57 protein-coding genes, 2 pseudogenes and 1 riboswitch are annotated in these 57,671 nt (G+C 42.1%); of the genes and pseudogenes, 49 read left to right on the top strand and 10 right to left on the bottom strand.

The window, feature by feature from the left end:
• The first annotated feature begins 244 nt into the window (after positions 1-244).
• The 10 genes and pseudogenes from ACIQYG_RS12550 (at position 245) to ACIQYG_RS12505 (ending at position 12,951) form a co-directional block, all read left to right on the top strand.
• A complete protein-coding gene (locus ACIQYG_RS12550; protein WP_402838414.1) occupies positions 245-508 on the top strand; it encodes a heterocycloanthracin/sonorensin family bacteriocin in 264 nt (87 codons plus the stop codon).
• 150 nt (positions 509-658) lie between these two features.
• The gene (locus tag ACIQYG_RS12545) at positions 659-2,602 is read left to right on the top strand and encodes a putative thiazole-containing bacteriocin maturation protein (protein ID WP_402838412.1); all 1,944 of its coding nucleotides are present in this window, start codon (positions 659-661) and stop codon (positions 2,600-2,602) included.
• The gene (locus ACIQYG_RS12540) at positions 2,599-4,542 is read left to right on the top strand and encodes a TOMM precursor leader peptide-binding protein (RefSeq protein WP_402838411.1); all 1,944 of its coding nucleotides are present in this window, start codon (positions 2,599-2,601) and stop codon (positions 4,540-4,542) included. Before ACIQYG_RS12545 ends, ACIQYG_RS12540 begins: the two co-directional genes overlap by 4 nt.
• A 23-nt stretch (positions 4,543-4,565) precedes the next feature.
• Positions 4,566-6,134, top strand: coding sequence for a SagB family peptide dehydrogenase (locus ACIQYG_RS12535; protein ID WP_402838409.1), 1,569 nt, complete (start codon positions 4,566-4,568; stop codon positions 6,132-6,134).
• A 192-nt stretch (positions 6,135-6,326) separates the two neighbouring features.
• On the top strand, positions 6,327-7,757 hold the full coding sequence (gene pdxR / locus ACIQYG_RS12530; RefSeq protein ID WP_402838408.1) for a MocR-like pyridoxine biosynthesis transcription factor PdxR: 1,431 nt from the start codon (positions 6,327-6,329) through the stop codon (positions 7,755-7,757).
• A gap of 805 nt (positions 7,758-8,562) precedes the next feature.
• A complete protein-coding gene (locus ACIQYG_RS12525) occupies positions 8,563-8,757 on the top strand; it encodes a hypothetical protein (protein WP_402838406.1) in 195 nt (64 codons plus the stop codon).
• 350 nt (positions 8,758-9,107) lie between these two features.
• Positions 9,108-9,557 carry a YfmQ family protein gene (locus tag ACIQYG_RS12520; RefSeq protein WP_402838404.1) on the top strand — a complete coding sequence of 150 codons (450 nt, stop codon included), beginning with the start codon at positions 9,108-9,110 and terminating at the stop codon, positions 9,555-9,557.
• 16 nt (positions 9,558-9,573) lie between these two features.
• A complete protein-coding gene (locus tag ACIQYG_RS12515; protein ID WP_402838498.1) occupies positions 9,574-9,735 on the top strand; it encodes an adenine deaminase C-terminal domain-containing protein in 162 nt (53 codons plus the stop codon).
• A 318-nt stretch (positions 9,736-10,053) separates the two neighbouring features.
• Positions 10,054-10,341: pseudogene (locus ACIQYG_RS12510) on the top strand (transposase); the annotation flags it as partial.
• Between the two features lie 705 nt (positions 10,342-11,046).
• Positions 11,047-12,951, top strand: a complete 1,905-nt coding sequence (locus ACIQYG_RS12505) for an endonuclease MutS2 (RefSeq protein WP_402838403.1) — start codon at positions 11,047-11,049, stop codon at positions 12,949-12,951.
• A gap of 290 nt (positions 12,952-13,241) precedes the next feature.
• Here the strand turns inward: ACIQYG_RS12505 and ACIQYG_RS12500 are convergent, their stop codons facing one another.
• Positions 13,242-13,385, bottom strand: coding sequence for a YrzO family protein (locus ACIQYG_RS12500; RefSeq protein ID WP_402838401.1), 144 nt, complete (start codon positions 13,383-13,385; stop codon positions 13,242-13,244).
• A 10-nt stretch (positions 13,386-13,395) separates the two neighbouring features.
• Positions 13,396-14,379: a DMT family transporter gene (locus tag ACIQYG_RS12495; RefSeq protein WP_402838400.1), complete on the bottom strand. Its 984-nt coding sequence runs from the start codon at positions 14,377-14,379 to the stop codon at positions 13,396-13,398.
• 133 nt (positions 14,380-14,512) lie between these two features.
• Here ACIQYG_RS12495 and ACIQYG_RS12490 point away from each other — a divergent pair, with 133 nt between their 5' ends.
• From ACIQYG_RS12490 to ACIQYG_RS12465, 6 genes are all read left to right on the top strand, one after another.
• On the top strand, positions 14,513-15,409 hold the full coding sequence (locus ACIQYG_RS12490) for a LysR family transcriptional regulator (RefSeq protein ID WP_402838398.1): 897 nt from the start codon (positions 14,513-14,515) through the stop codon (positions 15,407-15,409).
• Between the two features lie 100 nt (positions 15,410-15,509).
• Positions 15,510-15,689: a type 2 periplasmic-binding domain-containing protein gene (locus ACIQYG_RS12485; RefSeq protein WP_402838396.1), complete on the top strand. Its 180-nt coding sequence runs from the start codon at positions 15,510-15,512 to the stop codon at positions 15,687-15,689.
• Between the two features lie 367 nt (positions 15,690-16,056).
• Entirely contained in the window at positions 16,057-16,233 is a 177-nt protein-coding gene (locus tag ACIQYG_RS12480; protein WP_164855090.1) for a hypothetical protein, read from the top strand.
• Positions 16,234-16,569: 336 nt separating this feature from the next.
• On the top strand, positions 16,570-17,274 hold the full coding sequence (locus ACIQYG_RS12475) for an LptM family lipoprotein (protein WP_402838394.1): 705 nt from the start codon (positions 16,570-16,572) through the stop codon (positions 17,272-17,274).
• Between the two features lie 219 nt (positions 17,275-17,493).
• Positions 17,494-18,363, top strand: coding sequence for an RNA polymerase sigma-70 factor (locus ACIQYG_RS12470; protein ID WP_402838393.1), 870 nt, complete (start codon positions 17,494-17,496; stop codon positions 18,361-18,363).
• An 84-nt stretch (positions 18,364-18,447) separates the two neighbouring features.
• Positions 18,448-18,909, top strand: coding sequence for a carboxymuconolactone decarboxylase family protein (locus ACIQYG_RS12465; protein ID WP_402838392.1), 462 nt, complete (start codon positions 18,448-18,450; stop codon positions 18,907-18,909).
• 97 nt (positions 18,910-19,006) lie between these two features.
• Here the strand turns inward: ACIQYG_RS12465 and ACIQYG_RS12460 are convergent, their stop codons facing one another.
• A complete protein-coding gene (locus ACIQYG_RS12460) occupies positions 19,007-19,234 on the bottom strand; it encodes a hypothetical protein (protein WP_402838390.1) in 228 nt (75 codons plus the stop codon).
• A complete protein-coding gene (locus ACIQYG_RS12455) occupies positions 19,234-19,554 on the bottom strand; it encodes a YbjQ family protein (RefSeq protein ID WP_402838388.1) in 321 nt (106 codons plus the stop codon). The genes ACIQYG_RS12460 and ACIQYG_RS12455 overlap by 1 nt, the downstream gene beginning before the upstream one ends.
• 966 nt (positions 19,555-20,520) lie before the next feature.
• Here ACIQYG_RS12455 and ACIQYG_RS12450 point away from each other — a divergent pair.
• The 5 genes from ACIQYG_RS12450 to ACIQYG_RS12430 all read left to right on the top strand — a co-directional run bounded on the left by ACIQYG_RS12450 (position 20,521) and on the right by ACIQYG_RS12430 (position 26,651).
• Positions 20,521-21,636, top strand: a complete 1,116-nt coding sequence (locus ACIQYG_RS12450; protein ID WP_402838386.1) for a GerAB/ArcD/ProY family transporter — start codon at positions 20,521-20,523, stop codon at positions 21,634-21,636.
• Positions 21,637-21,881: 245 nt separating this feature from the next.
• The gene (locus ACIQYG_RS12445; protein WP_402838384.1) at positions 21,882-23,699 is read left to right on the top strand and encodes a LytS/YhcK type 5TM receptor domain-containing protein; all 1,818 of its coding nucleotides are present in this window, start codon (positions 21,882-21,884) and stop codon (positions 23,697-23,699) included.
• Entirely contained in the window at positions 23,671-24,417 is a 747-nt protein-coding gene (locus ACIQYG_RS12440) for a LytR/AlgR family response regulator transcription factor (protein ID WP_402838382.1), read from the top strand. The genes ACIQYG_RS12445 and ACIQYG_RS12440 overlap by 29 nt, the downstream gene beginning before the upstream one ends.
• A gap of 141 nt (positions 24,418-24,558) precedes the next feature.
• A complete protein-coding gene (gene cstA / locus ACIQYG_RS12435; RefSeq protein ID WP_402838380.1) occupies positions 24,559-26,352 on the top strand; it encodes a carbon starvation protein CstA in 1,794 nt (597 codons plus the stop codon).
• A gap of 143 nt (positions 26,353-26,495) precedes the next feature.
• A complete protein-coding gene (locus ACIQYG_RS12430) occupies positions 26,496-26,651 on the top strand; it encodes a DUF1540 domain-containing protein (protein WP_065421101.1) in 156 nt (51 codons plus the stop codon).
• Positions 26,652-27,190: 539 nt separating this feature from the next.
• On the opposite strand, the pseudogene ACIQYG_RS12425 reads toward ACIQYG_RS12430, so the two are convergent.
• The 3 genes and pseudogenes from ACIQYG_RS12425 to ACIQYG_RS12415 all read right to left on the bottom strand — a co-directional run.
• Positions 27,191-27,343 (bottom strand): annotated as a pseudogene (locus ACIQYG_RS12425) (hypothetical protein); the annotation flags it as partial.
• Between the two features lie 22 nt (positions 27,344-27,365).
• Positions 27,366-27,809: a MarR family winged helix-turn-helix transcriptional regulator gene (locus tag ACIQYG_RS12420; protein ID WP_089363027.1), complete on the bottom strand. Its 444-nt coding sequence runs from the start codon at positions 27,807-27,809 to the stop codon at positions 27,366-27,368.
• A 132-nt stretch (positions 27,810-27,941) separates the two neighbouring features.
• Positions 27,942-29,033, bottom strand: coding sequence for a low temperature requirement protein A (locus tag ACIQYG_RS12415; RefSeq protein WP_402838377.1), 1,092 nt, complete (start codon positions 29,031-29,033; stop codon positions 27,942-27,944).
• Between the two features lie 241 nt (positions 29,034-29,274).
• Here ACIQYG_RS12415 and ACIQYG_RS12410 point away from each other — a divergent pair, with 241 nt between their 5' ends.
• The 22 genes from ACIQYG_RS12410 (at position 29,275) to ACIQYG_RS12305 (ending at position 49,423) form a co-directional block, all read left to right on the top strand.
• Complete coding sequence (locus ACIQYG_RS12410; protein WP_402838375.1) at positions 29,275-29,835, top strand: NADPH-dependent FMN reductase; 561 nt, start codon at positions 29,275-29,277, stop codon at positions 29,833-29,835.
• Between the two features lie 171 nt (positions 29,836-30,006).
• Positions 30,007-30,648, top strand: a complete 642-nt coding sequence (gene ycaC / locus ACIQYG_RS12405; protein WP_402838374.1) for an isochorismate family cysteine hydrolase YcaC — start codon at positions 30,007-30,009, stop codon at positions 30,646-30,648.
• Positions 30,649-30,851: 203 nt separating this feature from the next.
• Positions 30,852-31,025, top strand: coding sequence for a hypothetical protein (locus ACIQYG_RS12400; RefSeq protein ID WP_402838372.1), 174 nt, complete (start codon positions 30,852-30,854; stop codon positions 31,023-31,025).
• A 321-nt stretch (positions 31,026-31,346) separates the two neighbouring features.
• Positions 31,347-33,413, top strand: coding sequence for a BglG family transcription antiterminator (locus ACIQYG_RS12395; RefSeq protein WP_402838371.1), 2,067 nt, complete (start codon positions 31,347-31,349; stop codon positions 33,411-33,413).
• Positions 33,410-33,676: a PTS sugar transporter subunit IIB gene (locus ACIQYG_RS12390; protein ID WP_133350450.1), complete on the top strand. Its 267-nt coding sequence runs from the start codon at positions 33,410-33,412 to the stop codon at positions 33,674-33,676. Before ACIQYG_RS12395 ends, ACIQYG_RS12390 begins: the two co-directional genes overlap by 4 nt.
• A 17-nt stretch (positions 33,677-33,693) precedes the next feature.
• Positions 33,694-33,960 (top strand): PTS sugar transporter subunit IIB, encoded by a 267-nt coding sequence (locus ACIQYG_RS12385; protein WP_133350448.1) that lies wholly within the window; start codon positions 33,694-33,696, stop codon positions 33,958-33,960.
• Between the two features lie 31 nt (positions 33,961-33,991).
• Entirely contained in the window at positions 33,992-35,260 is a 1,269-nt protein-coding gene (locus tag ACIQYG_RS12380) for a PTS ascorbate transporter subunit IIC (protein WP_402838368.1), read from the top strand.
• 119 nt (positions 35,261-35,379) lie between these two features.
• Entirely contained in the window at positions 35,380-36,225 is an 846-nt protein-coding gene (locus tag ACIQYG_RS12375) for an HAD family hydrolase (RefSeq protein WP_402838366.1), read from the top strand.
• Positions 36,226-36,665: 440 nt separating this feature from the next.
• Complete coding sequence (locus ACIQYG_RS12370; RefSeq protein ID WP_402838365.1) at positions 36,666-37,634, top strand: ABC transporter substrate-binding protein; 969 nt, start codon at positions 36,666-36,668, stop codon at positions 37,632-37,634.
• A gap of 85 nt (positions 37,635-37,719) precedes the next feature.
• Complete coding sequence (locus ACIQYG_RS12365; RefSeq protein ID WP_402838364.1) at positions 37,720-38,724, top strand: FecCD family ABC transporter permease; 1,005 nt, start codon at positions 37,720-37,722, stop codon at positions 38,722-38,724.
• Positions 38,721-39,734 (top strand): FecCD family ABC transporter permease, encoded by a 1,014-nt coding sequence (locus tag ACIQYG_RS12360; RefSeq protein WP_402838362.1) that lies wholly within the window; start codon positions 38,721-38,723, stop codon positions 39,732-39,734. Before ACIQYG_RS12365 ends, ACIQYG_RS12360 begins: the two co-directional genes overlap by 4 nt.
• Before the next feature lie 15 nt (positions 39,735-39,749).
• Positions 39,750-40,538: an ABC transporter ATP-binding protein gene (locus tag ACIQYG_RS12355; protein ID WP_402838360.1), complete on the top strand. Its 789-nt coding sequence runs from the start codon at positions 39,750-39,752 to the stop codon at positions 40,536-40,538.
• A 161-nt stretch (positions 40,539-40,699) separates the two neighbouring features.
• The gene (locus ACIQYG_RS12350) at positions 40,700-41,677 is read left to right on the top strand and encodes a zinc-dependent alcohol dehydrogenase family protein (RefSeq protein ID WP_402838358.1); all 978 of its coding nucleotides are present in this window, start codon (positions 40,700-40,702) and stop codon (positions 41,675-41,677) included.
• Between the two features lie 180 nt (positions 41,678-41,857).
• Entirely contained in the window at positions 41,858-43,168 is a 1,311-nt protein-coding gene (locus ACIQYG_RS12345; RefSeq protein ID WP_402838356.1) for an amidohydrolase family protein, read from the top strand.
• A gap of 405 nt (positions 43,169-43,573) precedes the next feature.
• A complete protein-coding gene (locus ACIQYG_RS12340) occupies positions 43,574-43,936 on the top strand; it encodes a nuclear transport factor 2 family protein (RefSeq protein WP_402838354.1) in 363 nt (120 codons plus the stop codon).
• A 67-nt stretch (positions 43,937-44,003) separates the two neighbouring features.
• Positions 44,004-44,471, top strand: a complete 468-nt coding sequence (locus ACIQYG_RS12335) for a GNAT family N-acetyltransferase (RefSeq protein ID WP_402838352.1) — start codon at positions 44,004-44,006, stop codon at positions 44,469-44,471.
• A 142-nt stretch (positions 44,472-44,613) separates the two neighbouring features.
• Positions 44,614-44,725: riboswitch (SAM riboswitch) on the top strand.
• 260 nt (positions 44,726-44,985) lie between these two features.
• Positions 44,986-46,008, top strand: coding sequence for a methionine ABC transporter ATP-binding protein (locus tag ACIQYG_RS12330; protein WP_402838350.1), 1,023 nt, complete (start codon positions 44,986-44,988; stop codon positions 46,006-46,008).
• A gap of 13 nt (positions 46,009-46,021) precedes the next feature.
• On the top strand, positions 46,022-46,672 hold the full coding sequence (locus ACIQYG_RS12325; protein WP_402838496.1) for a methionine ABC transporter permease: 651 nt from the start codon (positions 46,022-46,024) through the stop codon (positions 46,670-46,672).
• 21 nt (positions 46,673-46,693) lie between these two features.
• Positions 46,694-47,566, top strand: coding sequence for a MetQ/NlpA family ABC transporter substrate-binding protein (locus tag ACIQYG_RS12320; RefSeq protein ID WP_095391500.1), 873 nt, complete (start codon positions 46,694-46,696; stop codon positions 47,564-47,566).
• 34 nt (positions 47,567-47,600) lie between these two features.
• The gene (locus ACIQYG_RS12315; RefSeq protein WP_402838348.1) at positions 47,601-48,794 is read left to right on the top strand and encodes a M20 family metallopeptidase; all 1,194 of its coding nucleotides are present in this window, start codon (positions 47,601-47,603) and stop codon (positions 48,792-48,794) included.
• 208 nt (positions 48,795-49,002) lie between these two features.
• Complete coding sequence (locus tag ACIQYG_RS12310; RefSeq protein ID WP_402838346.1) at positions 49,003-49,209, top strand: Fur-regulated basic protein FbpA; 207 nt, start codon at positions 49,003-49,005, stop codon at positions 49,207-49,209.
• 25 nt (positions 49,210-49,234) lie between these two features.
• Positions 49,235-49,423, top strand: coding sequence for a Fur-regulated basic protein FbpA (locus ACIQYG_RS12305; RefSeq protein WP_402838344.1), 189 nt, complete (start codon positions 49,235-49,237; stop codon positions 49,421-49,423).
• On the opposite strand, the gene ACIQYG_RS12300 is transcribed toward ACIQYG_RS12305, so the two are convergent.
• The gene (locus tag ACIQYG_RS12300) at positions 49,420-50,013 is read right to left on the bottom strand and encodes a dienelactone hydrolase family protein (protein WP_402838342.1); all 594 of its coding nucleotides are present in this window, start codon (positions 50,011-50,013) and stop codon (positions 49,420-49,422) included. The genes ACIQYG_RS12305 and ACIQYG_RS12300 overlap by 4 nt on opposite strands.
• Positions 50,014-50,150: 137 nt before the next feature.
• On the bottom strand, positions 50,151-50,546 hold the full coding sequence (locus ACIQYG_RS12295) for an SRPBCC family protein (protein ID WP_402838340.1): 396 nt from the start codon (positions 50,544-50,546) through the stop codon (positions 50,151-50,153).
• A gap of 203 nt (positions 50,547-50,749) precedes the next feature.
• Between ACIQYG_RS12295 and ACIQYG_RS12290 the strand changes: the two genes are divergently transcribed.
• The 3 genes from ACIQYG_RS12290 to ACIQYG_RS12280 all read left to right on the top strand — a co-directional run bounded on the left by ACIQYG_RS12290 (position 50,750) and on the right by ACIQYG_RS12280 (position 52,341).
• Positions 50,750-51,364: an undecaprenyl-diphosphatase gene (locus ACIQYG_RS12290; protein ID WP_402838338.1), complete on the top strand. Its 615-nt coding sequence runs from the start codon at positions 50,750-50,752 to the stop codon at positions 51,362-51,364.
• A gap of 118 nt (positions 51,365-51,482) precedes the next feature.
• Positions 51,483-51,908: a 3-hydroxyacyl-ACP dehydratase FabZ gene (gene fabZ, locus ACIQYG_RS12285; RefSeq protein WP_342602906.1), complete on the top strand. Its 426-nt coding sequence runs from the start codon at positions 51,483-51,485 to the stop codon at positions 51,906-51,908.
• Between the two features lie 7 nt (positions 51,909-51,915).
• Positions 51,916-52,341: an NUDIX hydrolase gene (locus ACIQYG_RS12280; protein ID WP_402838336.1), complete on the top strand. Its 426-nt coding sequence runs from the start codon at positions 51,916-51,918 to the stop codon at positions 52,339-52,341.
• Between the two features lie 60 nt (positions 52,342-52,401).
• Here ACIQYG_RS12280 and ACIQYG_RS12275 read toward each other — a convergent pair whose 3' ends face one another.
• Positions 52,402-52,983, bottom strand: coding sequence for an LOG family protein (locus tag ACIQYG_RS12275; protein ID WP_402838334.1), 582 nt, complete (start codon positions 52,981-52,983; stop codon positions 52,402-52,404).
• Positions 52,984-53,082: 99 nt separating this feature from the next.
• Here ACIQYG_RS12275 and ACIQYG_RS12270 point away from each other — a divergent pair, with 99 nt between their 5' ends.
• From ACIQYG_RS12270 to ACIQYG_RS12260, 3 genes are all read left to right on the top strand, one after another.
• Positions 53,083-53,403 carry a MazG nucleotide pyrophosphohydrolase domain-containing protein gene (locus tag ACIQYG_RS12270; protein ID WP_402838332.1) on the top strand — a complete coding sequence of 107 codons (321 nt, stop codon included), beginning with the start codon at positions 53,083-53,085 and terminating at the stop codon, positions 53,401-53,403.
• Positions 53,404-53,687: 284 nt separating this feature from the next.
• Positions 53,688-54,263 (top strand): TetR/AcrR family transcriptional regulator, encoded by a 576-nt coding sequence (locus tag ACIQYG_RS12265; RefSeq protein WP_402838329.1) that lies wholly within the window; start codon positions 53,688-53,690, stop codon positions 54,261-54,263.
• Between the two features lie 70 nt (positions 54,264-54,333).
• On the top strand, positions 54,334-57,501 hold the full coding sequence (locus ACIQYG_RS12260; protein WP_402838328.1) for a bifunctional cytochrome P450/NADPH--P450 reductase: 3,168 nt from the start codon (positions 54,334-54,336) through the stop codon (positions 57,499-57,501).
• Positions 57,502-57,671: the final 170 nt, after the last annotated feature.

Below are 57,671 nucleotides of genomic sequence, written 5' to 3'. Positions count from 1 at the left end.
CAAGTGACTTTTAATGACTTAATTTAAGAGGCGATCATGAAAACCGGAAGGTGTTAACCTTCCGGTTTTCTATTTTTTCATTTGTCTTTTAATGTGAAATGGGCGTTTTAATCAGTAGCAATACCCAATCCCCTTACATATTTTGTTGAAGGGAGTATTTGATGCTGTTAATTCCCTGACCATCTCGTTTCGATTTCCAGTTCTAAGCATTGCCTTATTAATTAATAAACGGAGGTTATATAAAATGTATGAATTTCAAAATCAATTGCAAAATCTGAATGTCGATGATTTTCAGGTGACTCAGCCAGTTCCATGGGACCAAAACCAGTACAATTTGGATGATTCTTCTCGACAATTCATTGGTGTGGGCGGTTGCTTTGGTTGTTTTGGCTGTTTCTTGTGCTTTGGCTGCTTTGGTTGCGGCGGTCGCTGCGGTCGCTGCGGTCGTTGTGGTGGATGCGGACGCTGCGGCGGGTGCGGCGGTCGTTGCGGACGTTGCGGCAGTTAAGGTTTCAGGTACTAAAGAAAAGTCCCTGCGGTGCAGCAGGGACTTTTCTTTATAGCATTAGACATAAGAGACAAATTGTCGTACATAGGATTAAAGTGAAGTGCTGTGCTAATAGCAGTACTTAGAATGCATCGGGTTAGGAGGAGCGGAATGATGAATTTGACCCCTTCTATGCGTTTGAAAGTGAAAAGGGATACGTTTTTTCTTCCGGAACCAAACAGAGGTGTGTATTTCAGGAATAACATAAGTTCGTTCCGTATGGAGGGCACCTCGATCGTTCAGTGGATTGAAAAGTTATTACCGATGTTCAACGGGAACCATACATTAAGCGAGTTGACCGATGGATTGCCTGGCCCATACCGGAACCGGGTGATGGAAATCGCCGAGGTTTTGTACGGGAATGGGTTTGTTCGGGATGTAAGTCAGGATAGTCCCCATCAATTAAGGGAACAAGTTCTTGAAAGGTATGCTTCGCAAATCGAGTTCCTGGAAAGCTGCGGTGATTCCGGGGCTCACCGTTTTGAAGCATATCGAAAGAAAAAGGTGTTGGCTATAGGCTCTGGACCATTGTTCCTTTCATTGGTGTCCTCACTGATCGAATCCGGATTGCCCAAATTCCATATCCTCATTACGGATACGTTACCGACCAATCGAAAAAGATTGAATGAGATTGTGGCACATGCGTGTAAGACGGACGACGAGGTTACCATAGAGGAGGTTGTGCTCGAGAAGGGAGCAGGGATTGAATGGCAGGAAATCGTGCAGCCTTTTGACTCGATCTTATATGTATCACAGGAGGGTGATATAGAGGAATTAAGAGAACTTCATTCGGTTTGCAGGCAAGGGGAAAAGATCCTGTTTCCTGCGTTGATCATCAATCAAGTTGGCATGGCTGGTCCGCTCGTCCATCCGGATTCCAAGGGATGCTGGGAGTCAGCGTGGCATCGTTTACATCAAGCTGAGCTGGAAAAGAATCAGGCACCGACTTCCTTTTCCGCCACAGCCGGGGCGATGTTAGCCAATATAATGGTATTCGAATGGTTCAAAGAGGCTACAGGCGTTACGACAGCGGAACAAGCCAATCAATTTTATCTGTTGGATATGGATACATTGGAGGGGAAATGGCATCCGTTCATTCCCCACCCAGGGGTGACGGGAAAAGGGGCTGCTGCCTGGATTGAAGATTTTGAACAGCGGCTTGAACAGAAAGCGGACCCAGGTGATCCGGGGAAGGTGTTCATGTATTTCAGCCGGTTGACATCCTCGGAATCCGGAATCTTTCATAGATGGGATGAGGGGGATTTAAAACAGCTGCCGTTGGCTCAATGCCGCGTTCAGGTTGTTGATCCGCTGTCGTCCGGTCCGGCCGAACTCCTGCCGGAAATTATCCGTTCAGATCTGACGCATGAGGAAGCGAGGCGGGAAACCGGTCTTGCAGGAGTTGAGGCATATGTATCCCGAACACTCAGCCAGCTCGTTGCGACTCTTCCGCCGCTTCAGGGAGCAGACGGAATAAAGGAATCGGTCGGGGTCGGAGCAGGGGAAACATTTGCTGAATGTGTTTGCCGTGGATTGCAAAGCAGTTTGGATACAGAGTTTTTAAATAAGCGGTTCAACCAGGAGAAACTTTTGACGGTGCAGTTGGCTCAAGTGGAAGATGAGCGCTGCAGGTATTATTTACAAGCGCTGACCCGGCTGCAAGGAGATCCGATCATCGCGCTGGGTGAGGAAGTGTCCGGTTTCCCGGTAGTTTGGGCAGGAACGAGCGATGGCTGGTCCGGCGCTGTCGGTTTGAATGTAACGATCGCATTACGGAACGCGTTGCAAAAGGCTGTCATGAAAGTCCAAAACCAGACAGTTTGCCTCACAGCCCCAGGTTTAGTGGCATCGCCTGTTCTTGAGAAAGAAAAGATGAATCTTGTGATTCCTTCATGCGGGGTGAAAGGGAATTCCGAATTGGTACAGTCCGCCATTCAAGTCTTGAAGAAGAACGGTAAGCGAATCTGTGTTTTCGAATTAGATCTGGAACCTCTCTTGAAGGAAGAAATGGCAGGAGTGTTCGGGGTGTTTTTGCGAGAGGGGGAATCAGGGTGAAAACTGACGTATTGGTTGTCGGGGAAGGAGTGTTGGCCGACCATGTTCATGGGGACCTGTCCGGCCAATATCAGGTGAATCGCCAAACCGATTTCGAGGCAGGAATCCCGCAAACGACGGCGATGGTCCTTCTGCTGCAAGATGCTTGGAATCCCGCTGTCCATGTAAAGGCGGAAGAGGTGATAGGGCAAGCGGGCATTCCATGGCTGCGGGGGTTCGTATCATTTGGAGAGGGAGTGGTAGGTCCGCTGGTGCGCCCGGGTGTTCCTGGCTGCTCACAGTGTGCGGACCAAAGGCATCTCATGGCGGGGCGTGATCGAAAAGAAATGTGGGGAATCCGCCGGCAGCTGGAGGAAAATGGGGGGATGGAGCGTGATGCGGCGGCATCCCGCACAGGCCTTTTACAGATGGCCCACTTGATTTGTGCAGAGGTAAGGAAGGTGATGAAAGGAGAGCGCGCCCGGTCGGAAGGGCATGTTTCTTTAATCAGCCTGAAAACGTTGAATGGTTCGTGGCACTCATTTTTACCAGATCCATTGTGTCCGGTTTGCTCAACATTACCTGATGACTCGAAGGAGCGTGCTAGGATTTCGTTGCAGCCAAGTCCGAAAATCAGTCCAGACAGTTACCGAACCCGTTCAATGGATGAGCTGAATGAAGTGCTGGCCAAGGATTACTTGGACCACCGTACAGGATTCCTGAACAATAAAATGATAGATCTTGTGCCGCCATTTGCCGATGTAAGTGTTAATTTGCCTTTGTTCATAGGAGATGAGGGGGCGGCTGGCCGGACTCTCTCATATGCGGTCAGTGAGATGACGGCCATATTGGAGGGATTGGAAAGGTATTGCGGAATGGAGCCCCGCGGTAAACGGACAGTCATACATGACAGCTACAACAACCTGAAAGATTCTGCGCTCGATCCCACCAGGATCGGGGTGCACTCGAAGGAAAATTATGCACAGCCTGATTTCCCGTTTCAACCGTTTAATCCTGACCGCTCGATAGATTGGGTGTGGGGCCACTCATTCTTGCAAGAGCGGCCGATCTTGGTCCCGGAGTTGCTTTCCTATTACAGCTTGGGCTGCGGTCATGGATTTGTCTATGAAACTTCAAATGGCTGCGCTTTAGGAGGAAGTTTGGAGGAGGCCATTTTCTACGGCATCATGGAAGTGATCGAACGTGATTCGTTCCTGCTGACTTGGTATGCGCAGCTGCCCCTCACACGCCTTGACCCAAAATCTGCAAATGACAAAGAACTTGAGCTGATGATTGACAGGGCGAGGGCGGCAGCGGGATATGATATCCATTTGTTTAATTCGACGATGGAGCATGGTATACCGAGCGTATGGGCGCTGGCGAAAAACAGGAAACAAAAAGGATTGAATATCATCTGTGCGGCAGGTGCCCATCTGGACCCGGTCCGGGCTGTCAAAAGCGCGGTCTTCGAGTTGGCTGGCATGATGCTGACACTTGACGATAAATTGGAAGAAAACCGGGATGAGGTTGAGAAAATGCTGCATGATTCCTCACTGGTACGGAAAATGGATGATCATGGCATGCTGTACGGTTTACCGCAAGCCGAAGAGCGACTGCGGTTTCTGCTGGATGATGACCGCCCGATGCGAACATTCGCTGAAGAATACGGGGAAAAGGTGAACCATCCGGACTTGACGGAAGATTTGCAGGAAATCCTTCAGGAGTTTCGCCGATTGCAACTCGAGGTGATTGTGGTGGATCAGACGACACCGGAAATAGCACGGAATGGATTACATTGCGTGAAAGTGCTGATCCCAGGGATGCTGCCGATGACATTCGGCCATCATCTTACCCGCATAACGGGGCTTGAGAGAATACTGAGGGTTCCGATGGAACTTGGATATGCTGAACGGCCGCTTGATTTCGAACAGCTCAATCCGCATCCGCATCCTTTTCCATAAGCGGTGACGTAGGAGGTTGGAGGATGAGTCTAGAGGCATTTTTGCACAATTTACATTTTGATATCGAAAAGGCAAGTCCGCCGGATTGGGAAGTGGATTGGGATGATGCGCCGCTGACGTATAAGCTTTACCGTGACTTGCCTGTATTTCCACTATCACTGGAGGTGCCGCTGACGCTCGAGGGGGAAAGCGGGCCATCAAAGCAGGACCTCAAAGGAATCGGTCATTTCCTCTGGTATGCATATGGCCTGACCCAAGTCAGTCAGGTACCGAGATCCTCGGAATCAGAGGACCTCATGCAGTCATTCCGGCGTTTTCCACCTTCAGGGGGAGCTTTGTATCCAAGCGAATTGTACGTATACTTGAAGATGGAGGAAATACCTGCTGGCGTATACCATTATGATGCGGCACACCACCGGTTGGTTTTGCTGAGGGAAGGGAATTTTGATTCATATGTAACAAAGGCTCTTGGTGGAACCATTGATATGTCCGCATGCTTCGGCACGGTTTTTGTATCGACGATGTTTTGGAAAAACTTCTACAAATATAATAACTTTTCATACCGTCTTCAAGGACTTGATGCAGGCGTGCTTCTTGGACAGTTGCTCGAAGTGGCGAAACGCTTTGGAATCGCTGCCGGGGTGTGTTTCCAATTCCTTGATCGGGCCATCAATCATCTGCTAGGGCTTTCGGAAGAGGAAGAGAGCACGTATGCGGCGATCCCCTTATCGGCAGAACCTACTTGTAGATTTAGGGAAGAAAGGAGTATGGACCGACCTGTCACTTCGACGGAATTATTGCTGGAATTGAAGGGGATTCAGCCTGAACACTATGTTCGGTCGCAGAGGATCAGGGAATTTCCGATGCTAATCAAAATGAATGAAGCATCGATGATCGAATCCACCCAATCATTCCGGCGGATCCATCCAAAGAATGGGGCGGAATCCGAAGGGAAAATTGTAGCCCTTCCTATCGTGAAGCGGTTGTCCTATGACTTGGCATCAGTTTGCCGAAAGCGATTTTCACCTGAAATGGACTTCGTACTCGGGAAAGTCAGTCAATCGCAACTTGCCGCTCTCCTGCAGGAGGCTACCGCTTCGTTCTCCTATCGAAATGATTTGGATGGAACAAACGAGAATAACGAAAATCGCGTTTCCCTCTATGCTTGTTTATATAATGTGGAAGACATACAAGATGGTGCATACTATTATGACAGCACGACACATTCCTTACGACAGATACAACCAGGAGATCATCGACTCCTATTGCAATACGGAATGTCCCTCGATATCATGAATTTTCAGCAAGTGCCGATCTGCATACATGTAGTTGGTGAGCGGGATCATTCCAAAACGCAACTTGGATATAGAGGATACCGGATCCAGCAAATGGAGGCAGGGATGCTCGTTCAGAAATTACTGCTGGCGTCGTCAGCCCTCGGAATGAACGGGCACCCGCTGCTCGGCTTTGATGTGAATATGTGTGATGAACTTTATAAGATGGAAGGTCCGCAAAGGAAAACGAGCCTGATCCAGATCCCGATCGGACACTATCTGAATCGCCCTTGGCTGAAGGGGAGTCTGCATAGTTGAAGAAGATGAAACGAAAGCCTCCATTTCATTTGAGATGGACGCTTTCGTTTTTATTTTGTAGTATGGCAGAGTGCAATAATCTCTGCTGAAGATTATACTGAAAAAAAGGTTTTACTGCTTTTGGGAATGAATAAGTATATAAAGTTATTGATGCAGTACGCTTTTATCTAAACATTTTAAAGGATGTAGCTTATGGAATGGAAAACTGACAGAAAATCCAAGAAGCCTCTATATAAACAAATAGCAGCTTACATCGAGAGTGGCATTGCTGATGGAACATTCTTATTGGATAAGCCGTTACCGTCTGAACGCTTCTTGGCAAGTGAACTGGGAGTTAACAGAAGCACAGTTGTTGCGGCTTATGATGAATTGGAAGCAAATGGGCTGGTTGAACGAAAAAAAGGAAGCGGAACGATGATCAGCAAGGATATTTGGGGAATTACCCGAAAACGTATCCCTAGTTGGAATAGATATATCGAGGCGGGTTCTTTTTTGCCCAATATGCCAGTAACCCAAAGAATACGTAAAGAGACGGAAGGGCATAACCTTATTAACTTTGCCAGTGGGGAGCTTTCAGAAGACTTATTTCCAGTCCAACCCTTGCGTGAAATCATTTCCAATAGGTCATTCATTGGCAGCTTAGGTTATGATCACCCTCAAGGCAATGCGGTTTTAAGGGAAACGATAACCGATCATGTTAAACAGTATAGGAGAATTGAAACGGATCCATCTTCTATACTCATTACTTCTGGTGCACAGCAAGCCCTGCATCTGGTGGTCCAATGCTTGTTAAAGCCAGGGGATGCCGTTGTATTGGAAGATCCATCATATAGTTACAACCTTCCCATCTTTCAATCCGCGGGGCTAAGGATTTTTCCTTTGCCGGTTGATAAAGACGGCATCAACCCAGAGGATTTACTGGAACTCCATAAAAAACACCGGATCAGGATGATTTTTTTGAACCCTATATTTCAAAATCCTACAGGAACTGTCCTTCATATCAACCGCCGTAATAGGATTCTTGAGCTTTCATCCGAATATGGAATCCCGGTCATAGAAGACGATCCTTATAGTTTAACTTCCTTTGCCGGGGAAGAAATTTCCACTCTTAAATCGATGGACAACAACGGAAATGTTTTATATATAAGCTCTTTATCAAAAATCGTTGCTTCCGGTTTAAGAATTGGGTGGATTATAGGACCGAAATCAGTCATAGATAGACTATCGGATGCTAAGCAGCAGGTTGACTTCGGTCATGGTTCATTCACTCAATGGATAGCAAACGATTTTTTGGATTCAGAGTATTTTCATGCCCATATTGCCGGCTTAAGGGGGCATCTGGAAAAAAGAAGGGATGCAATGGTTTCGAGTCTTCAACAATTCCTGCCAAAAAAAGTGGATTATTATTCGCCAAATGGCGGAATTCATTTGTGGTGTAGGCTGAAAGTGCCATTGAACGAAATACAGTTACTGGAGGAATCCATCAAAAGAGGAGTCATATATGTCCCGGGTTCAACGCTAGGTACAAATAAGGAATATGTACGCTTTACTTTTGGAAGGGAAAATGAGGATTCCATTCACGAAGGCATCAAAAGGTTTGCAGAGGCGGTAAAAAGTTTATAATCATATGATTCCAGACTGTAGACAAACTTGATGAAATATCAGTTTGCCTGCAGTTTTTTTTGCAATTTATACGTTGATTTCCACTCCAGGCACTCGCTTTCCGCGGGCGGTCCGGGAGCCTCCTCGGCGCAAGCGCCTGCGGGGTCTCCCTTCGACGCGCTTTTCCCGCTGGAGTCTCGTACCTTCCGTTCCAATCAACTTTGTTTTAACAGTTAGATGGAACATCTTTTGTCGACAAAAGGAATGTGCCATCATCGGCATCATACAGACTGTAGATAAACTCGACAATAATGGAGTCGCCTACAGTTATTTATGGCTTGTACAAAGTAGACTTTGATTTCCGCTACATGCACTCGTATTGGGTCAGTTGTTTCAGGATCATCATTTGGTGAAAGTTACGTTCCAAACCCCTGTTGTCTACTAGTTGGAATCATGACAAAGTCATGATTCTTTTTCTGTCTTTTTTTGTGGATGCAAGTTGGACTTGAGTTCCTGCAATCCGCCGTATCTTAGCGATTTCTTCAGTGGCGCGTTGCACTTATCTATGTATATTAACGAAAGAATTCAACAAGTGGATGGTGGAAATTTCACTTGATTGGATGGTCCTAAAATTGGTTGTTCTTTTATTATAGAGAAGAAGGCTTTTTCTAATATATTTACTCAGTAAACACGAAGAGCGATCTACCTGTCATTTTGACATGCAAATTAAGCACGATCTTTATGTAGTTACACTGCGATATACGATGAGAATCGGAATGATTGAGATGGTTCAAAAATAGATAATAATATTGGGAGGCGTTGATTCATGACGGTAAGTGTAATATTAGTAGTGGCCATTAGTTTAGTTGCCCTGGTTGGCACCCTTTCATTAGCGGGGAAGAGTGATAGTGATTATTCTGCAGCAACGAGAGGGAATTTGTTGAACCTTAGTTATATTTACATGGGTCTCGCCCTAGTATTAACTGTGGGCATCATCTACTTCGTAATAAAATCAGCCTAAGATATCACATGAATGATTATTATAATAGTATATCAAAATGCATTGACGAGTTATTCAAAGTCATACTCTATTTGTGTGAAAATGTGAATTCTTTCACAAATGTGGCGGGAATATGAACGGAAAGAATCTGATCGATACCTTGAAAAAATCACCTTTGTAAGCTGAGTGACAATCCTTTCGGCACATTTATGGATAAAAAATTTAAACGAAAAATAAATGGGTGATTATGTTTTGTGCCCTCCTTCAAGTACAACTTTTAACCAAAAATGAAACGTTAATAGAACGGTCACTTCAACTGACCGCCTCTTTACTTTAATCATTAAATAATAATGTAGCGGAGATGATCAAATATGACATGGCCTGTATTGATTTTGACAATTATCTTAAGTTTGCTTAAATTATTAGTTACCTGTCTTCCGACCGATGCAGTGAATTGGATTATGAGTAAATTTAAAATACATTCAGAAATTAGTGACGCGGATGCAATCGTATCCTTTGATGGAAAACGTTTGGAAGGTGAAGATGAAATTGAAGTGCTTAATTATTTTAACGAAGCTAAGTTTTTGAAAAAAAATCATATATTCCCCGGGAACGAGAAATTGTTTTTACATCCAGAGAACAGTGGGACTCCAATAATAATTGATGTAAAAAGAGGAAAAAACGATGTTAGATTATATGTGTACATTTACAACGACCACGTGGATGTAGTCAAACAGTACAAGAATAAAGTAGTTGCGTTTAGTCTTCTTTCCGAAAGCCTTCAAGAACGTTACATGCCAGTAATAAGGAATTTAGTTTAAAAGGAACAAAAGTGAACTGCACCCTAATTTGAACTGCCCCGTAAATGTTAGACACCAAACTATGTCATTAAGCACCTTATCGCTTCCTGTAAGCCCGGCTCTGAAAATAACCGACCATGGATTGATCAACGTGAACGAAGGGAAAACAGTCCCTCTCATAATGAGTGATGAAGCTTAAAACGAAAAGGGGATTATCCAATGGATAATCCCCTCAGACTGTAGACAAACTCGATGAAAATCGAGTTTGTCTACAGTTTTTTTTGGCTTGTACAAATTTTGACGTTGATTTCCACTTCAGGCACTCGCTTTCCGCGGGCGGTCCGGGAGCCTCCTCGGCGCACTTGCGCCTGTGGGGTCTCCCTTGGACTCGCTATTCCCGCAGGAGTCTCGCACCTTCCGTTCCAATCAACTATGTTTAAAATTTCAGATAGAATTCCTTTTTGCCTACAGTCTTTTTTGTTTTAAAATAGAACTATTAAAACTTGAGGTGATGAGGATGCTTTCGAAACATAATTCTAATCAGCGAGATCAACTTGAAATAATTACTTTAGATCAACTGGTGCCGGCGAATCATTTGGTTCGTAAAATGGAGGCTTCCATTGACTTCACTTTCATTTATGACTTGGTGATAGATATGTATTCAGAGGTAGGACGCCCAAGTATTGATCCAGTTATCTTAGTTAAACTGATATTCATTCAATATACCTTCGGTATTCGTTCCATGCGTAAAACGATTGAAGAAGTTGAAACAAATATGGCTTACCATTGGTTCTTATCCTTTGGTCAAAATTTCAAGGGAATTTTAAAAGGGGTTCGGAATTTTTTAAATTCCGAACCCCTTTTCTTAATGCCTTAACATCAAATGTTAGCTGGACTTGTTTATTTTTATTTACATATAATTACTATTATAGGGAATATATGATAAAATAGAGGGGCAACTGAGGATAGAGCGGTAGGTCACAGCTTTACTTTTCGCTTGAATAGAATGATCCATTACATCACCTCTATTAATAAAAATTTGGAAAATGTCAAAAAATGAATTGACTCTTTCTTACTGATATGGTATGTTAATTCCAATCTAAGAAAAGGTGTGGTGTTTTATGTCGGGAGTAGGTATCAACTAATTTAGTTGAATAAGGTATTTAATCACTGATATGTCAGTGGATTAAGTATGCCTTTTTTCACAGTGCAATTCTGCATTGTGGATACCTACCTTAAGACTGCTTCCTTTTCCATAAATCGTGTAACATGCAGGTGTTACGGCGAAAAGCATGGTGGGATTTGTCCTATCATGCTTTTTTGTGTACGCAGGTCTATTCGAGCTGCCCAATTTGTTATCGATTTTAGGTACTTATCCATGGATAAGGCCGATGCCCGCAGGAGCTTTCTACTCAAATGGCTTGTTCATTTGTAAAGGTAGGGGGACCATTGCGGGCATTTTTTGGATTCGGGAACTTTAATCACTCACTCATTCAAGGAGGATCATTAGATGAATACAATGACTTATGAAAAATTACAATATATCCAACTCAAGGAAATGGTGAAAAAACATTGTGTAAGCGGTTTAGGAAAAGCGTTATTGGATCAGCTTAAGCCGAGCAGCACTTTGAAGGTCGTTAAAAATCGTTTGAACGAGACCACGGAGGCAAGGAACTTACTGAATGCGGAAAGCCATATTCCCTTAAAAGGCATTTCACATATTGGCCTCCATATCGACAAACTGGAAAAAGGAATGATTTTGGAGCCGTCAGAGTTAGTGGCAATAGCAGACTTCTTAAGAGGCTGCAGGAATATCAAGAAATTCATGACCGATAAAGAGTTCTTTGCACCAACTCTGCATTCCTATGCCCGCTCCATGACTGAATTCAGGGGCATTGAAGAAGAAATCCAATTCACCATAAAGGGAAATGCTGTTGTTTCCGAAGCAAGCAAGGACCTGAAACGGATCAGGAACCAAATCATCAAGACAGAAAGTAAAATAGAGGAACGGCTGAATAAGTTCTTGAAAAGCGGAGCCAATAAAGAGTTCATTCAGGAATTTTTCATCAGTAAAAAGGATGACCGCTACACCATCCCGATCAAAGCCTCCTACAAAAATCAAGTGGCCGGAACGATCGTGGAAGTATCCGCAAAAGGGGCTACCGTGTTCATTGAACCTGCCTCTGTTACGAAATTGAATGTAGAATTGGCAAGCTTAAAAGCGGAAGAATCGATGGAAGAGTATCAACTATTGGCCACATTATCCGGAACGGTTTTCGAACAGCTGAAACCGATCAAGATAAACATCGAGTTAATCAGTCAATATGACATGATCTTTGCAAAAGCCAAATTCAGTAAAAGCATGGATGCCATCGAACCGAAAATCAATGATCACGGTTATATTAAATTAACGAGCTGTAAACATCCCCTTTTGCCGCAAGACAGCGTACCTTTGGATTTTGAAATCGGTAAGGACTATCGCAGCTTGATTATTACAGGCCCTAATGCCGGGGGGAAAACAGTCGTTCTGAAAACGGTCGGCATCCTTACATTGGCCGTCATGTCCGGACTGCATGTTGCAGGGAAAGAGGGGACGGAGCTTGCCGTCTTTGATCAAGTATTCGTCGATATCGGTGATAATCAAAGCATTGAAAATGCACTGAGCACGTTTTCGTCGCATATGAAAAACATCTCGGAAATCATGGGGGCGATAACCAATAACTCCTTGCTGCTGTTCGATGAAATCGGGAGCGGAACGGAACCGAATGAAGGAGCAGCATTGGCGATTAGCATCCTTGAGGAATTTTATCAAAGGGGCTGCATAACCGTTGCGACGACCCATTATGGTGAAATCAAGCGCTATTCGGAAATTCACAGTGATTTCATGAATGCGGCCATGCAATTCAACAGTGAAACACTAGAGCCCAAATATAAGCTGTTGATCGGTCAATCCGGGGAAAGCAATGCCCTGTGGATAGCCCAAAAAATGAATGTCCGTGAAAAGGTTCTGCAAAAGGCAAAGCTCTATATCGAAAATAAAGACTACGACTTGGAGCGTGTCCAGGAAGGCAAAATCAAAAAAGCGAAGCCAGCAGCCGTTCCTAAAGAATCATCTTATGAATATGAAGTCGGTGACAAAGTGAAGGTAAGCGATCTGAATGGATACGCGATCGTTTATAAGAAAAAGGATTCCTTCAATAATGTCGTCGTACTTTTCGAAGATACCTTCAAGGAAGTTCATGCCAATAGGCTCGAGCTTGAAATAAAGGCCGTCGATTTATATCCTGAAGGCTATGATCTCAATTCTTTATTTGTCAGCTACAAAGAAAGGAAATTGAACCACGACTTAGAGCGGGGATCAAAAAAGGCATTAAAGAATGTAGCAGCGGATATCCGGAAGAAGCTTGGTGAATAGTACGATCTTCGCAAAAAAGCCTGTAGGCAAAAAGAGTTCTATCCAAACTTTTAAACATAGTTGAATGGAACGGAAGGTGCGAGACTCCTGCGGGAAGAGCGAGTCCAAGGGAGACCCCACAGGCGCAAGTGCGCCGAGGAGGCTCCCGGACCGCCCGCGGAAAGCGAGTGCCTGAAGTGGAAATCAACGTCCAAATTTGTGCAAGCAAAAAAACTGTAATCAAACTCGATTTTCATCGAGTTTGACTACAGTCTGAAGCCTCTCTATATGACGGGCTTTTTTGCGTTGTATTATTTTATTGAATTACTTTTTTCATTATATAAATTAATCAATTCAGCATTTTGCTCATTCAGCTTTTTCACATTCTTATTAATCGTTGCCAATTCCCAAAGTACAGCCAGTCCAAAGATTAGCATAAGCGTTAATAAATCCATTGTTGCCCTCCTATTGATGTTGTGTACCTTTAATTAGATGATTCTTTTCACTTGGATTCATTTTCTCAACCCGGGAAGGCAAGTTTTTTCTTTGAAAATAATTGTTTTGAATCAAACCATATATCACTAAAAAAGTTCCCAGTAATTCGTATGATGATAGTGATCCTCCTTGGATAAAAACGATGGCCAACGTGGTTATTGGAACTAAATTGATAAATAGGATTCCATTGATCGGCGTTAAAAGTTTAATGCCTAAGTTCCAGCTTAAAAGGGCTATGGCACCAGGGAAAATAATCATGAAAATCATCTCGCCATAAATGGATTGCATAACCTCTGCCGTAGGGACAGACAGGCCCATTGCAGTTGCGAGGAATGTTATGATTGCTGATACTGCTGTTCCTAAAATGCATGTTAAAGTCGAATAGCGAAGTGTTGACCATTCATCAAATTGGTTGCCGCCCATCGTATAAATAACCCACCCTATAACCCCGATAAGAATGAAAAGGATAGGGATGATGCTATCTTTCAATAAAAATACGAATGATAAGTTGCCATTGGTAATGACAAGAATGGCCCCTATCAAGGCAAGGAACATACTGGCGATGGTATACTTCATCGGTCTGGCATTTTTGAAAACCCACATTATTAAAATTGAAATCAGGGGCATTAATGATTCCATGATGGAAGCAACGATTACCCCGTTATGTCCCAGTAAATCTTGCCCTGCGAAAATGAGAAAGTTGTATACAGTGAACGCCATCGTCCCAAAAAACAATAATTTCTTTCCTTTCCCTTCCAGGCTAAAAGACTTCTTACCTTCTTTAATGAAAAGCAATATCCCTAAAATTACGCTAACAGCTAAATATCGTAAAAAGGCGAAATAAAAAGGATCAATATACATTAGGGCCCTTTCTGCAACTGGAAACATTGCTCCCCAAGAAATGCTGGCAGTCAAACATAAAAGTGCACCGATTAAAACTTGATTTTTTTTCATAAAAGCTTCCCCTCGAAAATAATGATTGATTTAATTCCTATACCACCTTATGATAAAGTCATTATCATGTAAAATGACTTAAAATGAATATAATCATCATTATTAATGATAGTTGAGGAAGGGGGTCAATTTTATGGAAATGCGGGATTTGCAAATATTTCAGTGCGTCGCTAAATATGGCAGCGTAAGTAAGGCGGCTGTTGAATTGAATTACGTCCAATCCAATGTAACGGCGAGGATTAAGCATTTAGAGCAGGAGTTACGGACGCCTTTATTCAATCGACATAAACGTGGCATGTCTTTAACTGCAGAGGCCAGAAAGATGCTGGAGTATGTAAACAAAATTTTGCTTGATGTGGAAGAACTCAAGCAAGTATTCCTGGATAGTGAAACACCTACAGGGATATTGAACATCGGTACAGTTGAAACGGTCAGCGATCTTCCCAAGATTCTAGCCTCCTATCATAAACAGTATCCAAATGTCGATTTATCCATAAAGGCTGGATTAACGGAAGATTTAATTAAAGATGTCATTGAACACAGGCTGGATGGCGCTTTTGTTACAGGACCGATTAAACATCCGCTCATTCAGCCATACGATGTATGTACAGAAAAACTTGTATTAGTTACAAGAAATGAAACATTCAACCTTGAAGAAATCATAACAGAACCATTTTTAGTATTCAGTCAGGGGTGCGGCTATCGCTCCAAACTGGAACAATGGCTGAGGGAAGAAGAAGTGATGCCAAAAAGGATCATGGAGTTCAATGTATTGGAAACGATCTTAACCAGCGTGACACTCGGCCTTGGCATTACCCTCGTACCGCAATCGGCGGTAAATCACCTTACAGCCAATGAAAAAGTGCACGTGCATGCTATTCCGGAAGAATACGGCAATATCTCGACTGTCTTCATTCACCGTAAAGATGCTTATATGACAAACTCCATGCGAAGCTTCTTGCAAACGATTGAAGCTCATCATGAAAACCGCTTTAAGCAAAATCCAGAAACAACTCCTGAGCTAATATGAAGGAAGGGGGAGCAGCAAATCGCTTTACATGGAATGATAGAGGAACGCTGAAAAGGCTGTGAAACTATTAAGGGTGGGGAAATCGTATGGATGAAAAAGATTGTTTAATTTTACAATATTTAAATTAGGTATAAGCAGCCATTATGGACTTTATAACCTGCCTTTCAATTTGGAAGAGTACATGGTTAATTGTCCTATGTTCCATTTAAATGTTGTTACGGGCTTCAGTACGGAAATGATGGAATTGCTTATGCAAGGTGAGATTGATGTTGCGATGTAAAAGATAGTTATTTTTCTCCTTTCAGACTGTACAGACAAACTCCAGAAAAGTGAGTTTGCCTACAGTTTTTTTTAGAAAAATATTCCAGTTGATTGGAACTCCTGCGGGAAAGAGCGCCGAGGAGGGTCCCTGTCTTATTATATGGATGATGCAGAATACTTGGAAAAAGCATTTGTGAATTATTTAGACAAAAAGCCAACGGTTTCGTTGGCTTTTTGTCAGTACGATGATTTCAATTTTCATACATTCAAATTAGAGAAAAAAATACCCTTCTTTAGCTAAACTGGTAGTTTAGCTAAAGAAAAATTGTATTACTTTCCATCAATTGGGAAAATATATGAATAATAGAAAGAAGGAGGGAACAGAGATGGAAGTAAATATGAGTGTTGAAGAAGTCGTGAATCAAATTTCTGCATTGGTAGAAAAAGAAGGGAAGCCACCTCGAAAGAAAGAGGTAAAGAAGTCAGATCCGGAGTTAATGAAAAATGCATTGTATTATTTTCCTAGTTGGGATACTGCAGTAGAACATAGCATTGGATCTTAACCATAAACGATACATGAACATTTATTTTTCAAATTAGTAGTAAGGCAAGGGAAGGCCGCCAATTGGCGGCCTTTTGACGTGCGATTCTTTATATTATCATACATTCAAATTGGTTTTAATAAGTGCTCCCTATTCAAACTATCTATCGAATAGTTTAGTTAAATAAAGATATGAACGCATCAAAAGTGAATCAATTTCATATTTTTCCTTTTCGGAAAGAGTGGAGTATCGATCTTTTTTTAGTCGATAAAGTCTGATACTTCAGAAGAACAGTGTAACTTTTTTCCATATGGGACCGTATAATAATTTGTTAAAACACATGAAAAGAGGGTTCCAATGAAAAAGATATTGTTGATTTTGGCAGCCGTTTTTTTGGTAACTGGACTTAGTGCTTGTAAAGGAGTCCAGGAGGAAAGCAAGGAATCTCCGCCAATTTCAGAAAAGCCAAATGATAATCCTAAGCAAACCGACGGGCAAGATGAAGATCCTCCAGGTGAATCGGTCGATGATCCGGCAAAAGATCTGCCAAATACGAAAACGGATACGATCATATTAGAAGGTATGGAAGAACCATTCCAATTCACGCTTCATCATAGTCAGGCATTGGGATTCTCAACCTACATCGTGGATGACATGGTCGTTGAAGAGGCTAGTTCTGGTGAAGGAGATGCAATGATTGTTTTTGCAAATTTTGCAGGTAAGAGAAATGAGGATGCCAAAGTTCAGATATTTTCCAAAAGGGAGGGTACGAATGCGACAATAGAAGAACAGGCAGAGTTTGCGAGGGAAGTTGTGATAAGCAATGACTTTGAGATTAAACAGCGATCTGATAATACGCCGAACCGATTTGATTGGTCTGAGGTTGAATTTGACATTAGTAAGAAGGGCAGTAATTATTCAATATTGGGTACAGTGTCGGTTTTTCAACATGGCGACAGCGTTTACTATGCGATCGTTCAATACCCGGAAGATCATGAAGAAGGCTTCATACCGAGGGTTGTAAAAATGTTTGATGATATCGTATGGTATGAAGCACCTTGATAAAATGAGTATCCGAAGCAAAAAGGGGGGCATAAAAAGGAATCCTGTTGAACGGTAGGGAGTTAGTTTATCTACAGTCTGAGAGCAGCTCTTTTGCTGCTCTTTTTATGCTGTTTGAATTAATCAGGTGAAGAAGGATAAATGATTGGCTTAGAGAATAATTATGGAAAGGGTCATAGGTTCTCAAAAACTGAATTTGATAGAAAATAGGTGAAGCAAGTGGAGTTGGATACAATATATAAGACATATCAACCTTTTCTTTTTTCCATCGCATACCGGATGCTTGGATCTGTTACCGATGCAGAAGATATCGTTCATGATTTATTCCTGCAGCTTAAGCTGGATCCCGACCAAATTAAGGACATGAAAGCATATCTTGCAAAAATGACGACGAATCGCTGTCTTAATTATTTAAAATCAGCCCGTAAGAGAAGAGAGGTTTACACAGGGCCTTGGCTGCCAGAACCCCGGGTTAACGAAACAGATCAGCCTCTAGATAAGGTTGTAACGGATGAAACGGTTGCATATGCCTTCCTCGTTTTGCTGGAACAGCTATCACCTGTTGAAAGAGCTGTCTTCGTGCTTAGGGAAGCATTCACATACAGCTATGAAGATATCGCTGAGATGCTGGAAAAGAATGAAGTGAACTGCAGAAAGATCTACAGCCGCGCTAAGCGGAAATTACAGAATGATAGGCCAATCCATTCGGAGGATACGAAACATGTTGATCTTTTGGCAAAAAAATTCATAAAAGCATCTGCGACAGGAAACTTTGAGGAGTTTTTGGATCTTCTTACAGAAGATGTTGTCCTTGTTACTGACGGCGGAGGTAAAGTGCTTTCTGCATTAAACCCAATTGTAACCAGACAGCGAGTATCCGCCTTTCTTAAAGGCGTTTCCGCTAAAGGAGGCTTCATAGGAGAACTTCTTACGGTGATGGTCAATGGCCAGGAAGGAATTTTGCAAATGAAAGAAGGAAAGCCTATCAAAGTCATCTGCTTTGAATTAGATCCAGAACAAAAAAATATCCGCAAAATCTTCATTGTTACCAATCCCGATAAATTAAATCATATTCCTGTGATAGATTGAGGTTTCTCTTTTTTGATGTCACAAATCAAACCTCTATTTTGTCTTATAAGTGGAACCGAAAAAGATTTAATGGAGGAGATAGACATGGAACAACGGATTAACTACATGAAGACAAATCGTGAAGTGGTCAAATTAATGATGGGATTGGAGGAGTACAAGAAAACAACGGGAATCGATAGCACATTAATCGAATTGATTAAAATTCGCGCGTCTCAAATCAATGGCTGTGCGTACTGCTTGGATATGCACACAAAGGATGCCCGGGCAATGGGTGAAACGGAACAAAGAATTTACTGTTTGAGTGCTTGGCGTGAAACACCATTCTATTCTGATTCGGAAAGGGCAGCGCTGGAATTGACGGAAGCGGTCACGGCCATTTCAGCAAACGGTGTACCTGATGAACTGTATGATAGGGTCCGCCTTCATTTTGATGAAAAACAATATATCGATCTCATTACCATAATCATCACAATCAACGGCTGGAACCGATTGGCCATTTCAGCCCAAAGCATACCAGGGCACTATAAGCCTGTAATGGAAAAATAATTTTGTTATTAAAACCCCTTGTATGGTTGCAAGGGGTCCCGTTACAGTAGAAACAACAAAAAGCCACGTTTTGTATAGAAACGTGGCTTTTTATTTATTATTTTTCTTTTTTATAAAAGCGTTCACCCGTATCAGGATTATAATACACCCTTGTTTTTTCTCCAGTCACAGGGTCTATATTCATTTCATCTGTCGATTGAAATCCATCAGGGACTTTTACACCGTGATTGCGTTTAAACCGTTTATCATAGATAAAGTATCCAAGTAATATGCATAAGATAACTATAATAATTTGTAATATATAGTACCCTATGATGAATTTCATTATATTTTCTCCACAATGACGGCGGTTCCATATGCAACAATTTCGCTCATATTTGTACCGATTTCCCCAGAATCATATCTCATCATTATAATTGCGTTTGCACCCATTTCATTGGCATTTTTTATCATACGGTCCATAGCTTCTTTTCTTGAATCTTCAAGCATAGCTGTATATTGCTTGATCTCTCCGCCTACTAGGGATTTTAACCCTGCCATGATATCGCCGCCAATCCCTCTGCTTCTTACAATTAGACCAAAGGCAGGTCCTTTTACTTCTATAATTTTGTAACCTTCAATTTTTTCTGTGGTAACTACCAACACATTAATCGCCTCCGCCTTATTTACTTTGTTATTTAAAACTTCACTTGAAAACTGAAGGCATAAACAAATGATTCAAGTTCGCATGGAGTTTAACAGTTTATCACCCAATAATTACGCGCAATAATAATACCATTCCTTTAAATTTTAACATAATATAAGCTTTATCCTTCCTATACAATAGGAATTTCACTTCTTTAATACGTAACATATTTCGAATAAGCATAAAAAATCCCATTTCGTAGAAAAGAAATGGGATTAAATTTATTAGTGTTTTTTACTGCTGTTTTTTGATTGTTATATATGTGTAGATTTATGATGCTGATTGCACACCTTTTCCTTCTTCAACGGGAACCACTACATAAAGTTGAATTGCGGATAATCAAGAATATAACTCAAGGTTTCAAAGATAAAGAAATAGCTGATAAGCAGAACTTAGTGGGACAGAAGCTTTAAGGAATTCATTACAAATTATTTCATTTAAATGGATATATTTTCATCAAGGGTGAAAACATAACCGTAACGTTCATATGTCTGCCCGGCTGTTGGGGCAGCAATGAGTTGAATGAACTTGCCATCGTTACTGCCTTGGGAATTGGTAAAACAGAAGGTGGATATCAATTCGGAGATTTGGAAGTGAATGTAACCGTTAAAGAAAGAATCGCAATTTGGGCACCATAACAAAATCCTTTCAAAAAGAAGTCGAGGAGTAAAGATCAATGTGGGCGATCATTGGAACCGTGTTTACTGGAGCTATTATTTCATATTTTGAAATACCTCAACTTTTTAAAAATAAATGCTGGAGGGAAATCTCTGCCTTCATTCTATTGCTTTTAGTTGGTATGACGTTGAGTATTTTATTAATTAAAGATGTTACCATTCCTAATCCCTTAGACTGGATAACAAAAATTTATAATCCCTTCGTATCTTTCATGGAACGGATTCTGTCTTAGGGGGTATTTACTGATCATGCTCGAGAAAGGCAAAATTAGCTCAGGGGAATTTCTTATATTGGTCATAATATTTACGATAGGAGGTTCGATACTTAATGTACCTGCGCTGCTTGTCAATTTGGCAAAGCAGGATGCCTGGATTTCCTATATAATAACTACTCTCGTCAGTTTGTGTTTTGTTTTCTTATATAATAAATTAGCCTCGATTCATCCTTCTAAGACTTATGTCGAAGTTAATGAAAAAATATTGGGGAAATGGGTTGGGAAAGTTTCGGCACTGCTCTTTCTTTTTTATATTTTGTACCTTTTATCTGCTTTATTGTATGAAATAGGGAGTTTTTCAACGACACAAATTTTGGTTGGAACACCTATCGAAATGATTATGATTCTTTTTTTATTGACATGCATAATCGGTGTACGATTAGGATTGGAAGTCATCAGCCGGACTGCATTGATCTTTTTTCCTTGGATAGTATTCATGCTTTTCATGTTATTTTTACTTCTTATCCCTGAAATCAAATTAGTACATATTCAACCTATTTTTGAAGAAGGCATGAAACCGATTATTAAGGGCTCCTATCACACTTTAGCGCTCCCGTATGTACAGCTCGTTTTCTTTTTAATGATCATGCCCTATGTAAATGAAAAGGATAAAATGAAAAAGAACTTTTATCGAGGAACATTATTAGGAGGCTTCATTCTATTATTAGTGATTATTTTCTCTATCCTCGTTTTGGGTATTGATATAACCGCCCTACAAAACCATCCTTCTTATAGATTAGGAAAGAGGATGAGTGTTGGTGGTTTTTTGGAACGTATTGAAGTCACTGTAGCCTTCATTTGGATTCTTTCCGTGTATTTCAAGCTAACGATTTGTTATTATGGACTGTCTCTGGGGTTAGCTCAAGTACTGGGATTGAAAAATCACAAAATTCTTCATTTCCCATTAGCCATTTTAATTTTTGCCTTTTCCATCATTACACATCCAAATACAGTACATAGTCAAAACTTTACTGTAAAAGCATGGACGCCCTTTTCCTTAACCATTTGTTTTCTTCTCCCCGTGTTATTGTTAGTGATGGGAATATTGAAAAAAAAGCGTTCTATTTCAAAGGCGGCCAAAGGATGTTAATGAATAATTCAATTACTGTCTTTGGTCAATCGGATAAAATGATTTCCTCCTATTGAAAAAGCCTTGGTATTTATAGGCTTTTTTTTAGATTGAATCATGCCGGGACACAGCATTTTATTGTCCCCTGCGCCTATCTAATAGTTCTGCCGCCTCTAGCTTTTTCTCCGATATGGTCCCGCTGTTTTTTTCCGTGTTCTTGGAATCGAAAAAACAAAATTCGACAAGGATTTCATGGCTGGTGTAAGATGAATGAAAAAGCCAGAAATGGGGTGAATGCTTTGGTTGATTTATTACCGTCGCTGTTTGAAAAAGTGGGGATCATCGTAATTGCTGCATTCCTGCTTTCTTATATGAAACCATTTCGGCAAATGATAGGCCATGAACATGAAATGTCGAAGAAAATCATGTTTATCGCACTTTTTGGAACATTCGGCATCATAAGTAACTATACAGGAATCGAAATCGGGAACCATGCCATGCCGGAGGGTGATTGGCATGCTAAGATTGCTCCCGATAACGCGATTGCCAACACAAGAATTATGGGCGTGGCTATCGGCGGTTTGCTGGGAGGACCTTTTGTTGGGTTGGGAGTAGGTTTGATTGCAGGGCTTCACCGTTATTTTCTCGGGGGCTTTACGGCGGGGGCTTGTGCGATCGCTGCGATTTTGGCTGGGGTTTTATCGGGTTTTTTGGGGAAAAGGCGACGAAAGATTGGGACGATCACCCCTTGGTTTGCCCTTCCCATATGCATGGCATTGGAAGCGATCCAAATGGGCATCATCCTGATCACGGCAAAACCATTTGAAAGGGCGTGGGAACTCGTACAAGTAATCGGGCTTCCCATGATCATCATCAACGGGTTCGGGACTTTATTATTCATGCTCATCATTCAGTCGATCACAAGGGAAGAAGCACGGACGCGGGCGGTGCAAACCAATCTTGCGTTCCTGATTGCGGATCAGACTTTGCCTTTTTTCCGGCAAGGTCTGAATCAAACTTCATGCAAGAGAATAGCCCAAATCATCTTGGGGCTGACTGAAGCCGATGCGGTGGCCATTACCAATGAACATAGCGTGCTTGCACATGTTGGTGCTGCGTCTGATCACCATGTCCCTAAGGTTGGGATAGCGACAGGCTTAACGAAAAAAGCCCTTGAACAAGGGAAAATCATCGTGGCCAAAACAAAAAAGGACATTTATTGTTTTCATGATCAATGTCCATTGCAAGCGGCCGTAGTCCTGCCGCTGCAGGTCCAACAGAAAACGGTCGGGACCTTGAAGATGTATTTCAAGCATCCGGATAAATTAAGCCAAGTGGAACAAGAGCTAGCTGAAGGATTGGCCAAACTATTTTCCACTCAATTGGAACTCGCGAAAGCGGAAATGCAAACGAAATTATTGAAAGATGCTGAAATTAAGGCATTGCAAGCACAGGTCCATCCTCATTTTTTATTCAATGCAATCAACACGATATCCATTCTATGCCGGACGGATGTCGAGAAGGCAAGAAGTTTATTGCAGAAGCTCAGTTCCTTCTTTCGCTCTAATTTACAAGGTGCCCGTCAAATACTGGTACCGCTAGAAAAGGAATTAGAGCATGTTAACGCTTATTTATCACTGGAGCAGGCGCGTTTTCCAGATAAATATCATATCGACTATCGCATTGAGCCAAGGCTTAAGGAAGTTCTCATCCCACCATTCACGCTGCAGCCACTTGTTGAGAATGCGGTACACCATGCATTTCCACATGTGAAAAACAAAGGTCAAATCATCATTAACGCATACTTTAAAGAAGATGCCATGCACATTGTTGTGGAGGATAACGGAAAAGGGATTTCAAGCGGGAGAATAGATGAATTGGGCAAACATGCTGTAGAATCGGCAGAGGGTACAGGAACGGCCCTTCATAATATAAGTGAACGGCTGGAAGGGATTTATAAAGGTCAGGCCAGCCTCTCGATCGAAAGTGAAGCGGGACACGGTACAAAAGTGAAAATATCAATACCACTCAACGAAAAAGGAGCATATGGCAACGATGATGAAAGCATTTATCGTAGAGGATGAACCACTGGCAAGAGATGAATTGAAATATCTATTGAAGAGAAGCAGGCAAGTTGAAATCGTGGGTGAGGCCGAGGGGATAGAAGATGCCATGAGGGATATCTCCCGCCTTAAACCAGAACTTGTCTTTTTGGACATTGAGCTTGCAGATGGCAATGGTTTGCATCTGGCTAAGCAATTGGCGGAACTTGACCCCGCACCTTCGCTCATTTTTGCGACCGCTTATGATGAGTTTGCCCTCCAAGCCTTCGAGTTATATGCCTTTGATTATTTATTAAAGCCATTTAATGAAAAAAGGATACGTCAAACTTTGGATAAGTTCATGAAGCAGCGGCAAATCGGGAAAGGCGAATCCGGGACAGCAGCTCCCGCCAGCAGAACGGCGGTGGAACAGACAGGTAAATTGGCTGTAGAGGTAGATGATCGGATCGTTTTGATCGACCGGGATCATATTTTGTTCATAGGACTCATAGAAGGAAAGACGATCATTAAAACGGGGGAAAATGAATATAAAATCGGCGATCCTCTCATCGTGCTTGAAAGGAAGCTCGATAAGCGCTCATTTTTACGGGTGCATCGCAGTTTTATCGTGAATGTCATCCATATATCCGAAATACAGCCTTGGTTCAACTCGACTTATAATCTCATTATGAGTGACGGATCAAACATCCCGGTTAGCCGGACTTATGTGAAGGAGCTAAAGCAGCTTATCGGATTTTAAAAATTTTCATAATTCTGCATTTTAGCTTCTTCATAATGCAGTCCATCCCTCGATATCTGCATTATAGCTTGAAAACCCATTGAATTCGCTTACATTGTGATATCATTTTTTTACGATGTAAGTAATAGAGGGGGTTCAAATATGAATGCGGTTACAATTGTCATAGGCTCCATTTGTATATTAATGATTGCCTACCGTTTATACGGGACATTCATAGCACTCAAAGTATTAAAACTTGATGATTCCAAGCCGACTCCGGCCCATAAATTAGAAGATGGAAAAGATTATGTTCCAACAAATAAATGGGTGGCATTCGGCCACCATTTTGCAGCCATTGCAGCGGCTGGTCCTTTGGTGGGGCCGATCCTTGCTGCACAATTCGGGTATTTGCCAAGTTTATTATGGCTTTTGATCGGGGCTGTAATCGGGGGAGCCGTCCATGATGCCGTCGTGCTTTTTGCCTCGATGCGCAAAGACGGGAAATCCCTTTCGGAAGTTGCGAAAGAAGAACTTGGACCTGTAGCAGGATTCTGTACAGGACTAGCGATGCTTTTTATCATCACGATCACGATGGCAGGACTTTCAATGGTCGTTCTGCATGCTTTGGAAAATAATCCATGGGGGACCTTTGCTGTCGGGATCACCATTCCGATCGCCATGGGTGTAGGGCTTTACCATAAAAAAACCGGCAACCTGAAAGGGGCGACCATCGTCGGGTTCGGGCTCATCATGGCCGCAATTTTACTTGGTCCGAACATTCAAGGAACGGCACTTGGCGACTTATTGACACTTGAAGCGAGCACACTTGCCATCATTTTGCCGATCTATGCTTTCTTCGCTGCAGCATTGCCTGTTTGGCTGCTGCTGGCACCTCGTGATTACTTAAGTACATTTATGAAAATCGGTGTATTTGCCGCATTGATTATCGGCGTTTTCGTAGTGAATCCAGAAATCCAGTTTCCTGCGTTTACCGAATTCATTAATGGCGGTGGCCCGATTGTAGCCGGTCCTGTGTGGCCATTCATTTCAATAACCATCGCCTGTGGGGCGATTTCAGGATTCCATGCATTTGTCGGATCTGGGACAACTCCAAAAATGTTAAACCGTTGGAGTGATATCAAATCCGTTGGTTTCGGAGCGATGCTTGTGGAATGTGTCGTTGCCATCATGGCATTGATTGCTGCGGTTTCGCTGCAGCCAGGAGATTATTTTGCGATTAACTCCACACCTGAAGTATTTCAAACATTGGGTATGGAAACCGTACACCTTGACGAACTCAGTGAAGAAATCGGCATTAATCTGGAAGGACGGACAGGCGGGGCAGTTACACTTGCTGTCGGCATGACCTATATTTTCACCGAAATACCCTTCTTTGACAAACTGGCTTCGTTTTTCTTCCAATTCGTCATCATGTTCGAGGCGGTGTTCATATTAACCGCAATCGATTCAGGGACACGTGTTGCCCGTTACTTAATCCAGGACTTCTTCGGGGAGTTCTATAAACCATTAAAACGAGTCGATTGGCTGCCGGGGAACATCTTCGCCAGCGCATTAGCCTGCTTTATCTGGGGATATCTACTTTACTCTGGGGACATCAGTTCGATCTGGGCACTCTTTGGCGTATCCAACCAGCTCATGGCTTCGATCGGACTCATCATCGGTGCGACCGTCGTCTTGAAAATCGCCGACAAGCGCTGGTATATGTGGACATGCCTCGTACCCCTTGCCTACTTATATGTAACAGTTAATGTAGCAGGGTACTGGATGGTGAAAAACGTATACCTGAACCCGGCCTCTGCAGGATTCAGCATCTTGAACGGAATATTATCGATCACCATGTTAATCCTAGGCTTGATCATTCTGGTTGCCGCCTTGAAAAAATGGCGGGAGCTTTGGAAAATCCCTCAAGCAGAACTATTGAAAAGATCAGCATAAACATAAAAAAATCCGGGCGGAAGCTGCCCGGATTTTTGTTCGTTGCAATGCCCCCAATTAAAATTAAGACACCAAAACCTGAAAAAGGAAAGTATCAATAACCCCAACTTTGTTAATGATAGCAAATGAGGAGGTGTGATAAGATGGCAAAAGATGTTCTATGTGAAGTGAATAATTGTAAATATTGGGATTCTGGAAACAAATGCAGTGCAGATGCTATTTATGTTGTCAGCCATAAAGGGAAACAAGCATCAAATAGCAAAGAGACGGATTGCAAAACATTTGATCCAGAAATTTAAAACATCGGGGGTAACCATCAACTGGTTACCCTTCTTTCATTTTATTATTGATAATAAAAATCATTTTCATTCAAGAATATAGAAATTCATTTTAATTTTCTTCATGAAAAGGATATTTGGGCGATAAAATCGTGAGTTTGAGCGATATATATGAAAGTTTGATCGATATAAACGAAAGTTTGGTTGATATCCACGTGAATTTGATCGATATCCTCGAGAGTTTCAGCAGTTTACTCGTGAGTTTGGGCAGTTTACCCGTGAATTCGCACATTACTCGAGAGATTGAGCGATAAACTCAAGTCTGGGCAATATAAACGTGAGTTAGATCGATATCCTCGAGAGTTTCAACACTTTACTCGTGAATTAAGCAGTTTTACTCGAGAGTTTCAGCACTTTACTCGTGAGTTTGAGCAGTTTACCCGTGAATTCGCACATTACTCGAGAGATTGAGCGATAAACTCAAGTCTGGGCAATATAAACGTGAATTTGATCGATATCCTCGAGAGTTTCAACACTTTTTACTCGTGAAATTGAGCAGTTTACTCGTGAGTTAGATCGATTACTTTTGAAAGGGTCAGCCCATCACCGATTGGGATTAGCATGGATTCCAATTGAGGGTGTTTGGCCACCGTTTCATTGAATGCCTTCATAAATGCAGTGTGACGTTTAGGTTCTGCATCCGGATCTGCGACAAACGGGGGTGATCTGTTTTTATTATTTTTGAACTTTACTAAGTAAATCTAAAAGCTGCTGTTTTTCCGTCTCATTCAAGTTGGCAAACTGTGATGCCTGAAAATGCTCTTGTTTTGGAACGACTTCATGAAAAAACTCTTTTCCTTCCTCAGTCAATGAAAGGTACTTTGTCTTCCATTCCTGCTCCCGTTTAATCAATCCCAACTCTTCCATTTTCCTTAATAGTTGAGTGATATTGCCTTTCGTCACAAAAAGCTTGTTTGCCAGTTCTTGCTGAGACAATCGTTCATGGGAACCCACTTGAACCAAGATATCGAATTGGGCTGCCGATAGATTCCATTTCTTTAAATGTTGATTGGATTCCCGGATACTCTGGTTATATATTCGTGTTATTCGGAACCATAACATTAAACCTAGTCTTTCCTCATTATTAGATGTGGAGGGATTCGTTGTGTTTTCTTTCATGAATGTCACCTCATACTTTCTTTGTTCCAATCAGTTTATGAATAAACCAATTGCGTGTCAAATGCAAAAACTTCCAGCTTCATACGAAGAAACCAGTATTATCATTTGATACTGGTTTCTTTGATTCCTTTATCATGTAGTCGTTAGTTTGGCATAAATGATAAAGAATAATGTTAATTCGGCTATTATCACAATATTTGGTACCCCGACAAACAAATTAAGAATAAAAAAGACTGCTAAAATCCCTAAAAATAACCCTAAATGATATATTTGCAACTGCATGTGCTTATGTCTATATTGGTGGAAAACAAACGTGGTTGACATGAAATAGAGCAATACGGAACCGAAAACAAAATATAGGATAAATGAATAATGGACTTCATGTAAAAACAATAATCTGATGGCTGCTGCAATCATGCTTATAGACATTAAAATAAACAGATGACCGTAAATGATGATTTGGCCGGAAGATTGTACAGACTTGTCGACTTTCTTCTCCATGTTATCGAAATATTGCCACCACATGGCTATTATCAGGGCAAATGAAATGATGGAAAAGGCTATCGAATCCCAATTTCCTTGTTTAGGTTGAATGACCGCAAGCGTGCTGACAAGAGCTTCCCCAAAGAGAATGATGGTAAATAGACCAAAGCGCTCCAACAAGTGGGCCGTATTTGTAGGAACCTTTTCTAAGCACTTTCTTCCAAGGATCGGGACAATGATATCGACCAGGATGCCCAAATACAACACAGCATAACGAAGCCAAGAATCAAAAAGGACGGAGAATAATGAAATGACGATTCCAATCCAAAAATACCTTCCCAAAAAGAGTGCTGCCTTTTTTCGAAACCCTTCTTCTATCCGCTGTACAACAAGATATTGGATGGCAGTAACGGCTCTCAATCCAATATAACCAATTAAAAAAGAAAGATAATAAGGATCAAAATCAACGGATAAGCTTGAGGTCATGATTAGGACAAAAAACATTTGTAATATCAAAAATAGTCGTTGATGAAATACATCCTTTCCAAACCGGTTAATAAATATGGTTTGCCCCACCCATGCCCACCAGATAGGAATAAAAATCAACACGAACTTTAATAAATACTCTGGATGGATATATCCATCTTCAACATGCAGTAAAACATGAGTGGCGCCCGCAACGGCCGCCACAAATAACAAATCATAAAAGAGCTCTAACCATGTAACTTTCTTTTCATCCATTTCTGCACTTCCCCCAATCGCCTTATAGTTTATAGTATGTTGGAAATATTCCAAAAATGGAAGGGCGATCCAATATAACTTTAGAGTATGTTATTTATCCATTATATGAAGTTCTTTTAACCCAATATTAAGTTAAGCCAAATTTAGTAAATACAAGCGTGTAATTAGGAATAACGTCACTATTTAATTTTTGTCATATTATGGTACTATAGGAGATGATTTCAAACGGGGAGGGAAGTAGATGACCAGAACCATCGGCCTTATTTGCGGCAGTTTACGGGAAAATTCTTATAATCGAATCATTGCTCAATCATTGACAGATATGGTTGATTCGTATCAATTTCGCTGGATCGAAATTAATGATCTTCCGTTGTTTAACGAAGACTTGGAAGTAAGTGGGGTTCCTGAAACGGTGACATCATTTAAATCCGCCATCCAGGACGTTGACGGTATCATTATCGTAAGTCCAGAGTACAATTCCGGAATACCGGGCGTATTGAAAAATGCATTGGACTGGGCATCAAGGCCTCGGGAGTCCGCCGTTCTTACTAAAAAACCAGTTGGCCTGATTGGAGCTACTCCTGGTGGAATGGGTACTGCATTTGCTCAAATGCAAATCAGGCAAGTACTGGAAGCCATGCAAGTACATGTTCTTCCATTTCAAAAAATGTTGATTTCCCAAGTACATACAAAGATTGATTCTGATCTGAAAGTGCTTACTGACGATCAAACAAAACGTTATCTTGAGCGGTATTTACAGCAATTCATTCATTGGATCGATCACACTCCAGTTATAGATTAATTAATAATCAATGATTCTTATTATATATGATTGACAGGTTATAAGTTTATAGATAAACTTATAACAACAGTCAGTTAAGTTATAAACTGATTGGAACCAACGAAGGGGTTGGGGGATTTCCCTACATATGAACTTTCTTCGATAGCTTTTAATAAAAGGAGGACTTTAAAAATGTCTGATCTCTATTCCCGTCTTTCCAAAGATGATGCTGCCGTTCTTCTGGTGGATCATCAAACCGGTCTTATTTCCGGGCTAGTGCGTGATTATGGTGTTGATGAATTCAAAAACAATGTCATGGCCCTGGCCAACACCGCTAAGTTTTTTGATTTACCAGTCATTTTAACGACAAGCTTTGAAAACGGACCAAACGGACCGCTCATGCAAGAATTGGAAGAACTTTTTCCTCACGCACCAAAAATAGCTCGGCCTGGACAAATTAACGCATGGGATAATGAAGACTTTGTTAAAGCAATCGAAGAAACTGGAAAAAAACAACTTATCATCGCGGGCGTGGTTACAGATGTCTGCGTTGCTTTCCCGGCACTTTCCGCTTTGAACGCTGGTTATGAAGTATTTGCCGTAACTGATGCTTCTGGAACAGTCAGCAAACAAGTAGCTGATGCAGCATTATCGCGTATGGCCCATGGCGGTGTACAGCTTATGAACTGGTTTAGCGTAGCGTGCGAATTACAACGTGATTGGCGCAATGACGTTGAAGGGTTTGGTGCTTTACTATCCAGCCAGCTTCCAGGTTATCAAAATATAATCGGAAGCTATAGAGGCGCTCAGCGCGATTTCAGCAAGCAGATCTAAAGAAAAACGCACCGATTGAATAAAGGAGGGGACATTTGTCCCCTCTCGTACTGTAGGCAAGCTCGATGAAAATCGAGTTTGCCTACAGTTTTTTAGTATGGGTACAATTTGTCCGCTCCAGGCACTTGCTTTTCCCGCAGGAGTCTCGCACTCCTGTTCCAATCTTTTAAAACAAAACTTCGTTATCCTTCATGATTTTTTTATTGTTTTATATGGGACGAAACCATATTGGATTGAAGAAATATGCGACACTCCTGCCGAATAACTGGCTAGCCGAGACCTCACAGACGCTTGCTTTGATGCGGCTTGGCAGACAGTCGGCGGAAAGGGATCGGATTTCTGAAATCAAACTAGAACTTCTTTTTGAGGTTCTTTAAAAAGTGAATGTGGATTTCCCGTTCATTTTGATTTGATGAAGGATAAGTTTAGCCCCTTTAAAACGCCTCATCATTCGAAACCTCAGCTACATCCTCGAACCCCTTTTATACCTTGGCCTCATGACCTCACTTCGGCTCCAAACTGTATAAAGTACATCCCTTCTAAATATAGTCTGTATGGAAAATTGATTACGTGCAGTATTGTGCACAAATGTTTATAGAGTATATTATTGTGCAGTACCTATGACAACATTCGGACTTAGAAACGATACATTTTTAATAAGAAGTGAGATATCGTAGAAGCAGGGAGAGGGATTGAGAATGTTTTTAGATGAAAGAAGCGCCAATTTACTGAAACTATTACAGCATTCGCCCATTTCAAAAATGAAAGAACTTGAAGCCCAAACAGGTCTGACGAGAAGGCAAATTCAATATGGTCTGAGCAAAGCGAATGACTGGCTCCAATTTCATGGATATCAACCGATTCAATATAATCGCGAAATGGGCTACTCCTTTTCTGAAACTATCAGGGATGAAGAATTGAATGTAAAACTGACAAAACGCAATTATATATTTTCAGAGACAGATAGGGAAAAAGTTTTTTACCTCATGATCCTGTTAAGCCCAGAGGAGTTGTCCGTCTATCATTTCCAGACGATCACCGGGCTTTCGCGAAATACGGTGCTGAAGGATTTAAAAAGACTTAAAGAGAAAAACAGGGACATACCGCTCAAGATCCAGTATTCCAAACAAGATGGCTACGTGGTGATTGGGGAAAGCCGAGTAAAGAGGTATATCATTGAACGCCTTGTGCATGATGTACTGAACAGTCCCAATAGTGAATGGATCATGGAGTGCATATGGGGAAATCATGAAAAGCAAATCAGCTCGATCCGGTTACAGCTTGAAAGGGCCGAACGTAAATTGGGCATCACCTTTACGGATGAACGGCTTCATGAACTGAGCTATTTATTTCTATGTACAGATCAGCTCATAGGAAAAGGGGAAGAGTTACAGGCCGACCAGAGCTGGGCGCCGTTTGTTGCGACGGAAGAATACAAACTGGTTGAGGAAATGACCAGAACGAATGCCTTTCAATCAGTATGGAGCGAAACGGAAAACTTATACGCAACCTTACATTTACTGAGCATGAATCGAACGAAGGATATTTCCCCCCTTAAGGATGATGAAGTCATTCAACACCTTTTGCAGGAAATCGTGGAAGAGTTCGAGAGGCTGGCATTTGTTCACCTGAAAGACAAAGAGCAGCTATGCCAACAATTATACGTTCATTTTAAACCAGCATATCATCGACTGCGGTATGGTCTCCCGCAAATGAATCCGATGACGGGACGGGTGCAGAAGGTATATCCCGAACTGCATCATTTGACGAAAAAATCCCTTTGGGTGTTGGAGAGAGAGATTGGCTGTCCAGTATCAGAAGAGGAAGTGGCATACTTCACGATCTATTTTGGCGGATGGCTGCGCAGGCAAGGGACCACATTGGATGATCGAAAACGGGCGATTGTCGTATGCCCGAATGGTATTGGCATCAGCAATATCCTCATTTATACATTGAGGGAATTATTTCCCGATATTTTATTCCTGGATGTTCTGTCCGTTAGAAATGCGGCTGAATACCCATTGTCTTACGATCTTGTTTTCTCGACGGTGCATATGAGAACAAAAGCGGCATTATTCGTTGTACCGCCCATTTTGGAAATGCAGGACAAACATACATTGCGCCAGCAGGTCATGCAGGAATTGTATGGATATACGACGGAAAGTGTGGATGTTGCAGCTTTATTAAAGATCATTTCCAAGTATGCAACCATCCATGAAGAGGATCAGCTTGAAAAGGCTTTGAAGTCGAATGTGTATACCCATACACCAAAAATAACCCAATTTTCTTTAAAGGAGGCGGAGAAGCCCGTGTTAGAAGAACTGCTCAATATGCAAACGATTCAATTACAGCAGCAAGTTTCCGATTGGAAGGAAGCCATTCAAGTTGCGGCCAAGCCTCTCGTGGACTTAGGTACCGTCGAAGAACGATATGTGGATGCCATGATCGAGGCGATAGAAACGAATGGACCATATGTAGTGATAACGCCAGGAGTGGCGATTCCCCATGCACGTCCGGAGCAGGGGGTCAGGTCTTTATCCATGAGTTTGCTGAAATTGGATGAAGCCGTGGACTTTGCGCCGGATAAACCGGTTCGCCTGATTATCATTTTGGCGGCCGTAGATAACGATTCGCATCTGCGGGCATTGATCCAGCTCACTCAATTATTGAATGAACCAGCCAATATAGAAGAAATATTAAGCACTTCAGATAAATCGGTCCTTATGGAGTACGTTCATAAATATTCGAAGGAGGAAGCGGAATGAAAATCATGGTAGTATGCGGAAACGGATTGGGAAGCAGTTTCATCATGGAGATGAATGTGAAGAAAGCATTGACGGAAATGGGGAAGACGGCCGAGGTGGATCATACGGATCTGGCATCCGCAAAAACGGTTCAAGCTGATATTTTCCTGGGAGCGGCGGATATTGTCGGTCAGCTGGATGATGGAACCCGTACGATCGTCACACTGGAGAACATGATGAGCATCCCTGAAATAAAATCTAAATTGGAAACACACGTAGGATAAAAAAAGGAGAGATTGATATGAAGAAAATCATGGTAGTATGCGGAAACGGATTGGGAAGCAGCTTCATCATGGAGATGAATGTGAAGAAAGCGTTGACGGAAATGGGTAAGGCAGCCGAGGTGGATCATACGGATCTGGCATCCGCAAAAACGGTTCAGGCTGATATTTTCCTGGGAGCGGCGGATATCGTCGGTCAGCTGGATGATGGAACCCGTACGATCGTCACACTGGAAAACATGATGAGCATTCCTGAAATCACATCGAAATTGGCTTCACATCTATAAGAAGAAAACATAAAGAAGAGGGGGAGAGGCAATGCTGGAACTTATCATGAATGACATCTTGGGTACACCTTCCATACTTGTGGGGCTGTTTGCCCTCATTGGATTGCTGTTACAGCGGAAATCCAGTGCGGATGTTGTATCTGGAACGCTAAAAACCGTCATGGGCTTCATAATCATCGGAGCGGGAGCGGCCGTGCTCATTGGCGCCCTTGATATATTCAGTAAAATGTTCGATCATGCATTCAACGTACAAGGCGTCATACCGAATAACGAAGCCATTGTCGCAGCCGCCCAAAGTGATTTTGGGACTTCGACTGCACTCATCATGGTATTTGGGATGGTTGTCAATGTTTTGTTAGCTCGTTTCACGCCATTTAAATATATATTTTTAACGGGACACCATACCTTATTCATGGCTTGTTTACTTGCAGTCACCCTGTCCGTCGGCGGGCTCAGCGGATTTCCGCTTATCTTGGTCGGCTCCATTCTATTAGGAGTATGCATGGTGATGTTCCCAGCCCTCCTTCAGCCATACGTACGGAAGATTACCGGCAGCGATGATTTTGCCATCGGCCATTTCGGGACAATTGGATATTTTGTATCCGCGACTGTGGGAAAATGGTTTGGAAATAAGGAAAAAACGACAGAGCAAATCAAAGTTCCGAAGTCTTTAGGATTCCTGAGGGACACATCGGTCGCTGTATCGCTTACGATGACGATGTTCTTCGTGATCGTCGCATTGTTTGCCGGACAGAACTATATCGAAACGGAATTATCCGGCGGTTCTAACTTCATCGTATTCTCTTTCATCCAAGCGATAACATTTGCTGCAGGAGTTTACATCATCCTTGCAGGGGTACGGATGTTAATTGCTGAAATCGTCCCTGCATTTAAAGGGATTGCCGATAAAGTGGCGCCGAATACAAAACCTGCATTGGACTGTCCGACCATCTTTCCATTCGCTCCAAATGCAGTGATCATCGGGTTCCTATTCAGTTTCTTGGCTGGATTATTATCCATGTTCCTCCTTCCGGTACTTGGACTGAAAGTAATAGTTCCGGGGCTCGTACCGCATTTCTTCACCGGCGCTGCAGCAGGTGTTTTCGGAAATGCCACAGGAGGCAGACGCGGAGCGATGCTTGGATCGTTTGCCAACGGACTCATCATTAGTTTCCTGCCGGCTATACTCTTTGTCTTCTTGGGGGATGTAGGGTTTGAAGGCACCACATTTGGTGATTCGGACTTCGGTGTGGTAGGTCTATTGATCCTAAGTGTCATGAAACTTTTAGGATTATCCTAAACTGTTATACTGATAAGGTACAGAAATAAAAATATATGAATGAAACCAACAGCCTAAGATCTTATAGATAATGGGCTGTTGGCATTTTCATCATCATTCTGATTTTTGAGGTGATTGGCATGACCAACAAAGCAATTGTGCTCGATTTGGATGGCACGACATTGAACGAAAGAAATACTGTGAATGAGACGCTGGAACAATACATAGGCGAACTTAGGGAAAGCGGTAAGCTGATTTTCATTGCAACAGGAAGAACGCTGGAAGAAGTGAGGGACGTTTTGCCGGCCGGCATGGAGGCTGATGGAATGGTGACCGCCAATGGAATGTCCGTATTCATCGGAAAGGAACAGATTGTCGAACACGCCCTGTCGACGGAACTTGTTGAAGAGTTGGTCGCCAAAGCAGGAGCGGAAGAGATTTTTTACGAAGTTCATCCGAACGAAGGAACACGGATGGCATTACTTAAAGATAAAGACTATATGGTTAAACAAGGTTTGATACCAAAACCCGAGACAGTCGATGAAAATGAATGGCTATCAAGACAGGATGCAGTCGAAGACAAAATAAGATGGTCAGAACAACTGGATATAAGCAGCGTCGCCAAAATCTACTTTTTCAGCAATGAGATGAATACGATTCGAAAATGGAAAGCGGAGTTGGGGAAAATCAAGCAGTACAATGCCTTTACCACAGCTTCCTCCACCCATCATAATGTAGAAGTGACCGTGGAAGGCATCACAAAAGCAACAGGCGTTCAACTGCTGCTGAAACATTTTCAGCTAGCGCCCGAAAATATCCTGGCAGTAGGCGATGGCGAAAATGACCTCCCGCTATTTAAACTAGCCGGACATTGCGTTGCCATGAAAAACGCCACTGACCTGGTCAAAGAACAAGCCGATGAAGTGACGGAGTATTCATATCGTGAAGATGGACTGTACCGCTTTTTGAAGGGGAAGTTTCACTAATTGAACGGAAGCCCCATCTTTAGAGATGGGCTCTTTTTTCTATAGGAATTATTGAATGGCATCTCTTCAAGAGCAAATTCTTCATTAGAAGCTCCTTTTTTTAATCTGAAAATAATTCTTTGAAACAAGCAAGAGCAGACCTAAACGGGTTTGCTTTTTTTATTATGGTGAGGTCTGAAGGCAGTTATCCAAACATTTCGTTGCCGCACCTTAAAACATTTCCAACTGAGTTTCCAAGTCTACTTCAAGACTTGCCGTACTTCACGTTATCATTTAAATGCATGCAGGTTGTTTTAATGGCCATAATGATTTTTATTCACAAAATTTCATTAATATTGACCGTATCAATCTATGACTTTATCATAACAGCAGGATAATGATAATCATTTTCAATTATGATTACCTCGTTAAGAAGGTATAGATCGGGAAGGGTGCAAAAAATGAAAGAATCTAGAAAAGTAAGAACGTTTGGGGGAGGGGCATTCATCCTGTTATTTGCGATTATGGTGATGTTATCAGGATGTAGTAATTCTCAAAAAACAACAGAAGCAGAGAAGACATCTACTGAAACAAGTAATCAAGAAATAAGGACGATTAAGCATGAAATGGGAGAAACGGAAATTAAAGATACTCCGAAAAAAATAGTTACGCTTGAGTTATCTTTCGTTGATTCTTTAAATGCCCTAGGGATAAAACCTACCGGGATTTCAGATGACAACAAAAAAGAGATGATTACAAAACTTGTAGGTCAAGAAATGGATTATACTTCTGTAGGAACACGTGAGCAGCCGAATTTAGAGGTTATCAGTTCTTTACAGCCGGATTTAATCATTGCAGATGCTGAGCGGCATAAAGGGATTTATAAAGATTTACAGCAGATTGCTCCTACCATTGTTTTAAAAAGTCGGGAATCTACATATCAAGAAAATCTGGATTCTTTTAAAACGATTGCAAAGGCAGTCAATCAGGAAGATGCTGCAGAAAAAAGATTGAGCGAGCATGAAAAAACGATTAAGGAACTTAAATCAAAGCTTACTGTTGATTCAAATATGACCGTTTTACCTGCAGTTGTACGAGATACTTCATTCCAAGCCCATACTTCATCTTCTTATGATGGAGAATTGCTTGAGCGCATGGGATTGAAAAATGCCATTCAGCAGGAACTGCCACATGCCGAGATGAATCTTGAGCAGCTTGTCGAGATCGATCCGGATGTGCTGCTTTTAGCGAACAATGAGGGTAAGTTACTTACTGATGAGTGGAAAGACAATCCTCTTTGGAAAGACTTGAAGGCAGTAAAAAACGGACAAGTGTATAGTGTTGATCGAGATTTATGGACGAGATACCGCGGTGTTGTATCAGCAGAGGCCATTGCTAAAGACACTTTAAAAATGCTAGGTGAAGAATAGAGGAACAAAAGCGAAGTAAGAGATCCCATTCTTACTTCGCTTTCCATTAGGTTTAAATTTTGTTAGGAAGTGTGTTGTATAGACAATGGAAACTGTAGTTAGAAGTAAACTGAAAGTGTTATGTACTGCTATAGCTGGAATCGTTTTGTTAATCATAGGCATCCTGACGAGTATTTCTGTGGGAGCGGCCGATATTGATGCATCAATGGTTTTGAAGTCCTTTTTTGAGGCCGACTCTTCCAAGGAACAGACAATTATACGGACTCTTCGATTGCCCCGAGCTATAGTTGGAGCGTTGGTCGGTGCTAATTTAGCGGTAGCAGGTGCTCTCATGCAGGCTATCACCCGGAATTCATTAGCTTCTCCACAAGTGTTCGGTGTCAATGCCGGTGCCTCATTTTTTATTGTGTCAGCTTTTGTTTTCTTTCCTAACCTTTCTTCCGTGTCTCTAGTTTGCGTTGCATTCATTGGTGCAGCAGTGGGGGGGATGGCAGTCTATTCTTTTGCTTCGGGCGGAGGAATGACCCAAGTGAAGCTGGCATTGGCTGGAATGGCTGTTCACTTTTTTTTATCTTCTTTAACGCAAGGCATGATCATCTTTAATGAACAAGCGAAAGATGTACTCTACTGGTTAGTCGGTTCAATTAATGGGAAAACATGGGCGCATGTAAACATGATCCTTCCTTGGTCTCTTTTCGGGCTATTAATTACTGCCTTGTTTTCTCGATCTGTTTCCATCCTTGTCTTAGGAGAAAATATGGCGCAGGGACTTGGGCAGCGGGTGTACCGGATCCGTATTTTAGCAGGAATATTGGTGATCATTTTGGCAGGATCTTCGGTTGCCGTCGCAGGCCCAGTGGGATTTGTGGGATTGATCATTCCTCATATCGTCAGGAGAATGGTGGGAGGGGATTATCGAAGAATCATCCCTTTTTCTGCATTATTCGGCGCTTTACTCTTAGTTTACGCAGATATTCTCGCACGGTTCATCGCTTATCCTTTTGAGTCGCCGGTAGGCATCGTAACCGCTATAATCGGTGCGCCATTCTTCCTTTATTTAGCGAAGAGAGGGAGGAATATTAAGCAATGAAACTAAAACGGACATTTGGGTTGAAATCAACTTTGCACCCTTATTCCATTATCCTGGTGCTGACGTTTATCGTGCTGATTTTATCAATGGTGAGCCTGGGCTTAGGGGCCATATATATATCACCTTTAGAAATTCTTCAAAATTTCCTTGGAAATGGCATGCAAAGCCAGACATTCATTCTGCATAACTATCGCATACCACGCATTCTAATTGCCGTGATAGTGGGGGCTGGATTGGCAACGGCTGGAGCCATTCTGCAAGGAGTCCTTCGCAATCCGCTGGCTTCTCCAGATGTGATAGGGGTAACAAAAGGGGCCGGATTGGCAGCTGTTATCGTCATTGTTTTATTTCCGCAATCGCCCATTATCATACTGCCTCTTTCAGCTTTTATAGGAGCGGCGGTCATGGCGGCCATTTTGATGATATTTGTTTATAAAAAAGGAGCTCAACCAAATACGATAGCTTTGGTCGGAATAGCCTTAGGGGCCATATGTCAAGCTGGCATAGAGTATTTCATGGTCAAGTTCCCGGATGATGTAAACACGACACTGCTGTGGTTGACTGGCAGTCTATGGGGAAGAGGCTGGGATCAAGTATTGTTTTTGCTTCCATGTCTTGTGCTTGTACCGGTATTGTTTGCGTTAACTTCTAAAATGGATGTACTGAGCCTCGGAGACGATATAGCTACAGGTCTCGGTGAAAGGTCAAAATTACTGCGTTATATATTGTTAAGCGTTTCTGTCATATTGATCGGGGTCTGTGTAGCTGCGGTTGGTTCCATTGGGTTCATTGGTTTAATCGCCCCCCATATTGCCCGGAGAGTGGTAGGATCAAAATTCAAGGTTTTCCTTCCTGCTTCAGCTCTTTTTGGTTCTATCTTTCTACTCGTTGCCGATAGCCTGGGAAGAGGATTATTCCCTCCAATAGAAATACCCGCCGGAATTATCACTGCGGTGATTGGTGTACCATATTTTTTATATCTATTGCGCCGTGAAAGAAAAATAACATAAGGAAGGCTGAATATCATGACAACATTATCAGCAGAGCATCTTTCGCTCTCTTATGGGGCAACACAAATCATTGATAATATCGATTTGGAAATTCCTGAAGGTAAGATCAGTATAATCATTGGTTCCAATGGTTGTGGCAAATCTACCATTCTGCGGTCCCTGGCTAGATTATTAATGCCACAGCAAGGCACGATCTATTTAGATGGAAAGGCCATTCATCAGCAATCTTCCAAAGAAGTGGCAAAGAAATTGGCCATCTTGCCCCAAGCTCCGGAAGCTCCTGAAGATTTAACCGTTAAAGAACTATGCTATTATGGCAGGCATCCGCACAAAGGCTTATTTTCCAGACAAACCCCAGAAGATCATAGGATTGTCGACCGTGCCTTATCAGCAACAAAAATGACGGAGTTCGCCGATCGGACATTGGATGCATTATCTGGAGGACAAAGGCAAAGAGCATGGATTTCGATGGCCTTGGTACAAGAAACAGACCTTTTACTGTTAGATGAACCGACAACCTATCTGGATTTGGCGCACCAAATTGAAATATTGGAATTACTGCGTGATTTAAACGTAACTTATGGACGCACGATTGTCATGGTTCTGCATGATTTGAATCAAGCGGCACAGTATGCCGATCATCTGATTAGCATCAAGAAGGGAAAAATCTATAAAGAGGGACCGCCTGAAACGGTATTCACAAAAGAAATGATCAAGGACGTCTTCAGACTGGAATGCTGTATTATTGAAAATCCCGTTGATCAAACGCCTCTATGCATTCCAATTGGTTTATCTCAGGATTAGAAACACTAGCGCCGGTCGTACCGAATTAATTAAGTCAACATATTCATTGTTGGCTTTTTTGCTTATTTACGAAGGAATGTTGGATAGGGGTTGCCAAGATATTTTAGATCAAGAGTTTAAATGATAAAATGGAAAGACTTATATATTAAAGGAGATTTATTATGGAAGCCAAATGTATTAAATTCTATGAGTTTGGGAATCCGCAAAAGGTTTTAAGAGTTGAAAATAAATGTATTCAAAGACCTTTCGAGGGGGAAGTCCTCGTTCGGATGACCACACGTCCCATTAATCCGTCTGACTTGCTGCCCATTCGCGGTGCCTATTCCCACCGAATCCCCTTGCCTTCCATACCTGGTTATGAAGGGGTCGGCATTGTAGAAGAGGTGGGTCCAGCGGTTTCGAAGGAGCTGATAGGCAAGCGTGTTCTGCCTTTGCGCGGTGAAGGCACCTGGCAGGATTATGTTAAAACATCAGCGGAGCTGGCCATCGCCATTCCTGATTCGTTTGAAGACCATATAGCAGCACAATTATATATAAACCCGATAACCGCATGGCTAATCTGTACAGATGTATTAGCATTGAAACCGGATGATGTATTACTCGTAAATGCTTGCGGATCTTCCATTGGCCGTATACTCGCCCAGTTATCGAAGATTCTTGGGTTTAAGCTGATTGCTGTAACGAGGAACGATAAGTATACGGAAGAACTGCTTAAACTTGGTGCGTCATATGTAATCGATACGTCCCGATCATCCTTGCAAGATACAGTGATGGAACTGACGAATGGGCGCGGAGCGAAAGCGGCCATAGATTCAGTGGGCGGCATCGATGGTTCAGAACTAGCTTTTTGCGTACGGCCTTATGGCATCTTATTAACGATTGGCCTTTTATCAGGACAGTCTGTGAATTGGGCGGAAATTTCACAAAGGACAAAAGTGGATGTTAAAATGTTTCATCTGCGGCATTGGAATCAGCAAGCTTCCGTTCAAACTTGGCATGAAACGTTTAACCTTTTGATGGGGTTCATTGCTGATGAAAAGTTGAAGTTCAGGATGCCGGATTCCTCCTACAGCCTTCAAGATGTTATAGAAGCGATTAATGTCACGAGCAATAGAGGGAAGATTTTTTTAAGCAGCTGATTTTGCAAAGGGTAACCACTTAATTGAAGGAGGCATTAATCTTGGAGCTCTTCCAATAGGTTCCTAAGGTAAATGGAAATGGCCCCTGATAATATGGAATTACTTGATTACCTGTAAGGTGCTAGTTTAGAATGCGGAATAGGACATGTTGATACTGATACGACTTTGGAGGAAATACTTATGAAAACAATATATGTGAATGCTACATTTTTTACTATGGACAAGGAAAACCAAATCTTTGAAAACGGCATGATGATTGTACAAGATCATACGATATCCTACATCGGCCAGCATGATGAACAACAATTGGCAGATGCAGATCATGTGGTCAACCTTGACGGGAAATGGATCATGCCAGGCCTTGTGAATGCCCATTCGCATATTGTAATGACCCTTTTACGCGGTATCGGGGACGATATGCTGCTGAAGCCATGGCTTGAAACGAAAATATGGCCGATTGAAAGCCAGTTTACAACGGAAATCGCATCTGTGAGTTCACAGCTTGGCATTATGGAGATGATGAAATCAGGAACCACGACATTTTCGGATATGTTCAATCCTAATGGAATAGATGCGGGTGCTGTCATGGAGACGATAGGCGAAACAGGAATGCGCGGAGCCTTTTCCTACACGATCTTCAGCTTGGGTACCGAAAAAGACCAAAAAGCGAACCTCATGGGGGCTGAGCAGTTTTCAAAAAACTATAAAACGTTTGCCGATGGCCGCCTGACTACCATGGTCGCACCACATAGCCCATATGCCTGCACACCTGAAGCGATTATGGAAAGTGCACGGATTGCAAAAGAGAATGATTTGATGGTGCACATCCACGTATCGGAAACGGACTTTGAAATCCTCGACATCGAAAAACGTTACGGATCCCGTCCTGTCGAGCACCTTCGCCGTCTAGGCCTGTTCGATCAGCCTACCGTGATGGCACATGGTGTAGTCCTTAATGATGAAGAACGGGCGATCCTAAAACAGCATGATGTTCGCGTTGCCCATAATCCAATCAGTAACCTGAAGCTCGGATCGGGAATAGCAGATGTCGTCAGCCTTCTTGATGCAGGCATTAAAGTGGGAGTGGCAACAGACGGCGTCGCCTCCAATAACAACTTCGATATGTTCGAAGAAATGAGGACAGCTGCATTACTGCAAAAAGGAATGTATAAGGATGCCACTAAATTCCCTGCCCAAACAGCACTCGCCATGGCCACAAGAATGGGCGCCGAAGCGATAGGAATGGGTCATACAGGATCACTGGAAGCTGGTAAAAAAGCAGATTTCATCACCATTTACCCATATGACAAAGAACACCTTCAGCCACTGAGTGAAGCCTATTCGCACCTGCTTTATGCAGCACGCGGAAATGACGTATGCGATGTATACATTGATGGCAAAATGGTCGTGAAAGACGGCGGCTGCTTAACGATCGATGAAGAAAAAGTAATCGCCGAAACCAATCGTCTGCAAGGTACCCTATCAAGATAACGCTGATGGGGAAACAAACGGATGCACAGAAGAAGGAGCTGCCATTTGCAGCTTCTTTTTTATGGGTTTGGGAGTAATTATTTAGAGGTATCGGATGGCAGTAAAAAATGAATTGCCGCTAGTATTGCGGAATAAATTGTTCTTAACACCTAGAAATCCATCTGAGTCCAGTTACAAAGTAAGCCAGTTAAAAATATTAATAAGAAAATGGGGATGGCAAAAATGGTTAAAAACGAAAAAATGCCGCTGATCGCAACTATTATCCAGCTGCTAATCAGCAAGCAGCTGGATAAAAAACCTTTAACCGCATGGTTCACGAATTTCTGAAAATCTACGTATTAATTATTCACGATTTTCCAATTTCCTTGCTTCGGGGGAAACGGTCGAAAAAGGAGGACAAGATGGATGGACAGTTCATTGTTAAAAGAGCATTTGTATCAGCTGGAGGAGAAATTGTTAAAGTCTGAAGTTCGTACATCTCCAGAAGAGCTTTCATCATTATTGAAAGATGATTTCTTTGAGTTCGGCAGTTCGGGTAACATATGGTCTAAAAGCGATTTTATGGGGCAAGAGGGAGCCGGAGCGGTGAACATGACACTAAGTCAATTTGAGTTGCATCCATTGTCTGATGATACCGTGTTAACTACATATCGAATTTTTGATGAAGATAAGTTGGAACATACCTTAAGAAGTTCAATTTGGAAATGTACGGATGGAAGATGGCAAATGTTTTTTCATCAAGGCACAAAAACAAAAGAGCCCCTTTAAGCCTTTTATTTAATGAGTTTTGACTGCTTGGAAACTATTTCACTAAAATGATAGAGGTGGATGAAGGTTGATCTTTCGTACCATGGATACGGACAAAGATAAAGATATTATCGTTAAATTCCGGAAAGATTCCTATGTTGTAAGTTTTGGATCTGAAGCTGGTTTTGGAGATGAAAATACATATTTGCAACGAATGGAAGAACGGGTCCGCAAATTTCCGGATGGACTGGTGATCATTGAAAAGGATCAAGAACCGATTGGACAAATGGAACTTCAAATTCGGGAGTATGAAGGAACTGAGATTGGCTATGTGAATCTCTTTTATCTTATTCCAGAATACCGCAGTAAAGGCCTTGGCAAGGAATTGGTTCGCTACGCAGAAAGCTTTTTCAGGCAATTTAATGTATCCGAATATCATTTAAGGGTTTCTCCGGATAACCAAAGGGCGATTTCTTTATATACGAATTCAGGCATGATGAAGATAAGGGAAGAAAATGAAATATACCCCGTATGGAGAATGAGCAAATCACTATAAAAATAGAAAAAATAAATTATATTAATATAGTTAAAAAGTATCGATTCACTATACTGTGAAACTATTTATAGCGATGAAAAATATGGTTGACTTTAGAGAAATTAGAATATATAGTGAAGGACATAATTAAATATAACGTTAATTCTTATCAAGAGATGTGGAGGGACTTGGCCCTATGATACCTCGGCAGCGGGTTTTTACTTTTGTAAAAATACTGTGCTAATTCCAACGGACGAAAGTTTGAAAGATAAGAAGGAGCTTTTCTTAGATAATTAATTTAAGAGTTTACTCTTTTTTTATGTCTAAAAGAGGCCTCTTCTGTCTGACGACGGAAGAGGCCTCTTTTGTTTATTCAAAATGTATATGGTTATTGGAGGAATTGGTGCAGTTACTCATGAGTTTCGCGCAATTACTCGTGAGTTTGGCGGAATTTAACCTATCATTATGAAACGTTGCAAAGCTCTTCTCTCTGGATAATGAATTCGTACAAATAAACAGCATGGGGGGAGATTGGATGATTGAGTTTCAAGATGTTAAAAAGGTTTATCAAACAAAGAAACAGACCGTCGAGGCTTTGAAGGGCATTAATTTGACAGTGGAAAAGGGGGATATATTCGGGGTAGTCGGTTATAGCGGGGCCGGGAAGAGTACGTTGATCAGGCTGGTCAATTTGCTTGAACAACCTTCAGATGGTTCGGTGATTGTTGGGGGCAAGGATTTGACCAAATTAAGCCCGAAGGAATTACGGGCTGAAAAGAAAAAAATCGGGATGATCTTTCAGCATTTCAACTTGCTTAACTCAAAGACTGTTTTTGATAATATTGCCATGCCGCTGGTTTTATCGGGAACTCCGGCTAAGGAAATCAAAATCCGGGTAGGCGAGCTGTTGGAGTTCGTTGGCTTATCGAGCAAAGCAAAGAGTTATCCTGAACAATTATCCGGCGGTCAAAAGCAGCGTATCGGCATTGCAAGGGCATTGGCTACGAATCCATCGATCTTATTGTGTGATGAAGCTACGTCGGCATTGGATCCACAAACAACGAGTGCAGTTCTGCAGCTCTTAAAGAAAATTAATAAAGAATACAATATCACCATCCTGCTAATCACTCATGAGATGTCTGTAATTCGGGAAATTTGCAATAAGGTAGCGGTCATGGAGGGCGGATGTGTCGTTGAACAAGGTTCGGTTTTCGAAGTTTTCGCCAAGCCGCAAACGGATATTGCAAAAAACTTCGTGAGAACGGTCATACATGATGAGATTCCACAAAGTTTCTTAAAAAGCATAGGGTCTCACATCCCGATTATTTGGAAAATTAATTTTATTGGGACTACTTCGGGTACTCCTTTACTTTCAACCATCTCTAAGAAATATGATGTTCATTTAAGTGTCTTATCAGCCAATATTTCTGAAATTCAGGAAACGCCTTTCGGGAATTTGATCATCGAAGTGACCGGGAACAAAAATGAGGTGGACAAGGCTTATCAATATATTAAAGATGAGGGGATTCTCGTCCAGGAGGTGCAGATAAATGGGTAATACGCTTTGGGGAATGGAAATAACGGCAGACCAGCTGTTGACAGCTTTCGGTGACACACTTTATATGGTAGCCATCTCATTGGTATTTTCCGGGTTGATTGGGCTTCCGCTCGGTATCCTGCTTGTCATTACAAGAAAGGGTCACATCCTGGAGAATAAATGGATCTTTAATATATTGAACCCGATCATCAATATACTGCGGTCGGTTCCTTTCATCATCTTGCTTGTAGCAGTTATTCCGCTTACAAGAATGATTGTCGGCAGTGCGATCGGAACGAATGCGGCCATTGTTCCGCTTATCTTTTACGCGGCTCCTTATATTGCCCGGCTAGTGGAAAACTCGCTGTTGGAAGTGGACAAAGGGATTATCGAGGCGGCTCAGGCGATGGGGGCGACAACATGGCAAATCATTTATCGTTTTTTGATTCCCGAGGGACTTAGCTCGTTGATCCTTACATTTACAACAGCGACAATCGGGCTTGTTGGATCTACGGCGATGGCAGGTGCCGTCGGTGCAGGCGGGGTCGGGGATTTAGCTTTGGCTTACGGTTATCAAAGGTTCGATACGATGACGATGATCGTCACAGTGGCGGCGCTCGTGATCATCGTTCAATTACTGCAATCCACCGGGAACTTTGTTTCAAGAAAAATCAGAAGAAGATAAAAATAACAGGAGGTAGGAAAAATGAAAAAAATCTTATTAACGATCATGGTATTGGCATTGGCCATCGTGGCTGCAGCATGCGGGAACGATGAGGGTGCATCAGGGAGTTCGGATGATGTGAAAACAGTGAAAGTCGGTGTCAGCAGCGGGGATACGAGAACATGGGAATACATTGTCGACTTAGCGAAAGAGGAAGGGCTTAATATCGAACTGGTCACTTTCAATGATTATATCCAACCGAACCTTGCGTTAAGCGAAGGTGAAATTGATGCCAATTCATTCCAGACGGTCGCCTATTTCGATGAATTCGTTCAAGATCAAAATCTAAAATTGGAGGCCATCGGGTCGACTGTCATTGCACCTATGGGCCTTTATTCAAAAAAACATAAAAGTCTCAAAGATCTTCCGGATGGTGCTACGGTAGCCGTTCCGAATGAGGCAACAAACTTTGGCCGTGCACTGCTCCTCCTTCAGGAAGCTGGATTGATTACATTGAAAGAGGAATTCAATGGATCGGGATCATTGGAAATCATTAAGGAAAATCCGAAAAACTTGAAAATCCAACCTGTTGCTGCCGGCAATACACCCCGTCTATTGGATGATGCCGATGCTTCAGCCATCAATAATAACTTTGCCGTCGAAGCAGGCCTTACTTTGAAAGATTCATTATTCCATGAAAGTAAAACGGCGAAACCATATATTAATATCATTGCAGTTAAAAAGGGTAATGCAGATCGTCCTGAGCTGCAAAAATTAGTGGAGCTTTATCAATCGAAAGAAGTGGAAGCCTTCATTGAAAAAACGTTTAAAGGAAACACCATTCCTGCCTATGTTTCTGTAGATGAATTAGTGAATTACCAGGATGCTTGGACAAAACCAGCTAATGAAAAGTAATGGATGTATTCAAGAAAAAGGGGAGATTAAGAGTATGGCGAGCGAATTGGTGCTGAAGCAGATCATTGAAGATCATATCGACCTTCATTCCGAATTATATATCAAAACGAGTCAAGCCATTCATGCCAAACCTGAAATTGGGAATCAAGAGTTCTTCGCTTCGGATACATTAACCGGAATACTTCGAAATGAAGGATTTGAAGTGACCCGCAATATAGCCGGGCATGAAACAGGATTCATCGCCAAAAAAACCTCTTCAAAGAAAGGACCCACAATTGCCTTTTTAGCAGAGTATGATGCATTGCCGGGTTTAGGCCATGCTTGCGGCCATAATATCATTGGCACAACGAGTGTTGCAGCAGGCATTTCCCTGGCTCAAGTGCTGGAGGAAACCGGCGGAGAGGTGATCGTTTTCGGAACACCGGCTGAAGAGGGCGGTCCGAATGGAAGTGCAAAAGGCAGCTTTGTGAAGCACGGTCTATTTGATGGGGTGGATGCGGCCATCCTTATCCATCCTGCCGGCAAAACGGGTGTAACAAGTCCGTTTTTGGCTGTCGACCCCCTTGATTTTCATTTTTACGGGAAGTCAGCACATGCAGCAGCTGCACCTGAAGAAGGCGTGAATGCACTTGACGGGGTGATTCAGCTGTTCAATGGCATTAATGCTTTGCGTCAACAGCTCCCGACCGAGGTCAAAATTCACGGAATAATCACCAATGGCGGGGAAGCGCCTAACATCATTCCTGAATATGCTTCCGCCAGATTCTACATTAGAGCAACAACATGGAAACTTTGCCAAGAAGTATCCAATAAAATACGTGCTGTTGCTGATGGGGCAGCACTTGCCACGGGAAGCACGGTTAAGGTTGAACGTTTCCAAAATGAAGTGCTCGATTTTGTCATTAATCCAGTTCTGGATGAACTGCTAAAAGAAGAACTAGCTCAATTAGGGGAAGCGGTGGCTCCTCGAAAAGAGAGTGGCTTTGGCTCGACGGATGCAGGTAATGTAAGCCATGTAGTGCCGACAGCACATCCTTATATAAAAATTGGACATGATGAGTTGATTGCCCATACGAATGAATTCCGCGACTGTGCCAAATCCCCTGCTGGAGACAAGGCCATCCTGACCGGAGCAAAAGCTCTGGCACTTACAGGTTATAAATTGATTTCGGATAAAGACCTGTTGGATCAAGTGAAAGCGGCATTTCATGAAGCGAAGCAAAAATAAATAAGATGCAGGAAAAAAACAGTTGACTACGGAGCATAGAGTTAGTATTATAAAAACAACAATACCAAGTAATTAGATATGAATTATAGGTTAATTGACCGGAAAACCGGAGACTTTTCTTTCATGTAAAGAGGTGTCTCCGGTTTTTTTGTGAATGGGCAAGTCGAAAGATTATCTTTCAATACATATTAAAAAAGGAGGATTTATCATGGGGATATTATTACGTAAAGCCATTGAGAAAAAAAGAAACTACCTGATCAACAAGTTGATTAACAAGGGAGTATATAAAAAGAATGACATCCATCTATTTGAATTAACCTTAACCGATTTGGAGAATGAATATAATAAAATAAGTAAAATCGAGGAGAAGGAATCCGACGATCATTCCCCCTGTCTAAGGATACATTTCATATAATGTCAGAATAAAAGGAGAGGGCAAAATGAGGAAGGGCATGGAAGAAAGGCGGAAGGAATTAATCTATAAGCTTATGATCCATACTGTAAATAAAACTGTGGAACAGCTTATGAAGTTGACTTTAAAAGAATTGGAAACAGAATATAAAAAGGTTCAAAATGACTGTCACCCCCATAGTGATGCGGGTTCGATACATTGGATCTACAAAACTTAATTCATCATAAAAAATTCCATCATTTTGCTAACGGCTGCTTGTGCAGATTCTACATGATATTTTGAATTGTAAGGGTCACTGAATCCGTGTACTCCCATGAATTTATGAACTTCGACATTCTTTCTTTCTAAAGCTGAAATTAACTCGTCGACATTAAATGATGGCTCTTCTAGCGGGAAAAATAGCAGTGCAGGGCATCGTGGCGCCAATTCTGCATAATTCCTAATACGCGAACCGTAGTAACCAACTATTCCATCGACACATTCTTCCTCACTGCACAGCCAAGCTACAGTTGCCCCTGCACTGAATCCAAGGATGAAAATCTTTTGGTATTCATCTTTTATATCCGATAATATATCCTTTATCTTATATAAAGCACCCGTGAAACCTACGTTCTCCATAAAATGTCGATAAGCAGCATCCTCTTGGGAATAATCATATGGCGCCTCACGTTCTAACAAATCCGGACAGATCACATCAAAACCCTGCTTTGATAATAACTCACAATAACCTTGCATATGTTGGTTCAGACCATATATTTCGTGTATGACAATGATGACAGTATCGGACTTTTTCTGTATGTTCAACATTTTTTACCTCCTTATACGAATTTCTTCCATTATAAATACAGACGTCTTTAGTTTCTAAAGACTCTATATCCAAAGGGGTATAGCATCGATTTATTTATAAACATGTGAATGAACTAGAGTCTCTTTCCAATGGATCATTAGGTATAGGGAAGTTCTTTTCCTTCTAAAAATGCTTTTAAGTTAGCCGAACTAAGTTCATATCCGTCCATGTTAATGGATACTCCAGTGCCTTCAGATTCTAGGAATATTTCAAAAGTGAAAACGAGTTTATCCGAATCCGAGGAATAAGAAAACCTTTCGTAAGGGATTATTTCTTGGATTGTAAAGCTCATTGGGATGCTTTCATTCTCTTTAAGATTGTTATGTGCACTAGGCATTAACACGAAGATGGCCTTCTCTCCAACCTTGAGTTTAGGAATACTCCATTTTGAACCCGGGGCATACCATTTAGAAATGATTTCATCATTCGTAATCGCATTCCAAACATTTTCCTGGTTTTCATGAATTAGAACAGAGTTCCTATCATTATTCATTTACTAACCTCCGTATTTTTCTATGGATTATATAGAAAGTTTAGGGAATATACAAGAAGATTTTATAAGTCTAGCGAAACCGCATAGAACCAAGATGCATGTGACGAAAATGTAAGATAATGGATTAAATTGTTAGGAAAAACGATGGAGATTTATTTCCTTTCTCTATAATATGTAAGAAAAAGAGGAAGGTTGGATATGAAATGGACTTTTTTGAGTTGAATATCAATGTATTCAGAATGATCAATGACTTAGGGAAACAGTACGATTATTTAAACCCTTCTGCCATTTTCATTGCCGAGTACATGGTATTTTTATTAGCTTTGGCAGTCATCGTAATATGGTTCACTCGAAATGAACAGAGCAGGATGATGGTTGTTTGTGGGATGATTACGTTTGTAATAGCTGAAATGTTGGGGAAAATGGCAGGGAGATTGCATTCGAATAATCAGCCATTTGCCGAATTGACCAATGTTAATAAGTTAATTGAAAAAGCAGTGGATAATTCATTTCCAAGCGACCATACCATCTTGTTTTTCTCGTTTTGTGTATCTTTTTGGCTTTTCAAAAGAGGATGGTGGTTGTTATGGATCATGCTGGCATTCCTTGTTGGCATTTCCCGTATTTGGGTAGGTGTGCACTTTCCGGCGGATGTGCTGGCAGGAGCAATACTGAGCACCATTTCAGGATTGGCGGTTTACCTTGTTGTTCCTAAAATAAGCTTGTTTCATAAATTATTAGGGGGATATGAGAGGTATGAACAAATGGTTTTATCCCCGTTAACTAAATCGATGGAAAAAAAGTCAAAGGATCTGTAAGCGGAATCAAAAAACAGGGTTGCTCAGGCAGCCTTTTTTTAAAATACAAAAATAACCATATGGTGATATTAATGGTAAAATAAAGTGAAAGCAATCCATAGCAATGGGGGGACTTATATTGATTGATATTCAAGAAATCAAAGACATTATCAGGCATCGCTATCCATTTCTTTTAGTTGATAGAGTTTTGGAATTGGAAGAAGGAAAGAGGGCGGTGGCCATTAAAAATGTAACGGCAAATGAAGAGTTTTTTACTGGTCACTTTCCCAATTACCCAGTGATGCCAGGTGTATTGATCGTGGAGGCATTAGCACAGGTAAGTGCTGTTGTCATGCTTACAAAAGAAGAAAATAAAGGACGGATCGGGCTTTTGGCTGGGATTGATGGGTGTCGTTTTAAAAGGCAAGTAAGACCAGGGGACCAATTACGTTTAGAAGTAGAGATTACTCGCTTGAAAGGTCCTATCGGTAAAGGAAAAGGAAGGGCTACTGTCGAGGGGGAAACTGTATGCGAGACAGAGCTCATTTTTGCTTTTGGTGATTAACGGGGGAATGATGGTGATACCGATAAAAAAAGCTTACGGGTATGTGACAAGAATCAATAATGGAGAAACACAGGTATTGGTTTTTCAACATCCCATTAGGGAAGCCGGTATACAGATACCCAAGGGAACAGTGAAGCCTCAAGAAGATGCTTACCAAGCAGTGCTTAGGGAAATGAAAGAAGAAACAGGTCTGGAAAATTTTCATGTGGAGAAATTAATGGCAGTAGATTTTTGGGAGAACACTGATGGTGCCATACATAATAGATATTTTTATCGAATAAGTGTATCGAATGTTCCTGATGAATGGGAACATCAGCCGACTGGTGGAGGAGATGAAGCGGGGCTGACATTCCATTTCTTCTGGATTTCATCCGAACATGAAGTGCAACTTATCAAAGGGCATGGAGATTATTTAAACCAGATATTTACCTAACCTGCAGTTTATCAAAACCGGCCAAGGTCATTATGATCTTGGCCGGTTGTTTTTTAATGATCAGGTTTGTTTTTCGGTAATGAAAGTTTTTACGGTTGGCGGTTCATATGTAATGAATTGATCAAGAAGTCCATTTGGTTCGACATCTACCAGCGCCATGGAACGGAATTTTTCATGCAGGAACTGTTCGTCGGACATATGGTTGAATAAAGCGACCAAAGGATCATAATAGTGATTGATATTTAAGAGTCCGCAAGGTTTTTGATGAAGACCAAGCTGAGCCCAAGTGAAAATCTCAAAGAATTCTTCCAATGTTCCAGGCCCGCCTGGCAAGGCCATGAACCCATCTGCAAGCTCGGCCATTTTTGCTTTTCTTTCATGCATGGATTCCACGACGATCAGTTCGGTTAAATTCTTATGTGCTATTTCCTTTTTTTCTAGAAAATCTGGCATCACTCCAATTACATTTCCGCCTGCTTCCAAAACGGAATCTGCAACTGCACCCATGATCCCTACACTGGAGCCTCCGTAAACAAGGGTAATATTACGCTTTGCCAATTCCGCACCCAGTTTTTTAGCCTCTTCTGCATAGACAGCAGATGCACCTTTGCTTGATCCACAAAATACAGCTAGACTTTTCAAAATATCACATCTCCCATTTTTCAGTAATCTTCCTTTCTTATCATACAAAATTCAAGGGGATTTGTTAAACTTGAATGATCTAATGAAAGGTGGATGAATATGAACGTTACTGAATTTCAACAATGGGTAAAAGATTATTATGAAGCACGAGGGTGGTCAGAATTGGACATTTTCATTCGCATAGGCTTTTTGGCAGAAGAAACCGGCGAGGTTGCACGAGCCATTCGCTCCCTTGAGATTGGCAGGGATAGACCTGATGAAGTTATTGGTTCGTTTGAAGAGAACATACAGGAGCTAACCGAAGAGTTGGGAGATGTGTTAGGAAACTTGATTGTGATTGCGAACAAGTACAATATCCCCTTGGAAGAAGTGTTCAATGCCCATAAAAAGAAGCTATCTGAACGCTATGATCATGCATAAGTTCTTCTCGTTTAATAGGTGAACAAGAAGTGTGCATACCTAATTTCAGTAAACCAGTGAAAGAGCTGTGACTATCAGCTCTTTTTCTTATGGGGCAAAAGATAGTTTGTGATACCATTTAATTCCTTAAAAAGAAATATTTCAGCCTTTTATCCCCCTCCGTTAAAAAAGAATTCACAAAATATGGGTAGTAAGCGCGATTGAGATTGGATTTTATTGGGTATACACTTACATTAATAGGAATGAACATTCATTCCGCATCTTGAAAAGGAGGGGTGAATCATATGATCACGGCAGTAAATAAACGAGACAGGATAGTAACCAGTGCTTTAGTGCTTTTCGCAGAACGGGGATATGATGCGACGACGATTCCGATGATTGCTGCATCGGCAGGAGTTGGAGCGGGTACCATTTATCGATATTTCGAGAATAAGGAAGTGCTGGGCAACAAGATATTTCAAGAGTACTTGGATATTTTCACTGAAACAGTCAAGAATGGATTTCCTCATGATGATTCAATCCGCAATCAGTTTCACCATATTTTTAAATCGATGGTTCACTTTACAACCGAGCAGGACCAAGCTCTTTATTTTATTAAATTGCATAGTGGAGCCCATTTTTTAAATGAAGATAGCCATGCTAGCTTTCAAGGGCTATTGAATATATTTAAAAATTTCTTTGATTCGGGAAAAGAGAAAAAAGAAATTAAGGAGCTTCCTTCTTCAGCTTTGATTGCCATCATTTACGGAGCTTTTCTTGAGCTTGAGCGGCTTGTTCGCATCGGGGAATTGGAACCTGACCCAAAACTTTTGGCAGATGTGGAAGAAAGCTTTTGGGATGCAGTGCGATTGCACACTTGAGACACTTTTAATATAAACGGAATGAACGTTCATTCCGCATTCTGAACTATTATAAAGAGGTGCTAATAAAATGGAAAACACAACACAGTTTCCGCAGCCAAAGACATATGGCCCACTAGGCAGCCTGCCTATCATTGATAAGGATAAGCCGCTTCAGTCTTTCATGAAGCTGGCACGAGAACTTGGGCCGATTTTTCAGTTTCAATTTCCGGGTCGAATCACTACATTCGTATCCAGTGCTTCCCTCGCTAAAGAAGTATGCGATGAAACAAGGTTTGATAAGAAGGTCGGTCCGGCCCTGCAGAAAGTGAGAGCGTTTGGCGGCGATGGCCTTTTCACAAGTGAAACGACGGAACCGAATTGGAAAAAGGCCCATAACATCCTGCTGCCCAGCTTTAGCCAGCAAGCAATGAAGGGCTATCATGCTAAAATGGTCGATCTTGCTGCCCAACTCATTCAAAAATGGGCTCGCCTGAATCCGGCTGAAGTGATAGATGTTCCTGAAGATATGACACGATTGACCTTGGATACGATCGGACTTTGCGGGTTCAATTACCGCTTTAACAGTTTTTATCGGGAGACCACCCATCCTTTTGTCACCAGTATGGTGCGTGCGTTGGATGAGGCGATGAGCCAAACGCAGCGGCTTGGCATCCAAGATAAACTGATGATCAAATCTAAAAAACAATTCAGGGAAGACATTCAATATATGTTCTCTCTAGTGGATGAATTGATTGATGACCGAAAACAAAATGGTGATCGGGGAGAAGATGACCTTCTTTCCCATATGTTGAAAGGGGTCGATCCTGAAACGGGCGTATCACTTGATGATGAAAATATTCGCTTCCAAATCATTACCTTTTTAATTGCCGGGCATGAAACGACGAGCGGTCTCCTATCGTTCGCCATCTATTTCCTCATGAATAACAGAGACAAGTTAAAGAAAGCGCAGCGGGAAGTCGATGAAGTGCTAGGTGATGATGTTCCTGATTACAAACAAGTGAAAAGGCTGAAATATGTCCGGATGGTGCTGAATGAAACGCTACGTCTGTGGCCGACAGCTCCGGCGTTTTCCGTGTATGCGAAAGAAGATACCATGCTGGACGGAAAATACACTGTGAAGAAAGGAGATGTGTTCTCGCTGCTCATTCCCGAGCTTCACCGTGATCCATCCGTTTGGGGTGATGACGTTGAATCGTTCATTCCTGAGCGGTTCGAGGATTTGGAGTCCATCCCTTATCATGCTTATAAACCGTTTGGAAACGGGCAGCGCGCCTGTATCGGACAGCAGTTTGCCCTTCATGAAGCGACACTGGTGCTTGGCATGGTTCTACAGCACTTTGACTTGATTGATCATGAAGAATACCAATTGGATGTTAAAGAAACTCTGACTCTTAAACCGGACGGATTGACCATGCGCGTTACCCCTAGGAAGAAGGAGATGTCGTTTACCGTTGCTTCTCAGGAACCAAAATCTGCGGAAAAAGGTGCCACGGCTTCTCCGATCGAATCAGCACATGGCACACCATTACTCGTCCTGTTTGGGTCAAACATGGGAACAGCGGAAGGGATTGCTCGTGACCTTGCCGAAACTGGGAAGCGACAAGGCTTCAATGCCAAAGTTGCCCCTTTAAATGATTACACCGATCGGCTTCCAAAAGAAGGAGCTGTTCTCATAGTCTCGGCATCTTATAATGGAAATCCCCCTGATAATGCTGGTGACTTCGTTTCATGGCTGAAGGAAAGCCAGGGTGACACATTGGATGGTGTTCACTATGCGATCTTCGGCTGCGGGGACCGCAATTGGGCCAATACGTACCAACGCATTCCAATCTTCATTGATGAGCGGCTGGAACAAAAAGGAGCAGTGCGGCTGTCAGAAACAGGCTATGGAGATGCAAGCGATGACTTTGAAGGGGATTACGAGAAATGGACAGAAGCCCTTTGGCCGAATCTTGCCGAAACCCTGAACATTGAAGTGAATAGGAATGACCGGGTAGTCAGCTCGATTACGATGAACTTCGTAAGTGATGTGAGCGGCACACCGCTTGCCCGCACCCATCATGCGTTTACATCCATTGTAAAAAGGAATTTTGACTTGCAACATGAAGATAGCGGAAGAAGTACACGGCATATAGAATTAACGCTGCCAGAAGGAATACATTATCAGGAAGGCGATCATCTCGGGGTGCTTCCGCAAAATCCATCGGAACTTATCGAGCGAGTGCTCAGTCGATTTAACCTAAACGGCCAAGATTATGTGAATCTGACTGGGGATTCCGGATCAGCTGCCCATCTTCCTACAGGAAAACCGGTAAAACTAGAAGAGTTAGTATCAAACCATGTGGAGTTCCAAGAACCCGCCACCCGGTCTCAAATAAGGGCGCTTGCCACTCATACGGTATGTCCTCCACATGTAAAAGAACTTGAAGATCTTCTTTTGGACAATACCTATAAACAAGAAATCCTGAACAAGCGCATAACCATGCTTGACCTATTAGAAAAATATCTTGCATGTGAAATCCCGTTTGAACGTTTCCTGGCTTTACTGCCACCTTTAAAAGCAAGATACTACTCCATCTCAAGCTCACCACTCCACAATGAAGGGGAAGCAAGCATCACCGTAAGCGTCGTCCGTGGAGAAGCTTTGAGCGGCAACGGGGAATACAAAGGAATTGCATCGAATTATTTGGCAGAACGCTCCCAAGGAGACAAAATAGCCTGCTTTATCAATACGCCGCAATCCAACTTCCAGCTTCCAAAGCAAACAGGAAAACCAATCATCATGATTGGGCCTGGAACAGGAATTGCACCATTCAGGGGATTCATACAGTCACGCCGCGCTTTGAAAGAAAAAGGTGAAACGCTAGGGACTGCCCACCTTTACTTTGGATGCCGCAATCCGGAACACGATTTCCTCTATCAAGAAGAACTCGTCCAAGCCGAACAAGAGGGCCTTGTAACACTGCACACCGCCTACTCCAGATGTCCCGGTCAAGAAAAAACATATGTCCAGAACCGATTAGCGGAAAACGCCCATGACATCCTTCCTTTATTAAAAGAAGGAGGACACCTATACATCTGCGGAGACGGAAGCAAAATGGCGCCAGATGTTGAGCGAACCTTAATCGACAGCTATATGCATATCTATCAAACACAGAGAGAAGAAGCCACAGAATGGCTGCAATCATTAGAAGAGAATGACAGATATGCAAAAGATGTTTGGGCAGGAGCATAAATAGGAAGAGCAGCGGTCCTTAAGGGAATCGCTGCTTTCTATATGAAAATACGAAATCACTAGTAAAGTGCAGATTCACGAGTAAATAGAGCGAATTCACGAGTAAATCAGCAAAACTCACGAGTAAATAGAGCGAATTCACGAGTAAATAGCGGAATTCGCGTGTAAAG

The sequence above is a fragment of the Peribacillus sp. NPDC096622 genome, from assembly GCF_044762665.1.
GTDB classification, from domain to species: domain Bacteria; phylum Bacillota; class Bacilli; order Bacillales; family DSM-1321; genus Peribacillus; species Peribacillus frigoritolerans_B.
The sequence above is the reverse complement of the archived record's forward strand: the minus strand, read 5'-3'. Positions and strand labels throughout refer to the sequence as shown.

Bases quoted from the DNA above. Each gene is read 5' to 3' on its own strand.
- ACIQYG_RS12550 (WP_402838414.1), top strand. From the start codon at position 245: ATGTATGAATTTCAAAATCAATTGCAAAATCTGAATGTCGATGATTTT.
- ACIQYG_RS12545 (WP_402838412.1), top strand. From the start codon at position 659: ATGATGAATTTGACCCCTTCTATGCGTTTGAAAGTGAAAAGGGATACG.
- ACIQYG_RS12535 (WP_402838409.1), top strand. From the start codon at position 4,566: ATGAGTCTAGAGGCATTTTTGCACAATTTACATTTTGATATCGAAAAG.
- pdxR (WP_402838408.1), top strand. From the start codon at position 6,327: ATGGAATGGAAAACTGACAGAAAATCCAAGAAGCCTCTATATAAACAA.
- ACIQYG_RS12525 (WP_402838406.1), top strand. From the start codon at position 8,563: ATGACGGTAAGTGTAATATTAGTAGTGGCCATTAGTTTAGTTGCCCTG.
- ACIQYG_RS12520 (WP_402838404.1), top strand. From the start codon at position 9,108: ATGACATGGCCTGTATTGATTTTGACAATTATCTTAAGTTTGCTTAAA.
- ACIQYG_RS12505 (WP_402838403.1), top strand. From the start codon at position 11,047: ATGAATACAATGACTTATGAAAAATTACAATATATCCAACTCAAGGAA.
- ACIQYG_RS12500 (WP_402838401.1), bottom strand. From the start codon at position 13,385: ATGGATTTATTAACGCTTATGCTAATCTTTGGACTGGCTGTACTTTGG.
- ACIQYG_RS12495 (WP_402838400.1), bottom strand. From the start codon at position 14,379: ATGAAAAAAAATCAAGTTTTAATCGGTGCACTTTTATGTTTGACTGCC.
- ACIQYG_RS12490 (WP_402838398.1), top strand. From the start codon at position 14,513: ATGGAAATGCGGGATTTGCAAATATTTCAGTGCGTCGCTAAATATGGC.
- ACIQYG_RS12480 (WP_164855090.1), top strand. From the start codon at position 16,057: ATGGAAGTAAATATGAGTGTTGAAGAAGTCGTGAATCAAATTTCTGCA.
- ACIQYG_RS12475 (WP_402838394.1), top strand. From the start codon at position 16,570: ATGAAAAAGATATTGTTGATTTTGGCAGCCGTTTTTTTGGTAACTGGA.
- ACIQYG_RS12465 (WP_402838392.1), top strand. From the start codon at position 18,448: ATGGAACAACGGATTAACTACATGAAGACAAATCGTGAAGTGGTCAAA.
- ACIQYG_RS12460 (WP_402838390.1), bottom strand. From the start codon at position 19,234: ATGAAATTCATCATAGGGTACTATATATTACAAATTATTATAGTTATC.
- ACIQYG_RS12450 (WP_402838386.1), top strand. From the start codon at position 20,521: ATGCTCGAGAAAGGCAAAATTAGCTCAGGGGAATTTCTTATATTGGTC.
- ACIQYG_RS12445 (WP_402838384.1), top strand. From the start codon at position 21,882: ATGAATGAAAAAGCCAGAAATGGGGTGAATGCTTTGGTTGATTTATTA.
- ACIQYG_RS12440 (WP_402838382.1), top strand. From the start codon at position 23,671: ATGATGAAAGCATTTATCGTAGAGGATGAACCACTGGCAAGAGATGAA.
- cstA (WP_402838380.1), top strand. From the start codon at position 24,559: ATGAATGCGGTTACAATTGTCATAGGCTCCATTTGTATATTAATGATT.
- ACIQYG_RS12430 (WP_065421101.1), top strand. From the start codon at position 26,496: ATGGCAAAAGATGTTCTATGTGAAGTGAATAATTGTAAATATTGGGAT.
- ACIQYG_RS12420 (WP_089363027.1), bottom strand. From the start codon at position 27,809: ATGAAAGAAAACACAACGAATCCCTCCACATCTAATAATGAGGAAAGA.
- ACIQYG_RS12415 (WP_402838377.1), bottom strand. From the start codon at position 29,033: ATGGATGAAAAGAAAGTTACATGGTTAGAGCTCTTTTATGATTTGTTA.
- ACIQYG_RS12410 (WP_402838375.1), top strand. From the start codon at position 29,275: ATGACCAGAACCATCGGCCTTATTTGCGGCAGTTTACGGGAAAATTCT.
- ycaC (WP_402838374.1), top strand. From the start codon at position 30,007: ATGTCTGATCTCTATTCCCGTCTTTCCAAAGATGATGCTGCCGTTCTT.
- ACIQYG_RS12395 (WP_402838371.1), top strand. From the start codon at position 31,347: ATGTTTTTAGATGAAAGAAGCGCCAATTTACTGAAACTATTACAGCAT.
- ACIQYG_RS12390 (WP_133350450.1), top strand. From the start codon at position 33,410: ATGAAAATCATGGTAGTATGCGGAAACGGATTGGGAAGCAGTTTCATC.
- ACIQYG_RS12385 (WP_133350448.1), top strand. From the start codon at position 33,694: ATGAAGAAAATCATGGTAGTATGCGGAAACGGATTGGGAAGCAGCTTC.
- ACIQYG_RS12380 (WP_402838368.1), top strand. From the start codon at position 33,992: ATGCTGGAACTTATCATGAATGACATCTTGGGTACACCTTCCATACTT.
- ACIQYG_RS12375 (WP_402838366.1), top strand. From the start codon at position 35,380: ATGACCAACAAAGCAATTGTGCTCGATTTGGATGGCACGACATTGAAC.
- ACIQYG_RS12370 (WP_402838365.1), top strand. From the start codon at position 36,666: ATGAAAGAATCTAGAAAAGTAAGAACGTTTGGGGGAGGGGCATTCATC.
- ACIQYG_RS12365 (WP_402838364.1), top strand. From the start codon at position 37,720: ATGGAAACTGTAGTTAGAAGTAAACTGAAAGTGTTATGTACTGCTATA.
- ACIQYG_RS12360 (WP_402838362.1), top strand. From the start codon at position 38,721: ATGAAACTAAAACGGACATTTGGGTTGAAATCAACTTTGCACCCTTAT.
- ACIQYG_RS12355 (WP_402838360.1), top strand. From the start codon at position 39,750: ATGACAACATTATCAGCAGAGCATCTTTCGCTCTCTTATGGGGCAACA.
- ACIQYG_RS12350 (WP_402838358.1), top strand. From the start codon at position 40,700: ATGGAAGCCAAATGTATTAAATTCTATGAGTTTGGGAATCCGCAAAAG.
- ACIQYG_RS12345 (WP_402838356.1), top strand. From the start codon at position 41,858: ATGAAAACAATATATGTGAATGCTACATTTTTTACTATGGACAAGGAA.
- ACIQYG_RS12340 (WP_402838354.1), top strand. From the start codon at position 43,574: ATGGACAGTTCATTGTTAAAAGAGCATTTGTATCAGCTGGAGGAGAAA.
- ACIQYG_RS12330 (WP_402838350.1), top strand. From the start codon at position 44,986: ATGATTGAGTTTCAAGATGTTAAAAAGGTTTATCAAACAAAGAAACAG.
- ACIQYG_RS12325 (WP_402838496.1), top strand. From the start codon at position 46,022: ATGGAAATAACGGCAGACCAGCTGTTGACAGCTTTCGGTGACACACTT.
- ACIQYG_RS12320 (WP_095391500.1), top strand. From the start codon at position 46,694: ATGAAAAAAATCTTATTAACGATCATGGTATTGGCATTGGCCATCGTG.
- ACIQYG_RS12315 (WP_402838348.1), top strand. From the start codon at position 47,601: ATGGCGAGCGAATTGGTGCTGAAGCAGATCATTGAAGATCATATCGAC.
- ACIQYG_RS12310 (WP_402838346.1), top strand. From the start codon at position 49,003: ATGGGGATATTATTACGTAAAGCCATTGAGAAAAAAAGAAACTACCTG.
- ACIQYG_RS12305 (WP_402838344.1), top strand. From the start codon at position 49,235: ATGAGGAAGGGCATGGAAGAAAGGCGGAAGGAATTAATCTATAAGCTT.
- ACIQYG_RS12300 (WP_402838342.1), bottom strand. From the start codon at position 50,013: ATGTTGAACATACAGAAAAAGTCCGATACTGTCATCATTGTCATACAC.
- ACIQYG_RS12295 (WP_402838340.1), bottom strand. From the start codon at position 50,546: ATGAATAATGATAGGAACTCTGTTCTAATTCATGAAAACCAGGAAAAT.
- ACIQYG_RS12290 (WP_402838338.1), top strand. From the start codon at position 50,750: ATGGACTTTTTTGAGTTGAATATCAATGTATTCAGAATGATCAATGAC.
- ACIQYG_RS12280 (WP_402838336.1), top strand. From the start codon at position 51,916: ATGATGGTGATACCGATAAAAAAAGCTTACGGGTATGTGACAAGAATC.
- ACIQYG_RS12270 (WP_402838332.1), top strand. From the start codon at position 53,083: ATGAACGTTACTGAATTTCAACAATGGGTAAAAGATTATTATGAAGCA.
- ACIQYG_RS12265 (WP_402838329.1), top strand. From the start codon at position 53,688: ATGATCACGGCAGTAAATAAACGAGACAGGATAGTAACCAGTGCTTTA.
- ACIQYG_RS12260 (WP_402838328.1), top strand. From the start codon at position 54,334: ATGGAAAACACAACACAGTTTCCGCAGCCAAAGACATATGGCCCACTA.